49 protein-coding genes, 3 tRNA genes and 4 pseudogenes (1 of these 56 cut by a window edge) are annotated in these 56,358 nt (G+C 69.9%); 31 read left to right on the top strand and 25 right to left on the bottom strand.

Features of this window, described 5'->3' with window-relative positions:
- The 4 genes in view from ACZ6QQ_RS08555 to rdgB are tightly spaced (at most 59 nt apart) and all read left to right on the top strand, a layout consistent with a single transcriptional unit that may run on beyond the window.
- Window positions 1-429 carry the 3' portion of a glycosyltransferase family 4 protein gene (locus tag ACZ6QQ_RS08555; RefSeq protein ID WP_465875233.1) on the top strand. The gene continues 717 nt to the left of window position 1, outside the view, so only the last 429 of its 1,146 coding nucleotides appear in the window; its start codon lies off the left edge, out of view; its stop codon occupies window positions 427-429.
- Window positions 430-434: 5 nt separating this feature from the next.
- Window positions 435-1,562: a glycosyltransferase gene (locus ACZ6QQ_RS08550; RefSeq protein ID WP_465875518.1), complete on the top strand. Its 1,128-nt coding sequence runs from the start codon at window positions 435-437 to the stop codon at window positions 1,560-1,562.
- Window positions 1,563-1,621: 59 nt separating this feature from the next.
- Window positions 1,622-2,350 (top strand): ribonuclease PH, encoded by a 729-nt coding sequence (gene rph, locus ACZ6QQ_RS08545; RefSeq protein WP_465875232.1) that lies wholly within the window; start codon window positions 1,622-1,624, stop codon window positions 2,348-2,350.
- A 22-nt stretch (window positions 2,351-2,372) separates the two neighbouring features.
- On the top strand, window positions 2,373-2,987 hold the full coding sequence (rdgB, locus tag ACZ6QQ_RS08540) for an RdgB/HAM1 family non-canonical purine NTP pyrophosphatase (RefSeq protein ID WP_465875231.1): 615 nt from the start codon (window positions 2,373-2,375) through the stop codon (window positions 2,985-2,987).
- Between the two features lie 9 nt (window positions 2,988-2,996).
- Here rdgB and hutH read toward each other — a convergent pair whose 3' ends face one another.
- The 6 genes from hutH to ACZ6QQ_RS08510 form a co-directional block, all read right to left on the bottom strand.
- Window positions 2,997-4,535: a histidine ammonia-lyase gene (gene hutH / locus ACZ6QQ_RS08535; protein WP_465875230.1), complete on the bottom strand. Its 1,539-nt coding sequence runs from the start codon at window positions 4,533-4,535 to the stop codon at window positions 2,997-2,999.
- The gene (gene hutI / locus ACZ6QQ_RS08530; RefSeq protein WP_465875229.1) at window positions 4,526-5,713 is read right to left on the bottom strand and encodes an imidazolonepropionase; all 1,188 of its coding nucleotides are present in this window, start codon (window positions 5,711-5,713) and stop codon (window positions 4,526-4,528) included. Before hutI ends, hutH begins: the two co-directional genes overlap by 10 nt.
- Window positions 5,710-7,032 (bottom strand): formimidoylglutamate deiminase, encoded by a 1,323-nt coding sequence (locus ACZ6QQ_RS08525; RefSeq protein WP_465875228.1) that lies wholly within the window; start codon window positions 7,030-7,032, stop codon window positions 5,710-5,712. Before ACZ6QQ_RS08525 ends, hutI begins: the two co-directional genes overlap by 4 nt.
- Window positions 7,029-8,327: an allantoate amidohydrolase gene (locus ACZ6QQ_RS08520; RefSeq protein WP_465875227.1), complete on the bottom strand. Its 1,299-nt coding sequence runs from the start codon at window positions 8,325-8,327 to the stop codon at window positions 7,029-7,031. The genes ACZ6QQ_RS08525 and ACZ6QQ_RS08520 overlap by 4 nt, the downstream gene beginning before the upstream one ends.
- A 9-nt stretch (window positions 8,328-8,336) precedes the next feature.
- Window positions 8,337-9,986, bottom strand: coding sequence for a urocanate hydratase (gene hutU, locus ACZ6QQ_RS08515; protein WP_465875226.1), 1,650 nt, complete (start codon window positions 9,984-9,986; stop codon window positions 8,337-8,339).
- Between the two features lie 80 nt (window positions 9,987-10,066).
- Window positions 10,067-10,918, bottom strand: coding sequence for a MurR/RpiR family transcriptional regulator (locus tag ACZ6QQ_RS08510; protein WP_465875225.1), 852 nt, complete (start codon window positions 10,916-10,918; stop codon window positions 10,067-10,069).
- A 126-nt stretch (window positions 10,919-11,044) separates the two neighbouring features.
- On the opposite strand from ACZ6QQ_RS08510, the gene ACZ6QQ_RS08505 reads away from it, so the two are divergent.
- Genes ACZ6QQ_RS08505 through ACZ6QQ_RS08490 form a run of 4 tightly spaced genes read left to right on the top strand, consistent with a single transcriptional unit; the run spans window position 11,045 to window position 14,542 of the window.
- Window positions 11,045-11,683, top strand: coding sequence for a class I SAM-dependent DNA methyltransferase (locus ACZ6QQ_RS08505; protein ID WP_465875224.1), 639 nt, complete (start codon window positions 11,045-11,047; stop codon window positions 11,681-11,683).
- Window positions 11,684-11,735: 52 nt separating this feature from the next.
- On the top strand, window positions 11,736-12,569 hold the full coding sequence (locus tag ACZ6QQ_RS08500) for a class I SAM-dependent methyltransferase (RefSeq protein ID WP_465875223.1): 834 nt from the start codon (window positions 11,736-11,738) through the stop codon (window positions 12,567-12,569).
- A gap of 53 nt (window positions 12,570-12,622) precedes the next feature.
- Window positions 12,623-13,486: an MOSC domain-containing protein gene (locus ACZ6QQ_RS08495; protein WP_465875222.1), complete on the top strand. Its 864-nt coding sequence runs from the start codon at window positions 12,623-12,625 to the stop codon at window positions 13,484-13,486.
- A gap of 42 nt (window positions 13,487-13,528) precedes the next feature.
- Window positions 13,529-14,542 (top strand): expansin EXLX1 family cellulose-binding protein, encoded by a 1,014-nt coding sequence (locus ACZ6QQ_RS08490; protein WP_465875221.1) that lies wholly within the window; start codon window positions 13,529-13,531, stop codon window positions 14,540-14,542.
- 39 nt (window positions 14,543-14,581) lie between these two features.
- Here ACZ6QQ_RS08490 and ACZ6QQ_RS08485 read toward each other — a convergent pair whose 3' ends face one another.
- The 3 genes from ACZ6QQ_RS08485 to ACZ6QQ_RS08475 form a co-directional block, all read right to left on the bottom strand.
- On the bottom strand, window positions 14,582-15,856 hold the full coding sequence (locus ACZ6QQ_RS08485) for a serine hydrolase domain-containing protein (RefSeq protein WP_465875220.1): 1,275 nt from the start codon (window positions 15,854-15,856) through the stop codon (window positions 14,582-14,584).
- Window positions 15,857-15,963: 107 nt separating this feature from the next.
- Window positions 15,964-16,602, bottom strand: a complete 639-nt coding sequence (locus ACZ6QQ_RS08480) for a flavin reductase family protein (protein WP_465875219.1) — start codon at window positions 16,600-16,602, stop codon at window positions 15,964-15,966.
- 197 nt (window positions 16,603-16,799) lie between these two features.
- On the bottom strand, window positions 16,800-17,330 hold the full coding sequence (locus ACZ6QQ_RS08475; RefSeq protein WP_465875218.1) for a GNAT family N-acetyltransferase: 531 nt from the start codon (window positions 17,328-17,330) through the stop codon (window positions 16,800-16,802).
- A gap of 153 nt (window positions 17,331-17,483) precedes the next feature.
- Here ACZ6QQ_RS08475 and ACZ6QQ_RS08470 point away from each other — a divergent pair, with 153 nt between their 5' ends.
- Entirely contained in the window at window positions 17,484-18,479 is a 996-nt protein-coding gene (locus ACZ6QQ_RS08470; protein WP_465875217.1) for an aldo/keto reductase, read from the top strand.
- Between the two features lie 10 nt (window positions 18,480-18,489).
- On the top strand, window positions 18,490-19,077 hold the full coding sequence (locus ACZ6QQ_RS08465) for a TetR/AcrR family transcriptional regulator (RefSeq protein ID WP_465875216.1): 588 nt from the start codon (window positions 18,490-18,492) through the stop codon (window positions 19,075-19,077).
- 74 nt (window positions 19,078-19,151) lie between these two features.
- Here ACZ6QQ_RS08465 and ACZ6QQ_RS08460 read toward each other — a convergent pair whose 3' ends face one another.
- From ACZ6QQ_RS08460 to ACZ6QQ_RS08450, 3 genes are all read right to left on the bottom strand, one after another.
- Window positions 19,152-19,349, bottom strand: a complete 198-nt coding sequence (locus ACZ6QQ_RS08460; protein WP_465875215.1) for a DUF397 domain-containing protein — start codon at window positions 19,347-19,349, stop codon at window positions 19,152-19,154.
- A 252-nt stretch (window positions 19,350-19,601) separates the two neighbouring features.
- On the bottom strand, window positions 19,602-19,802 hold the full coding sequence (locus tag ACZ6QQ_RS08455) for a DUF397 domain-containing protein (protein ID WP_465875214.1): 201 nt from the start codon (window positions 19,800-19,802) through the stop codon (window positions 19,602-19,604).
- A gap of 16 nt (window positions 19,803-19,818) precedes the next feature.
- A complete protein-coding gene (locus ACZ6QQ_RS08450) occupies window positions 19,819-20,601 on the bottom strand; it encodes a helix-turn-helix domain-containing protein (RefSeq protein ID WP_465875213.1) in 783 nt (260 codons plus the stop codon).
- Between the two features lie 498 nt (window positions 20,602-21,099).
- Between ACZ6QQ_RS08450 and ACZ6QQ_RS08445 the strand changes: the two genes are divergently transcribed.
- Together ACZ6QQ_RS08445 and ACZ6QQ_RS08440 are read left to right on the top strand one after the other, a co-directional pair.
- Window positions 21,100-21,690: a hypothetical protein gene (locus ACZ6QQ_RS08445; protein ID WP_465875212.1), complete on the top strand. Its 591-nt coding sequence runs from the start codon at window positions 21,100-21,102 to the stop codon at window positions 21,688-21,690.
- A complete protein-coding gene (locus ACZ6QQ_RS08440) occupies window positions 21,687-22,010 on the top strand; it encodes a hypothetical protein (RefSeq protein WP_465875211.1) in 324 nt (107 codons plus the stop codon). Before ACZ6QQ_RS08445 ends, ACZ6QQ_RS08440 begins: the two co-directional genes overlap by 4 nt.
- Before the next feature lie 79 nt (window positions 22,011-22,089).
- Here the strand turns inward: ACZ6QQ_RS08440 and ACZ6QQ_RS08435 are convergent.
- Window positions 22,090-22,173, bottom strand: a tRNA-Leu gene (locus ACZ6QQ_RS08435).
- A gap of 112 nt (window positions 22,174-22,285) precedes the next feature.
- Window positions 22,286-22,759, bottom strand: coding sequence for a thioredoxin-dependent thiol peroxidase (gene bcp, locus ACZ6QQ_RS08430; RefSeq protein ID WP_465875210.1), 474 nt, complete (start codon window positions 22,757-22,759; stop codon window positions 22,286-22,288).
- Window positions 22,760-22,899: 140 nt separating this feature from the next.
- On the opposite strand from bcp, the gene ACZ6QQ_RS08425 reads away from it, so the two are divergent.
- From ACZ6QQ_RS08425 to ACZ6QQ_RS08410, 4 genes are read left to right on the top strand one after another with little or no spacing between them, the layout of a single operon-like run.
- Window positions 22,900-23,616 (top strand): energy-coupling factor ABC transporter permease, encoded by a 717-nt coding sequence (locus tag ACZ6QQ_RS08425; protein ID WP_465875209.1) that lies wholly within the window; start codon window positions 22,900-22,902, stop codon window positions 23,614-23,616.
- Complete coding sequence (locus ACZ6QQ_RS08420; protein ID WP_465875208.1) at window positions 23,613-24,026, top strand: PDGLE domain-containing protein; 414 nt, start codon at window positions 23,613-23,615, stop codon at window positions 24,024-24,026. The genes ACZ6QQ_RS08425 and ACZ6QQ_RS08420 overlap by 4 nt, the downstream gene beginning before the upstream one ends.
- On the top strand, window positions 24,027-24,797 hold the full coding sequence (cbiQ, locus tag ACZ6QQ_RS08415; RefSeq protein WP_465875207.1) for a cobalt ECF transporter T component CbiQ: 771 nt from the start codon (window positions 24,027-24,029) through the stop codon (window positions 24,795-24,797).
- An 11-nt stretch (window positions 24,798-24,808) separates the two neighbouring features.
- Window positions 24,809-25,585: an energy-coupling factor ABC transporter ATP-binding protein gene (locus tag ACZ6QQ_RS08410; protein WP_465875517.1), complete on the top strand. Its 777-nt coding sequence runs from the start codon at window positions 24,809-24,811 to the stop codon at window positions 25,583-25,585.
- On the opposite strand, the gene ACZ6QQ_RS08405 is transcribed toward ACZ6QQ_RS08410, so the two are convergent.
- From ACZ6QQ_RS08405 to ACZ6QQ_RS08390, 4 genes are all read right to left on the bottom strand, one after another.
- A complete protein-coding gene (locus tag ACZ6QQ_RS08405) occupies window positions 25,546-26,724 on the bottom strand; it encodes a hypothetical protein (RefSeq protein ID WP_465875206.1) in 1,179 nt (392 codons plus the stop codon). The genes ACZ6QQ_RS08410 and ACZ6QQ_RS08405 overlap by 40 nt on opposite strands.
- Window positions 26,721-27,539 carry a DsbA family protein gene (locus ACZ6QQ_RS08400; protein ID WP_465875205.1) on the bottom strand — a complete coding sequence of 273 codons (819 nt, stop codon included), beginning with the start codon at window positions 27,537-27,539 and terminating at the stop codon, window positions 26,721-26,723. The genes ACZ6QQ_RS08405 and ACZ6QQ_RS08400 overlap by 4 nt, the downstream gene beginning before the upstream one ends.
- Window positions 27,532-28,050 (bottom strand): MauE/DoxX family redox-associated membrane protein, encoded by a 519-nt coding sequence (locus ACZ6QQ_RS08395; protein ID WP_465875204.1) that lies wholly within the window; start codon window positions 28,048-28,050, stop codon window positions 27,532-27,534. Before ACZ6QQ_RS08395 ends, ACZ6QQ_RS08400 begins: the two co-directional genes overlap by 8 nt.
- Before the next feature lie 112 nt (window positions 28,051-28,162).
- A complete protein-coding gene (locus ACZ6QQ_RS08390) occupies window positions 28,163-28,732 on the bottom strand; it encodes a sigma-70 family RNA polymerase sigma factor (RefSeq protein WP_465875516.1) in 570 nt (189 codons plus the stop codon).
- 262 nt (window positions 28,733-28,994) lie between these two features.
- Here ACZ6QQ_RS08390 and ACZ6QQ_RS08385 point away from each other — a divergent pair, with 262 nt between their 5' ends.
- The 4 genes from ACZ6QQ_RS08385 (at window position 28,995) to ACZ6QQ_RS08370 (ending at window position 34,109) form a co-directional block, all read left to right on the top strand.
- Entirely contained in the window at window positions 28,995-29,705 is a 711-nt protein-coding gene (locus ACZ6QQ_RS08385; protein ID WP_465875203.1) for a zf-HC2 domain-containing protein, read from the top strand.
- Between the two features lie 35 nt (window positions 29,706-29,740).
- Window positions 29,741-31,402 carry a copper resistance CopC/CopD family protein gene (locus ACZ6QQ_RS08380; RefSeq protein WP_465875202.1) on the top strand — a complete coding sequence of 554 codons (1,662 nt, stop codon included), beginning with the start codon at window positions 29,741-29,743 and terminating at the stop codon, window positions 31,400-31,402.
- Between the two features lie 12 nt (window positions 31,403-31,414).
- Window positions 31,415-32,164, top strand: coding sequence for a YcnI family copper-binding membrane protein (locus ACZ6QQ_RS08375; protein WP_465875201.1), 750 nt, complete (start codon window positions 31,415-31,417; stop codon window positions 32,162-32,164).
- Between the two features lie 121 nt (window positions 32,165-32,285).
- Window positions 32,286-34,109, top strand: a complete 1,824-nt coding sequence (locus ACZ6QQ_RS08370; RefSeq protein ID WP_465875200.1) for a hypothetical protein — start codon at window positions 32,286-32,288, stop codon at window positions 34,107-34,109.
- Window positions 34,110-34,319: 210 nt separating this feature from the next.
- On the opposite strand, the gene ACZ6QQ_RS08365 is transcribed toward ACZ6QQ_RS08370, so the two are convergent.
- The gene (locus tag ACZ6QQ_RS08365) at window positions 34,320-35,615 is read right to left on the bottom strand and encodes a glycosyltransferase family 87 protein (RefSeq protein ID WP_465875199.1); all 1,296 of its coding nucleotides are present in this window, start codon (window positions 35,613-35,615) and stop codon (window positions 34,320-34,322) included.
- A gap of 68 nt (window positions 35,616-35,683) precedes the next feature.
- Between ACZ6QQ_RS08365 and orn the strand changes: the two genes are divergently transcribed.
- Both orn and ACZ6QQ_RS08355 read left to right on the top strand, forming a co-directional pair.
- Window positions 35,684-36,280, top strand: coding sequence for an oligoribonuclease (gene orn, locus ACZ6QQ_RS08360; RefSeq protein WP_465875198.1), 597 nt, complete (start codon window positions 35,684-35,686; stop codon window positions 36,278-36,280).
- Between the two features lie 127 nt (window positions 36,281-36,407).
- A tRNA-His gene (locus ACZ6QQ_RS08355) sits at window positions 36,408-36,480 on the top strand.
- 134 nt (window positions 36,481-36,614) lie between these two features.
- On the opposite strand, the gene ACZ6QQ_RS08350 is transcribed toward ACZ6QQ_RS08355, so the two are convergent.
- The gene (locus ACZ6QQ_RS08350; protein ID WP_465875197.1) at window positions 36,615-37,922 is read right to left on the bottom strand and encodes a L,D-transpeptidase; all 1,308 of its coding nucleotides are present in this window, start codon (window positions 37,920-37,922) and stop codon (window positions 36,615-36,617) included.
- 177 nt (window positions 37,923-38,099) lie between these two features.
- Window positions 38,100-39,386, bottom strand: a complete 1,287-nt coding sequence (locus ACZ6QQ_RS08345) for a L,D-transpeptidase (protein WP_465875196.1) — start codon at window positions 39,384-39,386, stop codon at window positions 38,100-38,102.
- A 187-nt stretch (window positions 39,387-39,573) separates the two neighbouring features.
- On the opposite strand from ACZ6QQ_RS08345, the gene ACZ6QQ_RS08340 reads away from it, so the two are divergent.
- The 7 genes and pseudogenes from ACZ6QQ_RS08340 (at window position 39,574) to ACZ6QQ_RS08310 (ending at window position 48,916) form a co-directional block, all read left to right on the top strand.
- Window positions 39,574-39,649 (top strand) — tRNA-Lys (locus tag ACZ6QQ_RS08340).
- A gap of 384 nt (window positions 39,650-40,033) precedes the next feature.
- The gene (locus ACZ6QQ_RS08335; RefSeq protein WP_465875195.1) at window positions 40,034-40,591 is read left to right on the top strand and encodes a hypothetical protein; all 558 of its coding nucleotides are present in this window, start codon (window positions 40,034-40,036) and stop codon (window positions 40,589-40,591) included.
- Between the two features lie 551 nt (window positions 40,592-41,142).
- Window positions 41,143-41,345: pseudogene (locus ACZ6QQ_RS08330) on the top strand (site-specific integrase); the annotation flags it as partial.
- A 428-nt stretch (window positions 41,346-41,773) separates the two neighbouring features.
- On the top strand, window positions 41,774-43,333 hold the full coding sequence (locus ACZ6QQ_RS08325) for a type I restriction-modification system subunit M (RefSeq protein ID WP_465875194.1): 1,560 nt from the start codon (window positions 41,774-41,776) through the stop codon (window positions 43,331-43,333).
- Window positions 43,330-44,820, top strand: a complete 1,491-nt coding sequence (locus tag ACZ6QQ_RS08320; RefSeq protein ID WP_465875193.1) for a type I restriction-modification system subunit M — start codon at window positions 43,330-43,332, stop codon at window positions 44,818-44,820. The genes ACZ6QQ_RS08325 and ACZ6QQ_RS08320 overlap by 4 nt, the downstream gene beginning before the upstream one ends.
- Window positions 44,817-45,983 carry a hypothetical protein gene (locus ACZ6QQ_RS08315; RefSeq protein ID WP_465875192.1) on the top strand — a complete coding sequence of 389 codons (1,167 nt, stop codon included), beginning with the start codon at window positions 44,817-44,819 and terminating at the stop codon, window positions 45,981-45,983. The genes ACZ6QQ_RS08320 and ACZ6QQ_RS08315 overlap by 4 nt, the downstream gene beginning before the upstream one ends.
- Window positions 45,983-48,916, top strand: a complete 2,934-nt coding sequence (locus tag ACZ6QQ_RS08310) for a type I restriction endonuclease subunit R (RefSeq protein ID WP_465875191.1) — start codon at window positions 45,983-45,985, stop codon at window positions 48,914-48,916. Before ACZ6QQ_RS08315 ends, ACZ6QQ_RS08310 begins: the two co-directional genes overlap by 1 nt.
- 534 nt (window positions 48,917-49,450) lie before the next feature.
- On the opposite strand, the gene ACZ6QQ_RS08305 is transcribed toward ACZ6QQ_RS08310, so the two are convergent.
- A complete protein-coding gene (locus ACZ6QQ_RS08305) occupies window positions 49,451-49,753 on the bottom strand; it encodes a hypothetical protein (RefSeq protein WP_465875190.1) in 303 nt (100 codons plus the stop codon).
- A gap of 567 nt (window positions 49,754-50,320) precedes the next feature.
- Window positions 50,321-51,503: pseudogene (locus tag ACZ6QQ_RS08300) on the bottom strand (IS110 family RNA-guided transposase); the annotation flags it as partial.
- A 279-nt stretch (window positions 51,504-51,782) separates the two neighbouring features.
- Here ACZ6QQ_RS08300 and ACZ6QQ_RS08295 point away from each other — a divergent pair.
- Entirely contained in the window at window positions 51,783-52,199 is a 417-nt protein-coding gene (locus tag ACZ6QQ_RS08295; protein ID WP_465875515.1) for a hypothetical protein, read from the top strand.
- A gap of 2 nt (window positions 52,200-52,201) precedes the next feature.
- Here ACZ6QQ_RS08295 and ACZ6QQ_RS08290 read toward each other — a convergent pair.
- Window positions 52,202-53,437, bottom strand: a pseudogene (locus ACZ6QQ_RS08290) (IS110 family RNA-guided transposase).
- A gap of 794 nt (window positions 53,438-54,231) precedes the next feature.
- Between ACZ6QQ_RS08290 and ACZ6QQ_RS08285 the strand changes: the two are divergent.
- Window positions 54,232-55,425, top strand: a pseudogene (locus tag ACZ6QQ_RS08285) (amidohydrolase family protein).
- Window positions 55,426-55,438: 13 nt separating this feature from the next.
- On the opposite strand, the gene ACZ6QQ_RS08280 reads toward ACZ6QQ_RS08285, so the two are convergent.
- Window positions 55,439-56,194 carry an MBL fold metallo-hydrolase gene (locus ACZ6QQ_RS08280; protein ID WP_465875189.1) on the bottom strand — a complete coding sequence of 252 codons (756 nt, stop codon included), beginning with the start codon at window positions 56,192-56,194 and terminating at the stop codon, window positions 55,439-55,441.
- Window positions 56,195-56,358: the final 164 nt, after the last annotated feature.

The following is a 56,358-nucleotide window of genomic DNA, read 5'->3' as shown; positions in this document are numbered from 1 at the left end:
CGCCGGGACCTGGAACGGGCCCTGCCCGACGCCGTCTTCCTCGGCGCCCGGCAGGGGGACGAACTCGCCCGGCTCTACGCCAGCCTGGACATCTTCGTGCACAGCGGCCCGTACGAGACGTTCGGGCAGACCGTCCAGGAGGCGCTGGCCAGCGGCCTGCCGGTGGTCGCACCGGCCGCCGGGGGTCCGCTGGACCTGGTCGAGCCGGGGGTGACCGGAACCCTGGTGCGACCCGAGGACGGGGCCGCGCTCGCGGACGCGGTAGCGGAACTCGCCGGTGACGCCGAGCGCCGCCGCGCGTACGGCCTCGCCGCCCGGACCTGGGTCGCCAACCGCACCTGGGCGGCGGTCGGCGACGAGCTGATCGGGCACTACCGGGCGGTGCTCGCCAACGCCGGTGCCTCGACTCAGCGGCGGATCGCCGCGTGACGGGGCTGCGCATCGTCCGGCTGGCGAACTTCGTCACCCCCCGCTCCGGCGGGCTGCGCACCGCGCTGCGCTGCCTCGGCGCCGGCTACCGGGCGGCCGGACACGAACCCGTACTGGTGATTCCCGGTGAACGGGCCGGGGACGAGATGGTCGGCCCGGACCGGGTGATCACCCTGCCCGGACCGGCGCTGCCCGGCACCGGCGGTTACCGGGTGCTGGCCGGTCGCCGCCGGTTGCGCAAGCTGCTGGAGAAGCTGGAGCCGGACCGGCTGGAGGTCTCCGACCGGTCGACGCTGCGCTGGACCGGCGCCTGGGCGAAGGCGCACGGGGTGCCGTCGCTGATGGTGTCGCACGAGAGCCTGACCGGGCTGCTCGACGTCTGGGGTGCCCCGGCGGCGGTCGGGCGACGGCTGGCCGACGCGATCAACGGGCGGACGGTGGCGACGTACGACCGGGTGGTCTGCACCACCGACTGGGCCGCGGCCGAGTTCCGCCGGATCGGGGCGCCGAACCTGACCCAGGTGCCGCTCGGCGTCGACCTCGACTCGTTCCACCCGGACCGGCACCACCCGGCCGTACGCGCCGAGTACGCGGCCGACGGCGAGGTGCTGCTGGTGCACTGCAGCCGGCTGTCGCCGGAGAAGCGGCCCGAGCTGGCGATCGACGCACTGGTGGCGCTGCGCGCCGCCGGTGTGCCGGCGACGCTGGTGGTGGTCGGTGACGGGCCCCGCCGGGCCGCGCTCGGCCAACGCGCCGTCGGGCTGCCGGTGCACTTCGCCGGTTTCCTGCCCGACCGCAACCGGGTCGCGGCGCTGCTGGCCAGCGCCGACGTGGTGGTCGCGCCGGGGCCGGTGGAGACGTTCGGGCTCGCCGGGCTGGAGGCGCTCGCCTGCGGTACGCCGGTCGTGGTGAACGCCGCCAGCGCGCTGCCGGAGGTGGTCGGCGCGGCCGGTCTGGGCGCCCACGGCACCGGCGAGGGCTTCGCCGAGGCGATCGCGACCCTGCTCGCCCGGCCGGAGGCGGAACGCCGGGCGGCGGCCCGCGCCCGCGCCGAGCAATTCGGCTGGGCCGGCTCGGTCGAGGGTTTCCTGCGGGCCCACGACGCCCCGGTGGGGGTCTCCGTCCCCGCCTGAGCGCGGGTCGCGGGGTGCCCCGGGGCGGCGGTCTGCGGTGTAACACATAGGCTGCCCCCATGGCACGACCTGATGGGCGGCAGCCCGATGAACTCCGGCCGGTGACACTGACCCGGCAGTGGAGCGTGCACCCGGAAGGGTCCGTGCTCGTCGAGTTCGGCCAGACCCGGGTGCTCTGCACGGCGAGCGTCACCGAGGGGGTGCCCCGCTGGCGCAAGGGCTCCGGGCTCGGCTGGGTCACCGCCGAGTATTCGATGCTGCCCCGGGCGACCACCACCCGCTCCGACCGGGAGAGCGTCAAGGGCCGCATCGGTGGCCGGACCCAGGAGATCTCCCGGCTGATCGGGCGCAGCCTGCGGGCCTGTATCGACCTGAAGGCGCTGGGCGAGAACTCGATCGTGCTCGACTGTGACGTGTTGCAGGCCGACGGCGGGACCCGTACCGCCTCGGTCACCGGCGCGTACGTCGCCCTGCACGACGCGGTCGGCTGGCTGGCCGCCCGCAAGGCGTTGGCCGGCAAGCCGGCCTCGGTGATGCACCGGTCGGTGGCTGCGGTCAGCGTCGGCATCGTCGACGGTGAGCCCCGGCTCGACCTGAACTACCTGGAGGACGTGGCCGCCGAGGTGGACATGAACATCGTCTGCACCGGCACCGGGGACTTCGTCGAGGTGCAGGGGACCGGTGAGGCGAACGTCTTCGCCCGGGACCAGCTCGACGCCCTGCTCGACCTCGGGGTGCTCGGCTGCGCGGAACTGGCCGACGCCCAACGCAAGGCCCTGGCCGGCTGAGAGAGTGGAACGAGGAGAGCAGATGACCCGGGTGCTGCTGGCGACCCGCAACGCCAAGAAGCTGGTCGAGTTGCAGCGCATCCTCGACGGTGCGCTCGGTCCACAACGGATCGAACTGGTCGGCCTGGCCGACCTGCCCGCGTACCAGGAGGTGCCGGAGACCGGGCTCACCTTCGGCGAGAACGCGCTGCTGAAGGCGCGCGAGGGCGTCAAGCACACCGGTCTGCCGACGGTGGCCGACGACTCCGGCCTGGCCGTGGACGCGCTCAACGGCATGCCGGGGGTGTTCAGCGCCCGCTGGTCCGGCCGGCACGGCGACGACCGGGCCAACCTGGACCTGGTGCTGGGCCAGATCGGCGACGTACCGGACGAGCACCGGGGGGCCGCCTTCGTCTGCGCGGTGGCGCTGGTGCTGCCCGGCGGCAAGGAACACCTGGTCGACGGCAGGCAGACCGGTCGGCTGCTGCGCGCACCGCGCGGCGACGGCGGCTTCGGCTACGACCCGATCTTCCTCGGCGACGGCCAGGACCGGACCAACGCCGAACTCAGCCCGACCGAGAAGGACGCGGTCAGCCACCGGGGCAAGGCGCTCCGGGCCCTGGCAAAGGTCGTCGCCAAGGTGCTGCTGCCGAACTGACCCCCGGCCCTACACCAGCGGGCCGACCTCGGACTCGATGGCGGTGCGCAGGTCACGGGTGATGACGGTGGCGCGGGCGGCTTCGAGGGCGGGGGCGAGGAAGATGTCCGGGCCGGGTTCCCCGGCGAACCGGGCCACCGCGCGGACCGCCGCCCGACCGGCGGGGGAGGGGCGCAGCGGGGCGCGCAGTTGCAGTCCGCGTACGGCGGCCAGCAGTTCCACCGCGAGCAGGCTGGTCAGGTTGTCCAGCACCGTACGGAGTTTGCGGGTGGCGGCCCAGCCCATCGAGACGTGGTCCTCCTGCATGCCGCTGGTGGGCAGCGAGTCGACCGATGCCGGGGAGGCCAGCCGGCGGTTCTCCGCCACGATCCCGGCGGCGGTGTACTGGGCGATCATCAGCCCGGAGTTGACCCCGGCGTCCGGGGTGAGGAACGCCGGCAGGTCCCGGTTGCGGGTGATGTCGAGCAGCCGGTCCACCCGACGTTCCGAGATCGCGCCCACCTCGGCGGCGGCGATGGCGAGGAAGTCGGCGGCGAAGCCGAGCGGGGCGCCGTGGAAGTTACCGGTCGACTCGACCCGGCCGTCCGGCAGCACCACCGGGTTGTCGACCACGGAGACGAGTTCCCGGCCGGCGACCGAGGTGACGAATCCGAGGGTGTCCCGGGCGGCACCGGCGACCTGCGGGGCGCAGCGCATCGAGTAGGCGTCCTGGACGGCGTGCACCAGGTCGTCGCGGTGCGAGTCCATGATGTCGGAGCCCTGGAGCAGCCGGTGGATGTTCGCCGCCGAGACCGCCTGTCCCGGATGCGGGCGGATGCTGTGCAGCTCGGGCTGGAACGGCCGGTCGGTGCCGAGCATCGCCTCGATCGCCAGGGCGGCGGTGACGTCGGCCATCGCGAACAGGTGTTCCGCGTCGCCGATCGCCAGCAGCAGCATGCCGAGCATGCCGTCGGTGCCGTTGATCAGCGCCAGGCCCTCCTTCGCGGCCAACTCGATCGGGGTCAGCCCGGCCCGGTGCAGCGCCACCGCCGCGTCCTCGCGGGCACCGCCCTTGTCGAGGGTCCAGCCCTCGCCGAGCAGGGCCAGCGCGCAGTGCGCCAGCGGGGCCAGGTCACCGGAGGCGCCGAGCGAGCCGTGCTCCGGCACCCACGGGGTGATGTCGTGGTTGAGCAGGTCGACCAGGGACTGCGCGACCAGTGGCCGGACCCCGGAGTGCCCGAGCGCGAGCGAGCGTACCCGCAGCAGCATCATCGCCCGGACCACCTCGCGCGGCATCGGGGCGCCGATCCCGGCGGCGTGCGACCGGATCAGGGCGTGCTGCAACTCGGCCCGGCGTTCGGGGGCGATGAACGTGTTGGCGAGCGCGCCGAAGCCGGTCGAGACGCCGTACACCGGTCGGCCGTCCTGTTCGATCCGGTCCACGATCGCCCGGCTGGTTTCCATCGCCGCGATGGTCGCCGGGTCGAGCACGACCGTGGCCGAGCCTCGGGCGACGGCGAGCACGTCGGCGGGGGTGACGCCGGCGGGGGTGACGGTGACTACTGACATTGCGGTACTCCGTTGTGCAGGACCTGGCGGACCAGCGGTACCCCTGGCCGGTAGGCCAGGTGCAGATACGAGGGCGCGTCGAGGATGGTCAGGTCGGCCCGCGCGCCCCTGCGCAGCACGCCGATGTCGTCGCGGCGCAGCGCCCGCGCCCCACCGGCGGTCGCGGCCCAGACCGCCTCCGCCGGGGTCATTCCCATCTCGCGTACGGCGAGCGCGACGCAGAACGGCATCGAGGACGTGTACGACGAGCCGGGGTTGCAGTCCGTGGCGAGCGCGACCACGGCTCCGGCGTCGAGCAGGCGCCGAGCGTCCGGGTACGGCGACCGGGTGGAGAACTCGGCCCCCGGCAGCAGGGTCGCGACCGTCTCCGCACCGGCCAGCGCGTCGATGTCGGCGTCGCTCAGGTGGGTGCAGTGGTCCGCGCTGGCGGCGCCGAGTTCCACCGCGAGTTGCACTCCGGGACCGGGCCCGAGCTGGTTGGCGTGCAGCCGTAGACCGAGTCCGGCGGCCTGGCCGACGGTGAGGATCGCGCGGGCGTGGTCGGCGTCGAACGCGCCCCGTTCGCAGAACACGTCGATCCAGCGGGCGTACGGCAGGGCGGCGCGCAGCATCGGCCCGCAGACCAGTCCGACGTAGTCGTCCGGCCGGTCGGCGTACTCGGTGGGGACGACGTGCGCGCCGAGGAAGGTGGTTTCGGTGGTGAACTCACCGGCGATCCGCAGCGAGCGGGCCTCGTCGGCGACGCTGAGCCCGTACCCGCTCTTGATCTCGATCGTGGTGGTGCCCTGGCGCAGCGCCTCGGCCCGCAGCCGGGAGACGTTGGCGCGCAGCGTGTCGTCGCTGGCGGCGCGGGTGGCGCCGACCGTGGTCCGGATCCCGCCACCGGTGTACGGCTGCCCGGCCATCCGGGCGGCGAACTCGGGTGCCCGGTCCCCGGCGAAGACCAGGTGGGAGTGGCTGTCCACGAAACCGGGCAGGACCGCCGCGCCGTCGGCGTCGATCCGCCCGTCGGCGGCCGGGGCATACTTCGCCGGCCCGAGCCAGGCGATCCGGCCGCCCTCGACCAGCAGCGCCGCCCGGCGGCGGATGCCGAGCGGTCCGCCGTCGCCGTAGGGCTCGTTGGTGACCAGTTCGCCGATGTTGTCGACCAGCAGGCTCGGCCCGGAGTGGGCGCTCACGACCACACCGCCGCGATCGACCGGCCCAGCTCGGCCGCGACGTCGAGCGTGACGTGCCGGCCGTCGCGGACCACCACCCGACCGTCGACCAGTACGTCGGTGACGTCGGCGGCGCCGGCCGCGAAGAAGACCCCGGCGGGCGGCACCGCCGCCGTCCGTACGCTGTCCAGCGCGACCGTGACCAGGTCGGCGCGGCAGCCGACGGCGATCGTGCCGGCGTCGGACCAGCCGAGCGCGGTGTGCCCGGCGGCGGTGGCGGCGTGGGTGAGTTCGGCCGGGGTGAAGTGCCCGCGCCGCTCGGTCCGCAGCCGTTCGTCGAGTTCCACCGCCCGCGCCTCCTCGAACAGGTCGATCACCGCGTGGCTGTCCGAGCCGAGGCTGAGCGGGCTGCCTGCGTCGGCGAGGGCGCGGGCCGGTCCGATCCCGTCGGCGAGGTCCCGTTCGGTGGTCGGGCAGAGACAGGCGCCGGTGCCGGTCTCGCCGAGCAGGGCCACGTCGTTCTCGGTCAGGTGGGTGGCGTGCACCGCGGTCGCGTTCGAGCCGAGTACGCCCATGTCGCCGAGGAGCTGGGTCGGGGTGCAGCCGTGGGTGGCGAGGCAGGCGTCGTTCTCGGCCCGCTGCTCGGAGAGGTGGAAGTGCAGGGGGCCGCCGCTGTTGCGGTAGGCGAAGGTGGTCAGCGAGCCGAGCGGCACCGCCCGTACCGAGTGCAGGGCGGCGCCGAGGCGCAGGTGCGGGGCGGGCGGCAGCGTGTCGTGCCGGGCGGACCAGGCGTCGACGTCCCGGTCACCGAACCGCCGCTGCACCCCCGCCAACGGTTGGCCGTCCACCGTGGAGGACAGGTAGAGGGTGTCCAGCAGGGTGAGCCGGATCCCGGCCTGGGCGGCCGCCTCGACCAGCGCCGCACCCATCACGAACGGCTCGGCGTACGGGGTGCCGTCGCCCCGGTGGTGCAGGTAGTGGAACTCGCCCACGCAGGTGATCCCGGCCAGCGCCATCTCGGCGTACGTGGCGCGGGCCAGGGCCAGGTAGGTGTCCGGGGCGAGTCGGGCGGCGACCTCGTACATCCGGTCCCGCCAGGTCCAGAACGTGCCGCCGCCGACCTGGGTGTGTCCGCGCAGCGCCCGGTGGAAGGCGTGCGAGTGGGTGTTGGCCAGCCCCGGCAGGGTGACCCCCGGCAGCCGGGTCACGCCTGGCGGCGCCACCACCCCGGCGGTGACCTCGCCGAACCGACCGTCGACGACCTCGATCAGCACGTCCGGCTGCGGCGACTCGTGGCCGGGCAGCCAGGCGTACTCGGCGTGGAAGCGGTTGCTGCTCATCGGTCCTCCACCGGGGCGCCGGTCGGTTCCGCGACGGGCCCGCAGGCCAGGGCGGTCAGTACGTCGGCGAGCCGGGCCACCCCGGCCGCGCAGTCGTCGTCGGTGGCGTACTCGGCCGGCGAGTGCGACACCCCGGTCGGGTTGCGCACGAACAGCATCGCCGTGGGCAGGTGCGCGGCCAGCACCCCGGCGTCGTGTCCGGCGGCGGTCGGCAGCACCGGTACGCCGTCGTCCAGCACCTTCCGGAACAGCTCGATCAGCCCACCGTCGAACTCGACCGGCGGGGTCACCGACTCGGCCGTCAGCCGTACGCCGGTCCCGTCCCGGACCGCCCGCTCGGTCGCCTTCTGCCCAACGGCCTCTACCAGGGCGGCCAGGGTGGCGGCCTCGGCGGCGCGGGCGTCGAGCCAGCCGCGGACCCGGGACGGGACCGCGTTGGTGGCGTTCGGTTCGACCTCGACCCGGCCGACGGTGGCCTGGGCACCGCAGCGCCGGGCCTCCTTGTTCGCGGCGAGCACGGTGAAGGCGTAGGTCAGCATCGGGTCGCGCCGGTCGGCCATCCGGGTCGTCCCGGCGTGGTTGGCCTCGCCGGTGAACTCCATCCGCCAGCGCCCGTGCGGCCAGATCCCGCTCGCCACGCCGACCGGTGCGCCCAGGTCGACCAGGGCCCGCCCCTGTTCGATGTGCAGTTCGACGAAGGCGCCGATCCGGGCGAGCAGGTCGGGTCGGGCACCGGCCGGCCGGGCACCGAGCGCCTCGACCAGCGTGGTCCCGTCGGAGTCGGTGAGCGCCGCCGCCCGGTCCACCGGCAGCTCACCGGTGAGTAGCCGGGACCCGAGGCACGGTACGCCGAACCGGGCCCCCTCCTCCTCGGCGAACGCGACCACCCCGACCGGCCGGTACGGCACCCGCCCCCGCGCGCGCAGCTGGTCGATGGCGAGGAAGGCGCTGACGATGCCGAGCGGCCCGTCGTAGCCGCCGCCGTGCGGCACCGAGTCGAAGTGGCTGCCGACCAGGACCGCGTCACCGCGTGTCGGGTCACCGTGTGTCGGGTCGCCGCGCGTCGGGTCACCGGGTGTCGGGTTATCGCACCAGGCGAACAGGTTGCCGTTGCCGTCCTGCTCGACCGGCATGCCCCGGTCGGCGGCCTGCCGCCGGAACCAGTCCCGCAGCCGCAGCTCCGGCTCTCCGAAGGCGTACCGCAGGTAGCCGCCGCTGACCGGGTCACGCCCGATCGGCGCGATGTCGTCCCAGAGCGTCCGGAACGCGGTCACCGCGTCGGGTCCCTGTGTCACCACGCCCTCCTACGTCCGGTCCATCGGGACCGGCAGGCCGGTCCGGTCGGCGACCTCGGCGGCGCTGGGGTAGCCGGCGTCGACGTGCCGGAGCACGCCCATCGCCGGGTCGTTGGTGAGCACCCGTTCGATCTTCTGGCCGGCGAGCGCGGTGCCGTCGGCGACGCAGACCTGCCCGGCGTGGATCGACCGGCCGATGCCCACCCCGCCGCCGTGGTGGATGGACACCCAGGACGCCCCGCTGGCCGTGTTGACCAGGGCGTTGAGCAGTGGCCAGTCGGCGATCGCGTCGGACCCGTCGGCCATCGCCTCGGTCTCCCGGTACGGCGAGGCGACCGACCCGGCGTCGAGGTGGTCCCGTCCGATCACCACCGGGGCGGAGAGTTCGCCGGAGGCGACCATCTCGTTGAACCGGACCCCGGCCCGGTCCCGTTCGCCGTACCCGAGCCAGCAGATCCGGGCCGGCAGGCCCTGGAAGGCGACCCGCTCACCGGCCAGCCGGATCCACCGGGCCAGCGACTCGTTCTCCGGGAAGAGTTCCAGTACGGCCCGGTCGGTGGCGGCGATGTCGGCCGGGTCGCCGGAGAGCGCCGCCCAGCGGAACGGGCCCCGGCCCTCGGTGAACAGCGGCCGGATGTACGCCGGCACGAAACCGGGGAAGTCGAAGGCGCGCTCGTACCCGGCGAGTTGGGCCTCGCCCCGGATCGAGTTGCCGTAGTCGAAGACCTCGGCACCGGCGTCGAGGAAGCCGACCATCGCCGCCACGTGCCGGGCCATCGAGGCCCGCGCCCGGTCGGTGAACTCGGCCGGCTTGGCGGCGGCGTACTCGGCGGCGTCGGCCAGTTCGACGCCGACCGGCAGGTAGGAGAGCGGGTCGTGGGCGCTGGTCTGGTCGGTGACGATGTCGATCTCGACGCCGCGTACCAGCAGCTCGGGGAAGATCACCGCCGCGTTGCCGACCACGCCGACCGAGAGCGCCCGGCGGTCCCGCTTCGCCGCGAGCACCGCCTCGACCGCCTCGTCCAGGGTGTCCGCGACCCGGTCCAGGTAGCGGTCGCGCACCCGGCGGGCGAGCCGGTCCGGGTCGACGTCGACGATCAGGCACGCCCCGCCGTTCATGGTGACCGCGAGCGGCTGGGCGCCGCCCATCCCGCCGCAGCCGGCGGTGAGCGTGAGGGTGCCGGCGAGGGTGTTGCCGAACCGCTTGGCGGCGACCGCGGCGAACGTCTCGTAGGTGCCCTGCAAAATGCCCTGGGTACCGATATAGATCCACGAACCAGCGGTCATCTGGCCATACATGGTCAGACCGAGCTGTTCCAGGCGGCGGAACTCCGGCCAGGTGGCCCAGTCACCGACCAGGTTGGAGTTGGCCAGCAGCACCCTCGGCGCCCACTCGTGCGTGCGCAGCACCCCGACCGGGCGGCCGGACTGCACCAGCATCGTCTCGTCGTCGCGCAGCTCGGTCAGGGTCCGGATCAGCGCGTGGTACGAGGGCCAGTCGCGGGCGGCCCGGCCGGTGCCGCCGTACACGACCAGGTCCTCCGGGCGCTCGGCCACCTCCGGGTCGAGGTTGTTCATCAGCATCCGCATGGCCGCCTCCTGGGCCCAACCAACTGCGGTACGGGTGCTGCCGCGCGCGGCGCGAACGGGCTGGTACATCAGGCTCTCCTGGCGCAACGGTGGGGTGTGGCGGACTCGGCTTCGGCGGGTGGGGAACTCAGGTTCGGCGGGTGGGGGACTCAGGTGAGGAACACCTGCCGGCGGGCGGCGGACTGTTCGAACTCCTCCAACCGGCGTTGGGTGTGGCTGGGCGCGGCGTCGCAGATCGCCTGGAGCAGCACCATGGCCAGGGTCATCGGGGCGGTGTGCAGGTCGAACACGAGTTGGGCGCCGACGGCGGCGGGGAGCACGATGTCGGCGTACTCGGCGGCCGGGCTGACCGCCGAGTCGGTGATCACGACGATGGAAAGTCCGGCGTGCCGTGCCTCGCGGAGTGCGTCGAGGGACTCGCGCGGGTAGCGCGGCAGCACGATGGCGAGCAGTGCGGTCGCGCCGGCCGTACGGGACTGGTCGAGGCGGTCGGCGAGCAGGCTGCCGCCGGTGTCGAGGACCCGTACATCCGGGTGCACCTTGGCGGCGAAGTAGGCGAAGTACGCGGCCAGTGGCGCGGCGGCGCGCAGGCCCAGCACCGGCAGCGGGCGGCTGTTGGCGAGCATGGCCCCGGCGGTGGTCACCTTGTCCGGGTCGGTGAGCTGTTCGGCGAGCCGGTGCAGGTTCTCCACCTCGGCGCTGACCGCCCGCTGCAACTCGTTGCCGGCCGGTACGTCCGGCGCCGGGCGGCCCCGCTCGACGGAGGTGATCTCGCGCAGTCGGCGGCGCAGCGCGGGGTAGCCGTCGTAGCCGAGCGCGATCGCGAACCGGGTCACCGAGGGCTGGCTGACCTGGGCGAGTTCGGCGATCTCGGCCGCCGACAGGTACGCCGCCGAGGCGGCGTGCTGCACCAGGCTGTGCGCGATCCGGCGCTGGGTCGGGGTCAGCCGGATGCCGTGGAACAGGTCGAGGACCTGGTCCGTCGGGGGCGTGGCGACCAATACCGCATCTCGGACAAGTGAATCGTCATTCACGGAAGCACTCTATGCATAAAATCATTCAGGAAGCAACGATGCACGCCCGACGCGCCGCCACTGGGGTTCCCGGAGACCGATAGGTTCCCGGTCATGAGCGATCTCGCCTTCCTCGATTCGACCCGCTCCTCGTACGACTTCGTGGCCGCCGGCTACTCCGACCTCTTCATCGACCAACTGCCCGAGCAGCCGGTACTGCGGAGCATGCTGACGCTCTTCGCCGAGCTGGCAACCGGGCGGACCGCCGACGTGGGGTGCGGGCCGGGGCAGATAACGGCGTTCCTGCGCGCGCAGGGCCTCGACGTGTTCGGGATCGACCTGTCACCGGGGATGGTCGAACAGGCCCGCGTCAACTTTCCGGAGCTGCGGTTCGAGGTCGGCACGATGACCGACCTCGACCATCCAGACGGAAGCCTGTCCGGCCTCAACGCCTGGTTCTCGACCATCCACATCCCCGACCGGGAGCTGCCGGGCGTACTGGCCGAGTTCCATCGGGTGCTGACCCCGGGGGCGCCACTGATGTTGGCCTTCCAGATCGGCGACGAACCGAAGCACTTCGCCGAGGCGTGGGGCCACGAGGTCGACCTGACGCTCTACTACCGTCGTCCGGAGACCGTCACGGAAATGCTCACCGAGGCCGGATTCCACGTCCTGGTGACGACCGTCCATGAGCCGGTCCGCCAGGAGCCGAGGCGGCAGGCCGCATTCATGATCGCCAGCAGACTCGACTGAACGTCCGGCGGGGCGCCGACATGCTTCTCGGCGACGTGATACAACCAACATCGTGGATGGGATCAGGTTCCGGCGCGCCATCGCCCGTACCCCGCTCGCACCCGTCGCGGCCTTCCCGAAACGGCTGCTCCAGGTGGCGAAGTACGACGCCCGGGTGCTCCGCGTCTCCACCCGCTGGCTGTTCACCTCCCGCGAGCACCACAACTACACCTACGACCTGACCCGGCTCAGCCGAGAACACCTGGCCTGGTTCGTCAGCGTCCTCTGCGAGACCCCGGTCAAACAGGTCCGGGACTACCTGGCCGAGATCGAGTCCGACCAGGAACTGCGCCGGCACATCGAGCGGACCACCGCCGCCTCCGCCCGCCGGGGACTGGCCGACCGGCAGGTGCGCTACGCCCGCCGGATCGGCTGGTACGCGATCGTCCGCGCGACCCGCCCGGCCCACATCGTCGAGACCGGCGTCGACAAGGGGCTCGGCACCTGCGTACTCGCCTCGGCGCTGCTGCGTAACGCCGCCGAGGGGCACCCCGGCCGGGTCACCTCCCTGGACATCAACCCCGAGGCCGGCTACCTGGCCCGGGTCGCGCCCTGGTCCGAGGTGGTCGACCTGGTGATCGGTGACTCGATCGCCTCGATCCGGAACCTGGACCGACCGGTCGACCTGTTCCTGCACGACAGCGACCACAGCGCCGGGCACGAGCGCAACGAGTTCGAGGCGGTCGAACCGAAGCTGGCACCGGGCGCGCTTCTGCTCACCGACAACGTCACGGTGACCGACGTGCTCGCCGAGCACGCGGAGCGCACCGGCCGCCGGTTCCTCGCCTACCGGGAGACCCCGTCGCGGCACTGGTTCCCCGGCGACGGCATCGGAGTGGCCTGGTAGGCCCCGTGACTCGGGGATTCCGGCGCCGCTGAACCCCGTGCGATCCTGGCGGAATGCGACTGGCCGCCATCCACACGTACCCGATCAAGGGTTGTCGTCGGCTGGACCACGACGCGGCCCGGGTCGAGCCGTGGGGGCTGGCCGGCGACCGGCGCTGGCTGATCGTGGACGCCGACGGGGTCGGCATCACCCAGCGCCAGCACCCGGAACTGGTGACCCTGCGGGCGGTGCCCCGGCCCGGCGGGCTGGGCCTGGCCGCGCCCGGCCGGACCCCGCTCGACCTGGCCGAACCGTCCGGCGGCGAGCAGATCGGGGTACGGGTGTTCCAGAGCCGTCCGCTCACCCCGGTACGGGCCGCCGGCCCGGTGGCCGACAACTGGCTCGGTGACCTGCTCGGGCAGCCGGTCCGGCTGGTCTGGCTCGGTGACCCGGCCGGCAATCCGATCATCCAGCCGGTCCCCGCCGGAACCGGTACCTCGGTGAACTTCGCCGACGGAACACCGTTGCTGCTGGCCAGCACCGCCTCGCTGGACGAGTTCAACGGGTGGCTGCTGGAGACGGGCAGCCCCGAGGGGCCGCTGCCGATGAACCGCTTCCGCCCCAACCTGGTGATCTCCGGGGCGGTGCCGTGGGCCGAGGGGGAGTGGGTCGACCGGCGGATCCGGATCGGCGCGACGGTCTTTCGTGGCCTCACCCAGTGCGGCCGGTGCGTGGTCTCCGCGACCGACCAGGACACCGGCGTACGCGGCCAGGAGCCCCTGCGTACGCTCGGCGTCCGCCGCAACATCGGCCGGCGACTCCTCTTCGGCCTGCAACTGGCCGTCGAACTGCGCTCCGATCCCGATCCCGACTCCGCTGATCGGGCGGCCGACTGTGGCACGGTCACCGTCGGTGACTCTGTGGAGGTGCTCGGTTAGGGCTGTTGCGTGTTGTCGGATGCTGGGGCAGCATCGGTCGGCGTGACTGACCCGGACGCGGCTCCCGACCACGACAACCAGCTCGGCAACGACGGAGGCGGACGGCGGGGCGGTCACCGGCGGGCCACCCGTGGACCTGCGCGCTGGCTGGTCGCCGCCGGGATCACCGGTGTGGCCGCCGTACTCGGGATCGTGCTGGCCGTGCGTTCCGGAGCCGAACCCGCCTGCGCCGCCGTACTGGCCGCCCCGCCCACCGGGGATACCGTCCACAGTGGAAAGGCCACCTTCTACGACTCGGCCGGAGCCGGCGGCAACTGCTCGTTCCCGAGCGCCCCGGCCGACCGGCTCTACGTCGCGCTCGGCCCGTCCGAGTACGCCTCGGCCGCCGCCTGCGGCGGATATCTCGACGTCACCGGGCCGAAGGGCAGGGTACGGGTGGTGGTCATGGACCAGTGTCCCGAGTGCACGCCGGGCCACATCGACCTCTCGAAGGAGGCGTTCGCGAAAATCGCCGACCCGGTGCAGGGCTTGGTGCCGGTGACGTACCGGGCGGTGGTGAACCCGCCGTCGTCCGGTCCGCTCACCTTCCGGATGAAGGACGGCGCCTCGCAGTGGTGGTTCGCCGTACAGGTGGGCAACCACGGCAACCCGCTGCGCTCGGTCGAGGCGAAGGCACCCGGTGGTGGCTTCCGGGCCGCCGTCCGGCAGAACTACAACTACTGGATCGTCGACGGGGGGCTCGGCGCCGGGCCGTACAGCATCAGGGTGACCGACGTGTACGGACGCCAGGCGACCGCCACCAACATCCGGATGGCCCCGGAGCAGGTCCAGCGCAGCACGGTGACGATGTCCGGCGGCGCTGCCCCGGCCGCCACCGCCCGGACGACAACCCCCGCCGGCCCCGCGTCGCCACGTCCCACCCCGAGCACCGCATCGACCCCGAGCACCGCATCGACGCCGATCCCGAGCGCACCGGCGTCTCCGGCCGGCGCGTCGGGCGAGCCGGCGACGACCCTCGGTGCGCTGGCCGAGTCCGGCGCCGCGCCCGGTTGCTGAACCTCCCGGACGCGGCGCCGCTTCGCTGTCGAGCCGGTGTTACCGCAGCCCGCCCGGCGCGTACGTGGCCAACCCCGGTGCCGGGGTGAGCCGGAACCCGTCGAGGCTTCCCGCCGTACGCGCGGCCGCCGATCCCGCCTCCTGCGGCCCGCAGAGCGCGGTCGTGAGGAACGCGAACGTCGCCGCACCGATCGGGTCCGGTGTGCCCGGCACCTGGTAGTGGGTGGCGTTCAACGCGAGGGTCACCTGTCGGCTGCCGTCCGGCGAGTGCAGCGAGAACGCGCTGTGCCCGAGCACCAGGCCGTCGTGCCCCTGGGCCAGCCCGCACGGCAGCGGCAGGGACAGCACACCCAGCCCGTACCGCACGCCGTCCGGGTCGGCCGGGTCGGTTGGCAGGAACCCGAGCAGTTGGGCCTGCTGGGCCGGGCGCAGCAGCCGCCCGGTGAACAGCGCCCGGTAGAACCGGTCCAGGTCGGCGGTGGTGGAGACGAGTTCGCCCGCCATCCCGGCCCAGGACATGTTGTAGACGCTGAAGTCGCGCAGTTCCCCCTCGTACCAGGGGACGTAGCCCAGGCTGTGCGGCCCGGTGATCCGGGGCGCGGTGCCGGGGAAGTAGGTGTCGTCCAGGTCCAGCGGCTTGAGGATCCGGCGCCGGATCTCCTCGGCGGCCGGGCGTCCGGTGACCCGTTCCACGATCAGCCCGGCCAGGATGTAGTTGGTGTTGGAGTACGAGAACCGCGCGCCGGGCGCGTTCGTCGGCGGCATGTCCAGCCCGATCCGGGCCAGTTCCCGAGCGGTGAACGTGGTGGTGCGGTGCTGCTCGATCAGCTCCGGGGTGGCGAGGATGACCCGGTCGTAGGTGCCGATGCCGCTGTGGTGGTTGAGCAGCATCCGGACGGTCACCCCGTCGGGGGCGAGGTCGGGCAGGTAGCGCCGGACCGGCGCGTCGAGCGAGATCCGGCCCTCACCGACGAGTTGGAGCACGGTGGTGGCGACGAAACTCTTGGTGATGCTGCCGACCCGGTGCTGGTAGCCCGGTCGTACCTGTCGGCCGGTGGTGATGTCGGCCAGTCCGCTGGCGCCGCGCCAGGTGGCCCGGCCGTCGCGTACCTCGGCGAAGACGCCGATCATGCCGGCCTCGGTGATCCCGCTCAGTGCGGCGTCGAGTGCCTCGGTCGGCAACGCGCCGGACCCGGGCCGACCACCGTCGGCCGCCGGCCGGGCCGCCGCCGGTCCGACTCCGGCCGTGACCAGTACGGTCACCGCAAGCATCCCGGCCGCGAGTATCGACAGTTTCCGTGGTGCTTTTCGCATGTTCCCTCCCCGCATGAACGATCCGGGGACGACCGTAGTACCGCTTTGCAACTCTTTTGCCATGACTGATGCCGACTGTCCCCTTCCCGGTGCCCTCCCCGGCCCGGTCAGCCGTTGGTGGGGGCGAGCCGGTGCGGCATGTTCCAGCCGTCGGCGAGCCGGGACGGGTGCACGTTCTCGCCGCCGCCGAAGAACTCGCAGAACTTCATGATCAGCGGATCCCAGCCGATCGGGTCCACATGGTGCGTACCGGGGATGACCAGGCTCTGCTCGACGTGGGTGCGCAGCACCTCGACCTCGAACGCGGTGCAGCCGCCCTCGGGGCCGCCGATCGGGTGGGCCGCGACGACCCGGCATTCGAGCTGGATCGGGCACTGCGCGACGCGGGGCGCCCGGACCAGGTCCGCCGGCTGTTCGGTCAGGCCGGCGAGGGAGAACTTGTCCGGCTCGTACCGGTAGCCCTGGGCCAGCTTGTGCTCCGGCACGTCAGGCCGGCCGGTGGTGAGCGCGATCCGGTCGACCGCGTCCACCATCGACGACGACGGGAGGTTGAGCACACACTCGCGCTCGCGCAGCAGGTTGGCGGTGGTCTGGCCGCTGTTGCCGAGTCCGAGCAGGCACGACTGGTTGAGCCACCAGGCCGACGACATCGGTGCGAGGTTCGCGCTTCCGTCGGGGTTGCGCGAGCCGATCAGCACCACCGGAGTGCCGAAGTAGAGCACCTTGAGCCCGGGTACGACGTGCATCCTGTTGCCTTTCGCGGGAGTTCACCGACCCGCGGGGTCGTACGCGGGCCGTGCTCCCACCCTGCGTCAGCGCGGCACCGAGTGCTGGCGGTGATCGGACGCCGCGTTCGGCCAGGTCACAGTCGGGATCGGCGCTGCCCGGCCGGCTGTGGTCGGGGAGGCGGGCCCGGCGGGGCCGACACCGGCTGCGGTGCGCGTCAGCGCAGCGGCAGCCACATCAGGATCTCGTCCCGGTCGTCGCCGGGGGCGAGTCGCAGCGCGCCGGGCAGCCGGCCCACCTCGCGGTAGCCGCACCGCTGGTAGAACCGTTCCAGGTCCAGGCCGCCCCGGACGGTCACGTGCAGTGCCTCCAAGCCCAGCTTGCGGCCGATCCGCTCGGCTTCGGCCAGCAGTGCCGCGCCGTAGCCGGAGCCCTGCCGGTCGGGGTGGACCATCACCCGCTTGAGTACGCACCAGTGGTCCTCCAGCACGAACCGGTTGCCCGTGAAGATCAGGAAGGCGGCCGGTAGGTCGTCGTCCGCGTAGCCGACCAGCAGTCGGTCCGGTCCGGTCTCGATCCCGGCGAAGGCGGCGTCCGCCACCTGCCGTACCTGCTCCTCGGTGACCGGGGCGACGAAACCGACGGCACCTCCGGCGTTGGTCACCTCCGTCCAGAGCGAGACGAGCTGTTGCCGGAGCGGTGCGGTCAGCTCGGGGTCGAGCACGAAGCGGAGGGTCACGCCGGCCATCCTCGCCGGTTCGCTCCGGTGTGCCCGGCCGGCGTTCGGCCATGGTGACGGCGGTTACAGGTGCTGTTGGCTGACAGAATTTGAAATCTGTCAGCTGTCGTTACATACTTGACTTCGAACCGAGTGACCCCTCGACGAGGAGAAGAAGCGATCATGGAAAACCGACAACTCGGCACGAACGGCCCGGCGGTCTCCGCGCTCGGCCTCGGCACCATGGGCATGTCCGACCTCTACGGCCCGGCCGACGAGACGGAGAGCGTCGCCACCATCCACGCCGCCCTCGACGCCGGAATCTCGCTGCTCGACACCGGCGACTTCTACGGCATGGGCCACAACGAGCTGCTGATCGGTCGGGCACTGCGCGACCGTGACCGCGACCAGGTAGCCATCAGCGTCAAGTTCGGCGCACTGCGCGACCCCGACCTCGGCTGGCGGGGTGTCGACGGGCGCCCCGAGGCGATCCGCAACTTCCTCGCGTACTCGCTGCGGCGGCTGGGCACCGACCACATCGACACCTACCGGCTCGCCCGGGTCGACCCGAAGGTGCCGATCGAGGAGACCATCGGCGCGATCGCCGAGCAGGTCGAGAAGGGTCACGTACGCCACATCGGACTCTCCGAGGTCGGCGCCGACACCATCCGCCGGGCCCACGCGGTGCACCCGATCAGCGACCTCCAGATCGAATACTCGCTGATCTCGCGGGGGATCGAGGAGCGGATCCTGCCGACCGTACGCGAGCTCGGCATCGGCGTCACCGCGTACGGCGTGCTCTCCCGTGGCCTGCTCAGCGGGCGGTGGACCGCCGACCGGCAACTCGTCCCCGGCGACTTCCGCCACTCCGTACCCCGGTTCAGCGGCGACAACCTGGCCGCCAACCTGCGCCTGGTCGAGTCGCTGCGGCAGATCGCCGACGCGCGCGGTGCCACCGTCGCCCAGGTCGCCATCGCCTGGGTGCTGGCCCAGGGCCAGGACATCGTGCCGCTGGTCGGCGCCCGCCAGCGGGACCGGCTGACCGAGGCGCTCGGCGCGCTGGAGCTGAAGCTGACCCCGGACGACCTGGCCGCGATCGAGCGGGCGGTGCCGGCCGACTCGGCCGCCGGAACCCGGTACGGCACCCCCGACATGGCCCACCTCGACAGCGAACGGTGAGATGGTGCCCATGGCCGACACCACTCTGACCTCCGGGCAGATCCTCGAAGCGGCGGAGGACGTCCTCCGCCGCTTCGGCCCCGCCAAGACGACCGTGGTCGACGTCGCCCGGGTCCTCGGCGTCAGCCACGGCAGCGTCTACCGGCACTTCGCCAGCAAGACGGCGCTGCGCGAGGCGGTTGCCGAGCGCTGGCTGGACCGGGCGCACGCGCCGCTGCCCGCGCTGACCACCGCCGATCTGCCCGCCCCGCAGCGGCTGCGCGCCTGGCTCACCACGCTCGCCGCCGAGAAGCGGAGCAAGGCCCTGGACGACCCGGAGCTGTTCGCCACCTACATGGTGCTGGTCGGCGAGGCTTCGACGGTGGTGGCCGCACACGTGGAGGACCTGGTCCGGCAGCTCGCCGTGATCATCGGTGACGGGGTGGCCGACGGCGACTTCACCGTGACCGACGTGGACCGTACGGCGCGGGCGGTGCTGGCGGCGACCGCCCGTTGGCACCATCCCGCACACGCGGGCGAGTGGGGCGAGCCGGGTATCGCCGAGGCGCTGGAAGCGGTCTGCGACCTGCTCCTCGACGGGCTGCGTACGCGGACCTGAGTGCCGGGCGGTTGATGCACGACAGCTCCCCGCTGGCAGGCTGGGGAGCTGTCGGTGTGGGCGGGACGAGCGGGTTACCCCGCGATCGTTTCCCCCTTGACGCCACTGACGAACGCGCTCCAGGCATTCGGCTGGAACGCGAGCACGGGGCCGGTCGGGTCTTTGCTGTCGCGTAGCGCAACGACGCCGTCGAGGTTGTCGGCCACCTCGACGCACTGGCTGTTGCTATCGCTGCGTGTGCTCTTGTGCCACACGGCGCGAGACAGGTCCACTGCCCCCGCCTCCTTACTCTCTCTACGCCAGCTCGCTGGCGATGGCCGCGATCAGGTCGCGCGACTTGCTCGCGCTGAGCGCGGCGCTTTGCAGGTGGGCGTAGGCAAGGGTAACGCGCGCCATTTCGGATCTGCCGGATCGACGCCTCGGTAGGGTCTCTGGTGCCCCTGGATCTCCGCGAACGCAGGGACAGCGGCCCCCTATCAAGATCGACAGGGAGCCGCTGATGGATGAGTCCGGATGGGATGATCTTACGGGGTGATCACGCCGTCCTTGATGCTTTCGGTGAAGGCGGCCCAGGCGGTTGGGCCGAAGGTCAGCATCGGGCCGCTTGGATCTTTCGAGTCGCGCACGTCGATGGCAACGCTGCGGTCGCGCACCTCGGTGCACTGCCCGTTGGATGATGATCTGCTCGACTTCCGCCAAGCTGCGTGAGTGGGGATAGATCCCATATCAGTTCCTCCTTGCCTACTTCATCTTGTTGGCTACCTCGCGGATCAGTCGAGCGGAATCCACGGGATTCAGTGCGGCGGCGCGTAGGTGCTCGAAGATCACCGCGAAGCGCCGGACGTCCGCGTCACGCTCCAGGAACAGCTCGCCGGCCATGCTGTCGATGTAAACCAAGTCGGGGTCGGCGGCCTCTGGGAAATCCATGATGGCGAACGAGCCCGGCATGCCCGGGTGAGCGCCGACGCCGAACGGGACGACCTGCACAACGATGTGCGGCTGTTTCGAGGCATTGGCCAGGGCAGTCAGCTGCTCGACCATGACTTTCGTGCCGCCTACCAGCCGGTGAAGCACCGCTTCGTCCATGATCGCCCACAGGTTCAGCGGGCCGTCCTTCTGAAGCGAGGCCTGGCGCTTGAGCCGCGCTTCAACCCGCCGTTCGACGTACCCCTCGTCAGCGATCGGAACTGCTCCGGCGATGACGGCGCGGGCATAGCTCTCTACCTGTAACAACCCCGGAACGAACAAGCACTCGTAGTTGCGCACGCCGCATGCTTCGGCCTCGAAGCTGATGTAGGCCGTGTACTCATCCGGCAGCTCCGACTCAAACGCCTGCAACCAACCGAGCTGCGCGGCCTGCTTCGACAGGTCGATCAGCTCGTTACGGGTGTCTTCATCCGTGACGCCGTACTTATCGAGGAGCGCGACGAGCGTCCTCCGCTGCGGCCGAACCCTGGCCGTCTCGATGCGGTAGAGGGTGGCCGAGTTGATCCCGGTCTGCTCGCTCACTTCTTCGCGCGTCATGGCCGAAGCGGTGCGCATTGTGCGGAGTTCGGCAGCGAGCCGTCGCAGGCGCACGGTGGGCGGTTGTCTCCGAGCCGACAAGTCCATGATCCCTTCGCTCCGTCCGTATTGAGAGTGTCCCTGCCGTGCAAGTACCACGACAAGGCAGGGTGGGCGAGTGATGATCAGTCAGATGCATACCTTGCATAATCCGATATGCAGTAGCACGATGGGCACAGCATGTCACATCCGATCGGAGATGAGGCATGGGTCATGACCTCGTGTTCAACCGCTCAGACATGAGGTGTTGGCCGCTCCCAGGTGGGGGCTCCGGCCTCAGCTGGCGGCAACCGGCCGCCGGAGCCCCCCTTGAAAAGGAGGTCAGCGTGGCGATCATCGGTGCCGCCGTCGGATGTGCGCTTCTGGGGTTCTTGGCGGGGCTGTTCAGCTTCCGGGTCAAGAGCCGGTGGTGCCCCACCTGCGGCCAGACAACAAGCAGCTCCGCCTACAAGGCCACTCGTGGCCGGCACTGACCCCAAGCCGGGCGATGCCCTGCTCATCAGCGGCGAGGCCAACCCGGACTTCGACGGTGACGGCCAGATTTTTCTTCGGGTCATCCGCGCCGAGGCAACTCAGCCGGGCCGGCTCTGGCTCTACGGGTACGAAATCAACACACGCGGCACCGCCAGCAGGAATCGGATTTGGCGAGTCCAGGTGGTCGGCAAAACCAACCAGAGGTACGCCGATGAGAGTCAGGTCCTGTTCGGGGTCACCGGGGCGCTGCCGTTACCGGTCGGGAAGGAACGGACGACGATGACGACTCTGCGGGTGGGCGACGTCCTCACCCTTCGACCCTCCGACTACCGCAGGAAAGGCCAGGACCGGCTCCAGCCCGGCAGGGGCAAGCTCGTCCTCCGGGTAACCAGCCTCCCGGACCGCATCGACGTGTGCGTCGCGAGATGGGTGCCGCTGTCTGGAATCGAGATCCTGGACCAGGGCGACGGCGAGGAAGTATCCATCGCGGTCCACTACCGGACCCTGCCCGGCAGGTTCCTCCGGCTGAACCTGGTCACGCCTCACTTCATGGAGCAGGAGTACCCACCGCTATGAGTGGCGCTCACGACGACTTCGTCGTCCCCGAACTGGCCGAGCACACGCCGCTCCGGCCATTCTGGATCTGCCGGATCGACGCCTGTCCCTGGCCCTGTCCGGATGCCAGGCTCAACCTGCTGGGCGCCTACCTACCTCGACGACGGCTCGACCTGTACCAGTACCTCTCCGCCCAGCTCGTCACGGCCCTGACCGAGATCGACAGGGTAGTGGTGGAAGCCGGAGGAAAGCCGGAGCCCTACGTTCTCCACCGGCACATCATCGGCTGGCTGGTCGCGCACGAGGCAAGGGAGAGAAACAAGCGCCGCCGCGCCATCTGACGGGGAATGGAACGGCTGTGGCTGGTATGACGGGCAATACAAAACGTCCCGGCTCAGCTACCCGAGCGCTGGGACGTTCTGGTGCGGGAGGGGGGACTCGAACCCCCACGCCCGAAGGCACAGGAACCTAAATCCTGCGTGGCTGCCATTACACCACTCCCGCTGGCGGTACGAGTCTAGAGCCTCCGGGGCAGTCGCACGCACGTACGTCCGGCGTACCGGGATCGGCCGTCCGGACCGTCGCGGGAGGGCGACGGTCCGAGTGGCGAGGGGCGTCAGTCCAGGCCGAGGTCGCGGCGGAGCTTGGCGACGTGACCGGTCGCCTTCACGTTGTAGAGGGCCCGTTCGATCCGCCCGTCGGCGTCGATCACGAAGGTGGAGCGGATCACGCCGGTGACGGTCTTGCCGTAGAGCTGCTTCTCGCCGTAGGCGCCGTACGCGGTCAGCACCTCCTTGTCCGCGTCGGAGACCAGCGGGAAGGTGATCGCGTCCCGCTCGCGGAACTTGGCCAGCTTCGCCGGCTGGTCGGGGGAGATGCCGACCACCTCGTAGCCGGCGGCCTGCAACGAGGCGAGCGAGTCGCGGAAGTCGCAGGCCTGCTTGGTGCAGCCGGGCGTCATCGCGGCCGGGTACGCGTAGAGCACGACCTTCCGGCCGCGTAGCTCCTTGAGGGCGAGTGTCTTGCCGTCGTCGGTCGGCAGCGTGAATTCTGGCGCCAAATCGCCCGGCGCGAGGCGAGAACCCGTCATGGGGCGTGACATTACCCCGCTCAGCAGGCACGATCTTGATCGGTCTCCCTGGTTGTTGCAAGATGATGGCAATAAGGGTGCCTGGGCAAATACGCTGAGTTCCCGCTGTGGACCCCCTCCCGGCGGTTGGGGAGGAATGAGTGCAGTCGATCGCCATGCACATCTCGAACGGGATCATCGACGGTCCCGTGGCCGCGATCTTCGCGGCGTTCGCGCTGGTGGTGCTCACGTTCTGCGTGATCCGCGCCCGGCGCGACCTCGACGACCGGCTGGCGCCGATGGCGGGCCTGGTGGCCGCGTTCATCTTCGCCGTCCAGATGCTGAACTTTCCCATCTTCACCGCCGGGGTCAGCGGACACCTGCTCGGCGGCGCGCTCGCCGCGATCCTGGTCGGCCCGTGGGTCGGCGCGCTCTGCGTGTCGGTGGTCTTGGTCGTCCAGGCGCTCGTGTTCAGCGACGGCGGGGTGGCGATGATCGGGCTGAACATCACCAACATGGCGATCATCGGTACGGCCGCCGGCTACCTGCTGATCGGGCTGCTGCTCCGGGTCCTGCCGCGTACGCCGGCCGGGCTGGCGGTGACCGGATTCGTCGCCGCCCTGGTCAGCGTCGTGGTCGCCTCGCAGGGCTTCATCCTCCAGTACTGGCTCGGCGGCACCACCGACCTCGGCGACTCGCTCGGCGGGCTGGCCGCCACGATGGCCGGCGCCCACCTGCTGATCGGCATCGGCGAGGGGCTGATCACCGCCACCACCGTGGTCACCGTCGCCAAGGTACGACCCGACCTCGTCTACGCCCTGCGCGGCCTGCGACCCGTACCGGCGCTGGCCGACCCGATCGCCGGAGGTGCGCGATGAAGCAGCGGAACTGGGCCTTCCTCGTCGGCGGCCTGCTGGTCGCCCTGCTGCTCGCCGGGGTGGTGAGCAACTTCGCCTCGTCCCACCCGGACGGGCTGGACTCCTCGCTGCGGGAGGGCTGCACCTTCGACGCCGACGACAACATCACCGGCGGGACCTGCCCGGCGCAGCAGACCAAGGACCACGAACTGGCCGACAGCCCGCTGGCCGACTACGGGGTGAAGGGCGTGGAGAACGCGTACCTGTCCACCGGGTTGTCCGGGGTGGCCGGGGTGCTGATCACGTTCGCGGTCGGCGGCGGCCTGTTCTGGCTGACCCGCCGCCGGGGCACCGGCGGATCATCCGCCCCCGCCGCCGAGGACAGGGCCCTGAGCGGTACGCCGGCTGCCGGCGCGGAAACGGTGAAGTAGATGGGCGCCGGGCACGCGCACGTGCTCTACCGGGACGGCACATCGCCCGTGCACCGGCTGGCCCCCGAGGTGAAGATCACGGCGATGGTGGCCTTCAGCATCGCCGTGGTCGCCACCCCCAGGGAGGCGTTCTGGGCGTACGGCGGGTACGCCGTACTGGTGGTCGTGGTGGCGGCGCTGGCCCGGATCGGCGCCGGCTGGCTGCTCAAACGGTCGCTGATCGAGCTGCCGTTCGTGCTCTTCGCCTTCGTCCTGCCGTTCCTCGGTCACGGCGAACGGGTGAACTGGCTCGGCCTGAGTCTCTCCGTCGACGGGCTGTACGGCGGCTGGAACATCCTCGCCAAGGGCACCCTCGGCGTCCTCGCCTCGCTGCTGCTGGCCGGGACCACCACCGTACGGGATCTGATCCTCGGCCTGGACCGGCTGCGCTGCCCGCAGGTCCTGACCCAGATCGCCACCTTCATGCTGCGCTACCTCGACGTGCTCGCCGGTGAGGCCCGGCGGATGCGGGTCGCCCGGCTCAGCCGGGGCGACGACCCGCGTTTCCTCTGGCAGCTGCGCGGCTTCGCCGCCGGCATCGGCGCGCTGTTCCTGCGCGCGTTCGAGCGCGGCGAGCGGGTCTACCTGGCGATGCTGGCCCGGGGCTACGACGGTCGGATGCCGGCCGTGTGGCAGTCCGCCGGGGCCGCGACCGCCGGCGGATGGGTCGCCGGGGCGACCGTCCCGCTCGCCGCCGCCGGCATCGCCGTCACCGCGCTGATGCTGTCATGACCGGTGCTGTCATGATCGGTGCCGTGGAAGAAACCGCCCCCTCGCTGGACGTACGCGACGTGCGCTACGCCTACCCCGACGGTCACGTCGCCCTGCACGGGGTCGACCTGACCGTGCCGAAGGGGGAGCGGGTGGCCCTGCTCGGGCCGAACGGGGCCGGCAAGACCACGCTGGTGCTGCACCTCAACGGGATCCTCGCCGCCGCGGCGGGCACGGTCACCGTCGGCGGGCTTGCCGTGAACCGGGACCGGGCCACCCTGGGCGAGATCCGGCGTCGGGTCGGCATCGTCTTCCAGGACCCCGACGACCAGCTCTTCCTGCCGACCGTCGCGGAGGACGTGGCGTTCGGCCCGGCCAACCTCGGGCTGCGCGGCGCCGAACTGGCCGCCCGGGTGGACGAGGCGTTGGCAGCGGTCGGGATGGGTGAGCACCGGGACCGGGCGCCGCACCACCTGTCGTTTGGCCAGCGCCGCCGGGTGGCGGTCGCCACCGTGCTCGCCATGCACCCGGAGATCCTGGTGCTCGACGAGCCGTCGTCGAACCTCGACCCGGCCGCCCGCCGGGAACTGGCCGAGATCCTGCGCGGACTGCCGGTGACCCTGCTGATGGTCACCCACGACCTGCCGTACGCGCTGGAGCTCTGCGACCGGGCGGTCATCCTCGACGGTGGCCGGATCGTGGCCGACGGCGGCACGGCCGAGCTGCTCGCCGACGCCGACCTGCTGGCCCGGCACCGGCTCGAACTGCCCTACGGATTCGACCCGGTGGTGGCGGCCGCCCGACGCTGATCCTCCGGCCCGTCGTCGGGCAGTCGCCACGAGCGGCGTCCGCCGGGTCCGTCACCGGTGGCGGGAAGACCGGTGGCGGGAAGACCGGCGGTGGCTTCGCTCGCCACCGCGCGCAGCCGCAGCACACCGGCGAGCGTCCCACCGAGGCCGATCACGATCACGGCCGCGACCAGCAGCCGCGCCGACGACGCCGGCCACGGCACCGGGGCCACCGACCGGCCGAAGACCGCCGCGTTCGCCACCCCGGCGAACAGCGCCAGGCACGCCCCGGACAGGGCCAGGGCGAAATCGGCGGCCGGGCGCCGGGCCAGCGCGTACGCCCCGGCGCCGAGCGCGCCCAGCCCGGTGAGCAGCGGCCAGATCTGCCCGGCGAGCAGTCCCTGCGCCACCCCGCCGAAGCCGTCCGCCCCGGCGTCCAGTTCACGGGCCACCGCGAAGGCGACCGCGCCCGCCCCGGCCAGGGCGAAGCCCCCGGCCAGCACCACCGTCACCGTCCGGCCGGTACGCGTGGCAACGGAGAGCAGGCCGAGCGCGCCGAGACCGAGCGCCCCGACCAGGCTCGCCAGCCACCAAGAACCGGGGCTCGGCGGCGGCAACCAGTCCAGGGTGCCGCGCACCTCGATCGGACTGACGCCGTCGCGCAGCGGCACCGTCCAGTCCCGGATCCGGTGCGTCCGGTCCGGGTCGGCCCGTACCTGCTCCGGTGGGCTCTCCTCGGTCCAGTGGGTACGCCGGTCGTGCCAGCGGGCCACCGGCTCGGTGCCGACCCGTCGCCAGGACGGCGGCAGGGTCGGATCGGTGCCGGCCGGCGGTGCGGTGTCGCCGTCCAGGGTCTCGTTCAGGTACGTCGCCGGGGAGTTCAGGTTCTCGTACACCCCGTCCGGGCGTACCTCCAGGTACGGCTCACCGGCGTAACCGAGCACCTCGATCGTCCGGCCGGTCCGGTTGGTCAGCTCCAGCCGGGCACCCGCCTCGATCGCCCGTACGGTGAGGCCGGGCAGGGCCGGGGTGAGCGCGCCGACCTCGGTCCGGTAGTCGGTGCCGTCGGGCGCGTCGGCCCCGTGGGCGAGCGCCGGGGTGCCCACCGCGAGCGCGCCGAGCAGGCCGGCGGCGCACGCGGTGAGCAGTCGACGGATCACTTCGTGGCCGCTGCCACGGCCGCGGTGAGGTCGGCGGTGTTCGGGTTCACGCCCTTGCCGTTGACGAGTACGGTCGGCGTGCTGTTGATGTTCGCCCGGCTCGCCGCCTCGGTCACATGCGCGGTCCACGGCTTGAACGTACCGGCGCGTACGCAGGAGCCGAACCTGCCCCCGTCCAGCCCGACCCCGGTGCCGATGCTGATCAGCTCGTCGTCGCTCAGTCCGGCGCTGCCCTCGGCCGGCTGCCGGTTGAACAGCGCCTCGGCGTACTCCCGGTATTTGCCCTCGTCGGCCGCGCAGCCGGAGGCGGCGGACGACCGGGTCGAGTAGTTGGTCGAGGAGGCCCGGTCAAGGTACGCGACCGGGTGGAACTGGACCTTCACCTTGTTCTCGCTGATCATCTGGTCCAGGGTGGCGCCGGTGGACTTCTCGAACTGGCCGCAGAACGGGCAGATGAAGTCCTCGTAGATGTCGACGGTGACCGGGCCGGTGCCGACCGCTATCGCGTTGCCGTCGGCGGTCGCCCCGGCCGGCGCGGTGAAGTCGCTGGTCGACGGCTGGCTGGCGAAGACGCTCCAGCCGATCAGCCCGGCGATCAGCAGCACCGCGACCGCGATCAGCGACGTCCAGAGGGTGCGTCGGCGGCGGCGCTCGCGGGCCAACTGCTCCCGGACCACCCGGGCCGAACTCTTCTTCTGCGCCGCCTTCTGCGACTTCTGCGGCCCCTGCGGTGACTTCTGCGGCCCCTGCTGGGCCCGCTCCGGCCTTCGTCCCGGACCGCCACGCGCGCGACCCGACCCCCGTGGGCTACTCATCCTCGTCCTCCAGACGCTGCCCGCCGGCCATCCACCGGTCGATCGACAATGGGCTGCGCGGCCAGCGCAGCAGGAACGCCGCCATGATCAGGAACCCGATGTCGCGGAGGATCTCGGGCAGGTAGCTCGGGGTCTGTCCGACGGCCAGCGGCCCGCCCTCGCTGAAGCAGCCGCAGTCGATCGCCAGGCCACGGGCCCAGGCCGAGGCGATCCCGGCGATGAAGAGCACCAGCAGCAACGCGGAGACGCCGGCGGCCAGTCGGGTCGCCAACCCGAGGAGCAGGAGTACGCCGAGGGCGATCTCGACGAACGGCTGCGCCGCCCCGATCACCCTGGACACGTCGAAGGAGAAGATCTGGTATGCGTTGACGGCCCGCCCGGCGGCGGCCAGGTCACCGACTTTCGTGCTGCCGGCCCAGAACCACACCGCGGCCAGCCCGAGCCGTACGGCGAAACCGAGCCACGGCTGGACCGGATCCCAGCGTGCTCGTGCCGATGTCACCAAGGTCATGGCTCCTTAGTCGCGGGCCCGGTTCGACGGGTTCCGCTTCCCAGACAAGTCCCAGCAGACCCCAGGAACCTCCCAGCCAGGCGTTTTCGGCCCGTGTCCGGGCTCGGGTGGCTCAGCTGCCCAGCGCATCGCCGACCGCCTCGACCAGTTCCGCCCGCGCCCGCGCGACCCGCGACCGGATGGTGCCGACCGGCACCCCCTCCACGTCCGCCGCCTCCGCGTACGACAGCCCGAGCAACTGGGTGAGGACGAACGCCCCGCGCCGCTCGGCCGGCAGCCGCCGGAGCAGGTCGTTCGCGCCGAACTGCCCGGCCGGGTCCGGGTACGGGTGGTCGGTGTACGCCTGCCCGGTCAACCGCTCGTCGAGCCGGCGCCGCCGGATCACCGTACGGAGATGGTCGGCGCAGGCCCGCCGGGCGATCCCGAGCAACCACGTACGCGCACTCGACCGCCCCTCGAACGCCGGCAGCGCCCGGAACGCGCGCAGGTACGTGTCCTGGAGCAGGTCGTCGGCACTGTCCCGGTCGACCAGGGCGGCGGTGAACCGCCACACCTCGGCCTGGGTGGCCCGGACGAAGGCCGCCTGCGCCGCCGGGTCGCCGTCGCGGGCGCGCAACGCCCAGTGGGTCGCGTCGTCCAGCGCCCGCGTCCGGTCCACCGCCGTCTCCGGACCGGCCGTCATCGGCCGCGCCCTCACCGGCGGCGCCGTCTCCGGGCCGGTCGTCATCGGCGGCGCCGTCTCGGTGAAGGCCGTCTCCGGCGGCGCCGTCTGCGTGACGACCGTCATCGCAGGGGCCGCCGCCGCGACCACCGCTGCCCGCGACCGGATCGGTGCGGCTGGCTCGACGGTGGCGCTGACCTGGGCGGACTCGCGCGGGACGGGGATCACGACATCCGAGGTTACGCGCGCGGCCGGAGTGCGGGGGCGGCCTTGGCCCGCTTGGGTGCGGTTGCACACGACCGGGAACTTTCCCGCACCGGACATCGACTACTTCCCCATGACCTGCGACGAGGTACGGGTCGCGCTGTCCGCGCGGCTGGACGGGGAAGACCCGCGCGCGCCGATGGAGGCGCTCGACGCGCACACCGTGACCTGCCCCGGCTGCCAGCTCTGGCTGGTCCGGGCGGAGGAACTCGGCCGGGTCATGAGCCGGGCGCAGGCGGTCGAGGTGCCCGACCTGACCGCCACCGTACTCGCGGCGGTGGCCGCCGACCCGGTTGTCACGGCAGCCGCCCGCCGCCGCGCCTCGGCCGCGTACGGCCGGCGCCAGATCCTGCGGGTCGCGGTCGCGGTGGCCGCCGTCGCCCAGTTCGCCATCGCCCTGCCGATTCTGCTCGCCGGCTTCGGCGTCGAGGTCGACCTGCACACCAGCCGGGAGATGGCCTCGTTCGACGTGGCCCTCGCGGTCGGCTTCGCGCTCGCCGCGTACCGGCCGGAGCGGGCGCAGGCGTTCGTGCCGGTCGCCTTCGTCCTCGCGGTCTGCCTGGCCGGCACCAGCGCGGTCGACATCGTGAACTCGACCACGGCCGTGGTGCACGAGATCGGGCACCTCGCCACCGTGGTGCAGGCCGGACTGCTCTGGGCACTCGGCCGGGTCAGCCGGCGGACCGATCCGCCGCTGCGCGCGGCGGCGGTGGTGGCGGGACGCGGGTGATCCGAGGTCGCGCCGTGGTGGGTTTCTGGGCGAGCATGTCTCGCATGACTGCCGCACAAAGATCATGGGTCACGCGCGCGGGCGCGATGGCCGGCCTCCTGCTGGCGATGTTCGCCCTGCTGCTCGGGCCGGCCAGCCCGGCCAGCGCCCACGCGGTGCTGGTCAGCAGCAGCCCGGCCGCGGACGCGGTGCTGCCCAGCGCACCCACCGAGGTGGTGCTCACGTTCAGCGAGGGCGTCCGGAACGTACCGGACAAGATCCGGGTGCTCGGCCCGGACGGCGCACGGGTGGACCGGGGCGAACCGGCCTTCGACGGCGCCGTGGTCACCGTCCCGGTCGATCCCGGCGGGCCCCGGGGCACCTACCTGGTCAGCTACCGGGTGATCTCCGCCGACAGCCACCCGGTGGCCGGCGCCTTCACGTACTCGGTCGGGGCACCGTCCACCCCGCCGACGGACACCGAGAACGACAGCGTCGACCCGGTGATCACCGCCGCCGTGGCGGTCGGCAAGTACCTCGGCTACGCCGGGCTGGTGCTGCTGGTCGGCCCGGTGCTGGTGCTCAGCCTGCTCTGGCCGCAGCGGCTGGACCGGCGTGGCCCGGCCCGGCTGGTCTGGACCGGGTTCGGCCTGGTCACCGCCGCGACCCTGATCGGGATCTGGCTCCAGGTCCCCTACACCACCGGCGGCGGCCTCTTCTCGCTCAGTGGCAGCGCCCTGGGCGACGTGCTGGCCAGTACGTTCGGCGCCGTGCTGCTGGTCCGGCTCGGCATCCTGGTGGCCGCCGCGATCCTGCTCCGGCCGCTGCTGGGCGGCAGTGCCGGTCGGGCCGACCAGATCCTGCTGGCCGTACTCGGGGTGGCCGGGTTGTTCACCTGGCCGCTGTCCGGGCACGGGGCGGCGTCGCCCGTACCGGCGGTGTCGGTGCTGGTCGACGCGGTGCACGTGGGCAGCATGGCGGTCTGGCTCGGTGGCCTGCTGATGCTGGTCGTCTTCCTGCTGCGTCGGGCCGACGAGCGGGAACTCGGCGCGATCCTGCCGATCTGGTCCCGCTGGGCGGCGGTGGCCGTCTCCGCGCTGCTGCTCGCCGGCATCGTGCAGGCACTGATCGAGGTCGCCACCCCGAGCGCCCTGATCGACACCACCTACGGCCGCCTGATCATCGCCAAGGTGGTCCTGTTCGGCCTGGTGATCGGGGTGGCGGCGTACTCGCGGCGGCTGGTGCAGCGGCAGCTGGTCACCGAGCGGCCGGGGCGGATGCGCCGGGCGGTCTGGACCGAGCTGGGCGTGACCGCGCTGATCCTGGCCATCTCCGCCGTACTCGTCCAGACCCCGCCGGGGCGGACCGCCGAGGCGAACGACGGCGCCGCCGGATCGGGCTTCTTCTCCACCAGGCTCACCAGCGACCTGCTCGCGGTGGAGGTGGAGGTGGACCCGGCCGGCACCGGCAGCAACACCATCCACCTGTACGCCTACACCCCGGAGAACAAGCCGCAGCCGGTGGTCGAGTGGTCCGGAACCGCCGCGCTGCCGGCCAAGGGGGTCGAGCCGATCGAGATCCCGTTGCTGCCGCTGACCGACAACCACGCCACCGGTGAGATCAGCCTGCCCACCCCGGGCGACTGGCAACTGCGCTTCACCGTCCGAATATCCGACATCGACCAGGCCACGGTGACCGCCACCGTGCCGATCAAGTAGGAAGGCACTTCCATGATCCGTCCCCGGCGTACCGCGACCGCGGCCGCTCTCGTGCTCGGCGCGGCGCTCGTCGGCGTGTTCGGCGTCGCCCTGCCGGCGTCCGCGCACGTCACGGTCAACCCGAAGGAGGCGACCCAGGGCGGCTACGGCCGGGTGGCCTTCCGGGTGCCGAACGAGAGCGACACCGCCTCCACCACGAAGATCGAGGTCAACCTGCCGGAGAACGCGCCGGTCGCGTCGGTCTCGACCATTCCGGTGCCGGGTTGGACGGTGGCGCTGGAGAAGCGCGCGGTGAACCCGCCGCTGGAGGTGCACGGCAGCCAGATCACCGAGGCGGTGTCGAAGATCACCTGGACCGCGAGTGCGGGCGGTGAGGTGAAGCCGGCGCAGTTCCAGGAGTTCGGGGTCTCGCTCGGCCCGCTGCCCGAGGTCGACCAGTTGGTGTTCAAGGTGCTCCAGACCTACTCGGACGGCAACATCTCGCGCTGGATCGACGAGCCGGTGGCGGCCGGTGCCGAGGAGCCGGAGCACCCGGCGCCGGTGCTGAAGCTGGCCAAGGCGGCCGATCCGGCAGCCGCCGGGGCGACGCCGGGCGCGTCGGTGGCCCCGGCCGCACAGGCCGACGACGAGGACGACAGCGACGGCGGCTCGGCCGGGGTGGCGCTGGGCATCGCCGGTCTGGTGGCCGGTCTGGCCGGTCTGGTGCTGGGTGGGCTGGCGTTCGCCCGTACCCGCCGTCCGGGGACCCCGTCGGGCGTCTGAGGCATTGATCCGCTGGCCCGCCGGTGATCCGGCGGGCCAGCGGCGTTTTGCGCGATAAGGAGCATTAAGCCCCTTTAGGTCGGTATCGTCAGGAAGATACTTCGATCAGGGGGAAAAGACGATGCGCGTCGTACGCACCATCGCCGGGGTGCTGCTGCTCACGGTTGGGCTGACGGTGCTGCTCGTCGGCAGTGCACTGTGGACGGTAGCGGACCGGCGGGACGCCGATGACGCGTTCACGGCCTCCCTGCAACGGATCTCCACGCCCGGTCGCGCCGTCGTCGTACCCGACCTCGACGCGCTGCTGCGCCGGGACGCCCCGTTCACCCGTACCGGCCAGGCCCGGCTGCGGATCACCGCCGGTACCGAGGCCCGACCCGCGTTCATCGGGCTCGCCCCGACCGCCGAGGTCGACCGCTACCTGGCCGCGATGCCGTACACCCGGATCGACCGGGTCGCCGTCACCCGGGGGCGGCTGCCGGTCGCCCTCACCCCGGTGTCGCGGGCCGCGGCCCCGACCGCCGCCGCCGTGTCCGCCCCGGCCGAGCAGGCATTCTGGGTACGCCAGTCAGCCCGCGCCCTCGACCTCGCCCCGGACGACCTGCGCGGGCAGCGCCTCAGCCTGGTGGTCATGTACCCCGACGCCGGGCCCGGTGTCGCCCTCGACCTCCGCGCCGAACTGCGGGTGGGCTGGCTCGAACCGACCACCTGGGGCCTGCTCGCCGGTGGCACCCTGCTCGCGCTGCTCGGAATCGCCATCCTGGTCTGGCCCGCCCGACCGCGCGAGGTGGTCTTCGTGGTCGAACCCGGCCAGCTCCCGGTGCTGACCGCCCGCCTCGGCGTACGCGCCCTCGACAACCTCGGTCGACCGACCCAGGGCAAGGCCCGTACGCGGCACCCGGCCGGGTCACCGGCCTCGGCCGCCTGGCCGGTCCACTCCCAGTTGCCGGCCCCGTCCCGCCCGGTCGACACCACCGGCCCCCGGAACTCCCACGGCCTTCCCGCCCGCCGGACCGGACCGGTGGCGTCCCGCCCGGAGACGCTCGCGGACGTCCTCACGAATGGTCGAGTCGACACGGAGGGTCCGGTCGACGCGGGTGCTCCCGCCGGCACGGGTGCTTCCGCCGGCACGGGTGCTCCCGCCGGCGCGGGTGCTTCCGTCGGCACGGGTGGTTCCGGTGGCACGGATGGTCCGGTCGCGGCTTCGGACGGGGGCGCCACGAACGGCGGACCGGCGACCGGGCGAAGCCTCGATCACGTCTGGCCGGCGAGCAGCCCGCCGCCCGCCAAACTCGTCCTCAACTGGCCGCCGCGCGCCGCCGGCAGCACCGGTCCGTTGTCGAAGCAGCCCGCGAACCCGGCCCCGGCCTACCCGACCAAGACCGCGTCCGGTTCACCCGGGCACGCCTCGTCGGCGCCCGGTGCCCCCGACGCCGTTGCGTCGAAGCCGACCGTGGCGTACGGGCGACGGCTTGAGCAGGACTTCGATCCGGTGCACGCGGGGGCGGCACGGGGCGCCAACCAGGTGCCGGAGTATCCGGGGAAGGGCTTGTCGGAGCGGCAGAGCCGATCCGAGGCGACCGATGCGACGCCGATCCCGGCCGGGGCGGGCACGCCCACCGAGGTTGCGCAGGAGGCGGCGCCTCCGCTCACCGCGCCACCGGTGGGCGCGAGCCCGGTGGCGGCCTCGCAGGCGTCCGGCGTACCCGTGGTCGACGGTGGGCCGACGGGCAAGCCGGCAGCGGCGCAACCCACCTCGTCTCGTCGGACCGGGGCGACCAGGGCGACCGGGGCGGCGGAGAAGGCCGCGACGACCAGGTCGAGGAAGTGCAAGCCGGAGCCGGGCGGCGACGCCGAGCCGGCGACGGCGGACAACGCGGCGGCGGGGCCGGTGGCCGGCACCGCCGGGGCGGCGGATGCCGCCGAGGTGGCCCCGGCGAGGTGAAACCCGTGGTGGCCGGGGTTCCGGAGTGCGAGCAGTGCGAGCCGTGCGAGAACGGCGAGTGGCCCTTCGTGCTGCCGACACGAAGGGCCACTCTCACCGGGGGATCGGTGCACTCAAGGAACGTTTTAGGTGTTGGTACTAGATTAACCCCAACACAGACGACTAGGGGAGATCTGTCCAATTGGCGCAACTTTTGCCGCTACCGGACACTCAGTGCGTGACCGGGACACCGCTGCGGGGAACGCTGTTGCTGGGCGCCTCGCGAACCAGGTGCCGGGTCGGCAGCACGAAGAGCAGCAGGATGGCCAGCAGCACGTACATGTTGCGCAACACGAACTCGATCGGTGAGTCGGTGGGTACGGGCTTGACCCCCCAGTCGTGGAACGAGACCACGCCGTAGACCACGCTGGCGTAGATCACGGCGGCCAGCACCAGCAGGGTCCGCCGTCGGCGCCGGCCGACCCCACCCGGCTCCCAGCCGGGCGGCTGCGACAGGCCCGCGTCGACCAGGACCAGCACCGCCGGAATGAACCAGTACACGTGGTGGGTCCAACTGATCGGGCTGGCCAGCGCACCGACCAGGCCGGTCAGCGCCAGACCGGTCAGTTCGTCGCCACCCCTGGCGGCCCGACTGGCCCGCCAGAGGCCGTAGCCGGCCACCACGGCGACCAGGGCCAGCCAGAGCAGCTGGTCGGGCTTCTCCGGCACGGTGAACCGGCTCAGCAGGCCGAAGAGGGACTGGTTGCCGGTGTAGTCGGTGCGACCGACCCGGTCGGTCGCCCACAGCTCATGGGTCCAGAAGCGCCAGGAGTCGCGCGGCGCGATCGCCGCGGCCAGCAGCGTCGCGGCGGCGGCGCTCGCGCTCGCCACGGCCGCCTCGCGCCACCGCCGGGTGGCCAGGAAGTAGACGATGAAAATGCCCGGATACAGCTTGAGCGCCGTCGCCAGCCCGATGCCGACACCGGCCCAGCGGGACTTGCGGGGTACGGCGAAGAGCAGGTCCCCGAGGATCAACAGGACCAGCAGCATGTTGATCTGACCGAAGGTGATCGTCTCGCGGGTGCTCTCCGCCGCGAAGACGAGCGGTACGGCCACCGCGGCGGCCAACCAGCGCGGGATGCCCCGGCGGTCGGCGATCGGCGCGATCAGCCACCAGGTGGTCACGATGACCGCGAGCACCGTGAAGATCGTGAAGATGGTGACCGTCGCGCCCAGCGTCAGCCCGGCGAACGGCCGCATCAGCAACGCGGTGAACGGCGGGTACGTGAAGTACAGCTCGCCCTGGACCCGGTCGGCCTGGGCGTAGTCGTAGAGCGGCTTCCCCTCCGCCCACCAGCGCATCGCGCTCATGTAGATCTTGAGGTCGAAGAAGTTGTGCGGCGTGCCGAGCAGGTAGATGACCGGGACCACGGCAGCGAGCGCCACGGCCGCGACGAGCCACCGCGCAGTACGACCACCCGGGTCGTCTGCGGCGGTGGCGGATGAGGCGGCGGGATCGGCTGGCACGGGGAAAACCCTAGCGGTCGGTTGTGGCTGCCGCGTTGAGGCGCGGGCTGCTGGGCTGCGCGTAGTCTGTGGCGGTGGCTGATCTTCTTGTCTGGATCGACTGTGAGATGACCGGGCTCGATCTCGGCAAGGATGCGCTGATCGAGGTCGCTGCTCTCGTTACCGATCCGGACCTCAACGTTCTCGGTGAAGGTGTCGACGTGGTGATCCACGCCGACGAACAGGCTCTGGCGGGGATGCCGGAGATAGTACGGGCTATGCATGAACGTTCCGGCCTGACCGAGGAGGTACGCCGCTCCGCGGTCAGCCTCGCCGAGGCCGAGGACATGGTCATGGAGTACGTGACCAGCCTGGTCAAGGACCCGCGCAGCGCCCCGCTGTGCGGTAACTCGATCGCTACCGACCGGGGTTTCCTGGCCCGCGACATGCCCCGGCTCGACGCACACCTGCACTACCGCATGATCGACGTCTCGTCGATCAAGGAGCTGTGCCGGCGCTGGTACCCACGGGTCTACTTCGGTCAACCGGCGAAGGGGCTGGCCCACCGGGCGCTGGCCGACGTCCGGGAGAGCATCCGCGAGCTGGAGTACTACCGGCGGACGGTCTTCGTCCCGCTGCCCGGCCCGGACGTCGAGACCGCGAAGTCGATCGCCGCCCAGCTCTGACGGATTACCCGCCCCCGGCCGGGTTGACTCCGGCCGGAGGCGAACCCGCTCGACGCGGCACGGGTGGGTGTGGCTATTATTGGTCGGCGCCCCGCCCGGCGGTTCAAGATCCGGGTTGGTCGACATGGTGGCTGTAGCTCAGTAGGCAGAGCACCGGGTTGTGGTCCCGGGTGTCGTGGGTTCAATTCCCATCAGTCACCCTGCCAGTTGTTGCAGGTCAGGCCCCCTCCGCTGGAGGGGGCCTGACGCATTCAGGGGGCATTCAGGGGGCAACGGAACGCGGGCCGGACCGGTGGGAAGGCTTCCCGTGGTCCGACCCGCGTCGCGGCTTCGATCAGGTGGTCGGGGTGACGCTCGGGTCGGCGGACGGCACGTCGCTGGGAGCCGGTGCGGCCGGCGCCTCGTACGGGATCGCGCTGCCCTTGATGAAGTCGTCCCAGCTCATGTTCCAGTCGGTCCAGCCGTTGCCGTTCTCCAGCTTGCGCTCGGTGCCCTTGACCGTGATCGGGTCACCGATCTTCGTCTGGTCGAAGAGCCACTGGGCGTTGGCCTGGGACATGTTCACGCAGCCGTGCGACACATTCGTACGCCCCTGCTGGGCCACCGACCACGGCGCGGCGTGGATGAACTCGCCGCCCCAGGTGAGGCGCTGGGCGAACTCGATGTCGGTGCGGTAGCGGTTGGCCGGGTTCGGGTCGTCCATGGTGTCGAAGACCGTCTTCTTCAGCTTCTCCATCACGATCATGGTGCCGCTGGAGGAGGGGGTGACCGGGGCGCCGAGGCTGATCGGGATCGTCCGGATGACCTTGCCGTCCTTGGTGACGGTCATCTGCTTGCTCTTGTTGTCGACCGTCATCACCACCGCCGAACCGACCTTGGCGTCGATGGTGAGGTCCGCCCGGCCGTACCAGCCGTCGCCCATCGGCAGCCCGCCGGCCTGGATCTTGTAGTCCAGCTCGGTGTTGGCCTGCCAGTACGTCTTCGGCCGGAAGTGCACCTCGGTCGGGCTGATCCAGCGCCAGCCACCCTCCTGCGTCGGGGTGGTCGTCACGGTCATCCGCCGCTGGACGTCGTCCCGGAAGTCCTCCGGAATCGCGCGGGAGAACTTCACGATCACCGGCATGCCCACGCCGACCACGGCACCGTCGCCGAGGAAGCTGGTCACCCGGACCTGGTTCGCCGGCTTCGCCATCGTGGTGAAGGTACTGTTCGTGGTCGCCGGCTTGCCGTCGTCGCCGGTCGCGGTCACCGTCGCGGTGTACGTCGTACCGTATTCGAGCGCACCGTTGGGCAGGAAGGTCGTACCGTCGGGGCTGACCTTGCCCTCGACGACCTTGCCGGTGCCGTCCTTCAGTTCGAGCGTCGTCGTGGTCGCGTCCTTGCTGGTGAAGGCGACCTCGGTCGACGCGGGCACGTCCTTCGCGTCGGCCGCCGGGCTGGTGATCGTCGCGCTGGCCTTCGGGGCGTCCGGGGCCTTGCTGCCGTTCCCACCCGACCAGGCCGGTGAGTTGCCACCGCCGCTGCTGCACCCGGCGGCGGTGAGCGCGAGCGCCCCGGTGAGCACGACCGTCACGAGCGTCCGCGCGGTTGCCCGGCGCCGTCTCGCGGTCTGCCCCATCAACTGGTCTCGACTCGCGCGCATTGCTCCCTCACAGTCCTGGTCCCCACGACCATCCTCTCCCAAAGACGCCTGCCGGCAAATTTTGGTTTCACCACGTGGCGAGAAACGCAGGCGGGTAGGGAGAGTTGTCGGTATATTGCCTGGTTCGTCCAGCCCAGCCGGCTGATCGTCGACCGGCGGGGGCCCAGCGGGAGCCGGTCACGCGCCGGGGGTGGCACCCGTCGTCGGGCTGGCCGACGCGGATCCGGCGCCGGGCGCGGACCCCGTTCCGAGACCATCGGGTACGGGCAGCGCGCTGCCCTTGACGAACTCGGCCCAGCTCATGTTCCACGCGGTCCAGCCATTGCCGTCGGCGAGCTTGCGCTCGGTGCCCTGCACCGTCACCGGGTCGCCGGTCTTCGTCTTCTCGAACAGCCATCGCGCGTTCGGCGTGGAGAGGTTCACACAGCCGTGCGACACGTTCGTACGCCCCTGCTGGGCCACCGACCACGGCGCGGCGTGGATGTACTCGCCACCCCAGGTGAGGCGCTGGGCGAAGTCGATGTCGGTCACGTAGCGGTTCGCCGGGTTCGGGTCGTCGCTGGTGTCGAAGACGGTGCTTTCCTTCTTCTCCATCACGACCATCGTCCCGCTGGACGACGGAGTGGCCTTCTTCCCCAGGCTGACCGGCATCGTCCGGACCAGGTTGCCGTTCTCGAAGACCGTCATCTGCTTGGTCGCGTTGTCGACCTTCATCTCGAACCGGTTGCCGATCCTGACGTTGGCCTTCCGGTCGACGTTGCCGTACCGGCCGTTGCTGAGCGGGATCCCCTCCAGCGCGATCCGTACCGTCAGCTTGGTCTCCGGCTGCCAGTACTCCGGCGCCCGGTAGTAGGCCTGGGTGCCGTTGTCCACCCAGTGCCAGGCACCCGGCTGCGCCGGAGCGGTGTCGACGAACATCCGCCGCTGCACCGCCGCCCGATCCTTCTTCGGGATGCCCGGGGAGAACTCCACCACCACCGGCATGGCCACGCCGTACACCTTGTCGTCGAACAGGTACAGCCCGGAACCGATCTGCGAACCCGGCTTGGCCATCGTGGTGAAGGAGGTGGTCTTCGTCTCCACCTGACCGGAGGTGCCGGTGGCGGTGACGGTGGCGTCGTACTTCTTGTTGTACTTCAGGGGGTTGGCCGGCACCCAAGACGAGCCGTCCTCGCGCAGACTGCCGGCGACCTTCGCCCCGTCGGTGCTCAGCGTCACATCGGTGATTTTCCCGCCGGTGACCGTGGTGCCGATCTCGGTGCTCACCGGCTGCTTGGCCGCCCCGGCCGCCGGGGTGATGGCGAGCGAGAGCGGTTCGGCCGGCGGTGTGGGGCTGGCGGTGGGCTGGGTGGAGGTGCCCACGAACTCGGGCTTCTGGTCACTGCCACCGCACCCGGCCAGGGCCAGCGGCGTGACCATGACCAGGGCCGTGATCATCGTCCAGCCCCGCGTGATGTTGCCCATCCCCACCCCGTTCGATCGCATCCTGCGGCACATCGTGCACCATCCGCACCAAGCTCGGGTGTCCCGATGGGAGGCAGCCGGGAGTTTGAACCGGTTTGTCGTCCCCCGCCGCCCGTACGGCTGGGTGCGGCTATCTGATTGGAGTCGGCTCGCGAGTGCGTGCTAGGGTTTCATCCGTTGTCAGAGAGCGCCGCTAGCTCAACTGGCAGAGCAGCGGACTCTTAATCCGCGGGTTCGGGGTTCGAGTCCCTGGCGGCGCACCACTGAGATAGGCCCTGACCTGGGTTTCCATCTAGGTAAGGGCCTTTTTCATTGCTGTGGTCGATGGCCGGGTGCTCGGCGGGTGATCGGGAGCGGTTGGAGGGGTCGGCGTTCTGTTGGGACGCGGCGTGGTTCTTGTGGGTGTGGGGCGGCCCGCCACGACGTCCATCGCGGTTCACCTGATCGGGGTCACTGCGGAGCGCTACAGGCGGTCGGCGTCGTGCGGAGGACCTGAGCCCCGATGTTCGTCTGGTATCGATGCTCGCGGTCCGCTCATAAGATGCGCACCTGCGATCGCTCGATAGAAGAAGACTTCGCAGTCGGTGTTCGGTGGTGGCAGACACAGACGAGCTGGCCGAAACGACTTCCACAATAGCGGCTATAAGGTGCTGGCCGCCCAGAACCCGGATGGGGACTTCCGGGACGACTGGTGGACGGGCTTTCTGCTGCGGCTGAACTCGTGGAGGGCGCTGCGGCCAGTATCCCAAGCCGAGGTGACCGACCGCCCGATTGCCAACCGGGACGACTTGACCAGCGCCTGGCATCAAGCATGCGCGCCAGTCAAGGACATGGACATCACCCGCGTCACCTGGGATCAAGTACGGGCGTTCCCCGGGGTCGTTGCACGACTGAAGTTGACGAAGTCGGAGTCTCCGGCTTTTCTGTCGAAGTTCTTCCACTTCCTGCTTCCCCGGATCTTCCCTGTCTTTGGCAACCTGGCCATCGAAGGTTCTTACACCTATGAAACGTACTTTGATTTGATCAAGCGTACCCGGGAGGCCACCCCCGCTGCTCTTCGAGCCAAGCTGATCGCGGAGCTGTCGCAGCTCATTGGAGACCATGATCCGTGTCCTTTGAGGGCTTCCCGATGGCAACCAAGATCACCGAACTGGCGCTCATCGGACAACGCCACCGTGACGTCGTCTCAGGGTTGTAGTGCATAACGTCGTCAGGGCATCGAGGTAGGTGCAGTGCTCCAACACCTCGTGATCGGCGGCGGTCAGATGGCCGTACTCGTTGAGGAAGCTGTCGCGTACCAGTCCGGTTTCAGTCTCGGCGGTCTGGCGGCATGGAGCGTCTCGGGTAGCCGCCCTGCTTGGCAGTACGCGTCACGCTCGGCCTCGGGGAGAAGCGTTCGCTGGTCGAGCGGGATACCTGGCACGGCGGTGATGACGATCGAGGGCGGATTGTCGGTTGCCGCGAGTAGGCGGGGCGCCCGTTCGCCGAGGGCCAGCCTCCAGGTCCGGTAGGCGTGCACCTCCTACGTGTGCCGTTCCTGGCTGTTTTGGTGTAGTTCGAGGAGGGGGTGGATGGCCGCCTCGATGGTGTCGCCGTGGGCGGCGATGAGGACCTATTGCCGTCGTGTTGGCTGACGATCCTCTGTAGGGCCCTGGTTGCCCGGTCGAGGTACTGGTTCCAGGTTTCGGAGCCGTTGGCGTACGGGATGTCGGGGGGGGTGTTGGGGCGGACCCTGAAAGGCAGCGGCCTGCGCTGAGACGACCTTGGCCTCAACGCCCGGACCCTCACCGTCCGCTGGCAACTCGTCCAACACGGCTGGGCCACCGCCATCTAGACCCCCATGACCACCGACAGCGAAGCCGCGATGGCTCTCGACACCGAGACCGTGGCGGTGCTCCGCGCCCATCGGCCCGGCAACACCGCGAACGCCTCGCTGCCGGTACTGCCTGGCTCAAGACCAGGAAGCAACCACGTCGGTTGTGCCACGTCGACGTGGGGTGACAAGGCCAACGTAATCCTCAGCCGGCTCGTCACGCCAAGGCCAACCGCGCCGCTCGACAGTCGACCGCGCTCTCGGCCACTGGCCATGTCAACCCTCTCTGGGCAGACCTCGTCCGGCCCTGGGCGACGCCCCTACCCGCTGTGGCAGTACTCAACAACCCTCTGACCGGCACGGCAACCCAGGGAGCCTCTTGAGCCATACGCTGATCGCGGTGGTTGATTTCTGTGCCGGAGTGCGTGCTCCACATCCCGCCCGCCGACACACCTTGCCAACCGACCAGGGGACCCTGGCCGCCGGAAGTTAGGGTTACGGTAGAGCCTGCGCGCAGGCGTGACCACAGCTCGCAAGGAGACAACAGCAATATGGCCCTTTGTCGGGTGACCGGATGACTGATCGCTATGCGCGAGCCTCCGCGAGGGCGCAAGAAACGATCGCCATCCCGATGACTTTGTCAGAGTTGGAGCAGTATCTCGCCCGGGCCGCTGACACGTTGCGTGGGAGCATCGACCAGGCTGATTTCAAGGCATACATCTTTCCGCTGATGTTCTTCAAGCGGATTAGCGACTGCTACACCGAGGAGTACGAGCGGGCACTGGCGGAGTCGGACGGCGACCACGAGTACGCGTCGCTCGCCGAAAACCACCGCTTTGGCATCCCCGAGGGCAGCCTTTGGGAGGACGTGCGCGCCCGAACCGAGAACGTCGGACAGGCCCTGGTGAGCGCGTTCCGAGAGATAGAGAAGGTCAACCCGGACGTACTGTACGGCATCTTTGGCAGCGCCGCCTGGACGAACAAGGAAAAGCTGCCCGATGCCAAGCTGTGCGACCTCGTCGAGCACTTCTCCACCAGGACACTGAGTAATGCGGTTGTCGCGCCGGACGTATTCGGGCAGGCGTACGAATATCTCATCAAACGGTTCGCGGATCAGTCCAACAAGAAGGCAGGCGAGTATTACACCCCGCGATCGGTGGTGCGGCTACTCGTTGACATCCTCGATCCGCAGGAGGGTGAGACGGTCTACGACCCGGCCTGCGGCACGGGCGGCATGCTGATTGAGGTGATCGAGCATGTAAAGCGCCAGGGTGGCCGGCCGCAAACCCTTTGGGGCAAGCTCTACGGCCAGGAGAAGGTGCTCGCCACCTCCGGCCTCGCCAAGATGAACCTGCTGCTCCACGGAGTCGAGGACTTCGAGGTCGCCCACGAGGACACCCTACGCTCGCCGGCCTTCTACGACGGCGCACGCCTCGCCCAGTTCGACTGCGTGATTGCCAACCCGCCGTTCTCACTCAAGAACTGGGGAGACGTGGAGTGGGTCACCGATCGGTGGGGCCGGAACCGGCTCGGGGGCGTGCCACCCAAGGGGTACGCCGACTGGGCCTGGGTTCAGCACATGATCGAATCTGCGGCACCGGGGACGGGACGGGTCGCCGTGGTGCTTCCACAGGGTGCGCTGTTCCGTCAGGGTGCCGAGGGGCGTATCCGCGAATTCGTCCTGAAGGCTGAGCTGGTAGAGGCCGTGATCGGCCTCGCGCCCAACCTCTTCTACGGCACCGGCCTGGCCGCGTGCGTGCTGATCCTGCGCCGACGCAAGGCCGATGACCGCCGAGGCAGGGTGCTGTTCGTCAACGGTGAGTCGTTGTTCAAGCGCGGACGTAACCAAAACGATCTCGAACCCGAGCACGGCGACACCCTGCTGCAGACCGTTCAGGCGTTCACCGACGTACCCGGCCTGGCGGCGGTCGCCACGCTCGACGACATCAGGGCCAACGACTTCAACCTCAACATTCCGCTGTACGTCGCCCCCGCCGACGACGGCGAACAACGCACGCTGGAGCAGGCCCTGACCGACTTCGAAGCAGCTCACGCCGTCGCCCGCGAGACCCGCGCCGCGCTGGAGGCCGAACTGGCCAAGTGGGGTCTTGGCCCGAGCGAGGTGACGGCGTGACCGCCCGCATTACCCAGCGCGAACTGGAGTCCTACCTGTGGGGCGCGGCCGTCGTGCTGCGCGGCCTCATCGACGCCGGCGACTACAAGCAGTACATCTTCCCGCTGGTCTTCCTCAAGCGACTCTCCGATGTCTACGACGAGGAACGTGCTGCGGCACTCGCAATCTACGGTGACGACGAGGCAGCCGATCTGCCGGAGAATCACCGCTTCGCCATCCCCGAGCGCGCCCACTGGCAGGACATTCGTAAGGTTGCAAGCGACGTCGGCGCATCGATCCTCGCCGCTATGCGCGCGATCGAGTCGGCCAACCCGGACACCCTGACCGGCGTCTTCGGCGACGGCGACTGGGGCAACAAGAATCTGCTGCCCGATCGGACCCTCAAGCAGCTCATCGAGCACTTCTCTGCCAAGACGCTCTCGGTGGCGAACCTGCCCGAGGACGAACTCGGTCAGGGATACGAATTCCTGATCAGAAAGTTTGCCGACGACTCCGGCCACACCGCCCAGGAGTTCTACACCAACCGCACCCTCGTGCACCTGATGACGATGATGCTCAAACCCGAGCCGGGGGAGTCGGTCTACGACCCGACCTGCGGCACCGGGGGAATGCTCATCTCCACTGCCGCCGAGCTGCGTCGGCAGGGCAAGGAGTGGCGCAATCTTCGCCTGTACGGGCAGGAGCTCAACTACGGTACGTCGGCCATCGCCCGGATGAACCTGTTCCTGCACGGCATCGCCGACGGTCACGTCGCGCACGGCGACACCCTCACCAGGCCCGCCTTCCTCGACGGTGGTCGGCTGCGCACCTTCGACGTGGTGCTCGCCAACCCGCCGTACTCCATCAAGGCGTGGAACCGTGCGGCCTTTACCAACGACCCGTACGGCCGAAATATGTGGGGAGTCCCGCCGCAGGGCCGCGCCGACTACGCCTTTTTTCAGCACATCGCTGCCAGTCTTGACCCCAAGACTGGCCGGGCAGCAATTCTCTTTCCTCACGGCGTGCTGTTTCGCCGCGAGGAGGCCGGACTGCGTGAGAGATTGGTCAAGTCCGACCTGCTTGAAGCCGTCATCGGCCTCGGAGCGGGTCTCTTCTACAACTCGCCCATGGAAGCCGTGGTCGTCACGCTGCGCGCCAATAAGTCCGCCGCGCAGCGCGGCAGGGTTCTTTTCATTAACGCGGTCAGCGAAGTTGCCCGCGAGCAGGGCCAGTCGTTCCTCCGCGACTTCCATCAGCGTAAGGTCCTTGCCGCGTACGAAGCATTCGGTGGAGATGATAGTTTCGCCGCTGTCGCCACCCTCGGTGAGATCGCCGACAACCAGTACAATCTTGCGATACCGCTCCACGCGGCTGGTCCGACAGACAGTGTCGGACACGCGAACTTAAACGTAGTCGATTCTGTTCAGGCGTGGCGGTCGGCTGTCAGTGAGGCGGAAGTGGCCATCAGTAACGCACTGTCCTTCGCTCGACAGGAGGTGGGCCGGTGACCCTCAGGCTCGATAAGTCCACATGGAAGCGATTCACCCTCGGCGATGTGATCAAGAATCACAATGACTACTTCGACCCGAACAGGGATGGCGTCCTGCCGTACGTTGCCGGGCCACATATTGACCGCGGCTATCTGCCGGTCCGACGGTATGGATCGACGGCCGATGACGACTTTCCGCCGACTTTCAAAAGGCTGTTCAAGAGGGGTGACGTTCTCCTTCACTCGCGTGGCATTGAGAAGATTGGGGTCACCGATCGCGGCGGCGTCACCGGCGAGAAGCTCTTCGTCCTCCGGACGATCGACCCACACGTTTTGGATCAGCGATTCTTGCCATGGCTCCTGGGGTCTCAGGCTGCGCAGGACTATTTCCGAGCAAACTTCTCCGGTTCCGTGAATAAGTTCTTGAACTGGCGGCCATTGGCTACCATGGAGTTTATCCTGCCTCCCCTCGACGAGCAGAGGCACCTCGCTGATCTCTTGTGGGCGGTAGAGGCGACGCGAGGGGCAGGCTTTGCCTTACTGGAAGCGGGGCAAGCGGCCGAGGTGAGGTTGCTGGAAGACGCCTTTAGTTCCCATTGGCCTCACGCGACGGTGGCTGAGCTGGGTGACGTTCAGTTGGGCCAACAGCTGCATCCAAAATATCGGACGGGTGCGAGGATGCGGCCGTATCTCCGTGTTGCCAACGTTGCCGATGATCACCTGATCCTAGATGATGTAGCTAGCATGGATTTCAGTGATGATGGTGCGGAGAGGTTCCGACTGGAGCCCGGCGACGTACTGCTCAACGAGGGGCAGAGCATCGAGCTTGTCGGTCGCTGTGCAATGTTTCGGGGTGAAATTCCCGACTGCTACATGCAGAAGACATTACTGCGTTTCCGGGCGGGCCCTGACATGCTCCCTGAATTTGCGCTTGCCTGGTTCCGCCGATGTTTCCACCTAGGCCATTTCACTGAAGTTGCGAAGAGGACAACCTCAATGGCCCACCTCACCGCAGTCCGCTTTTCGGTGATGCGGATGCCTTGTCCGCCAATGGCCGAACAGCGGGCAGTCGTCGAACTGATGAAATCCGTTGGAGACATGCTGGCGGCGGTTCGTAGGGAGTCTATCGCGACGCGGCACACGCGATCCTCCCTCCTCGCTGACGTTTTCGGAGGTAACTGATGTCTCAGTTCACTGAGGACAGGACTGTCCGGGACTTCGCGCGTGACCTTGTTGAGTCGCTTGGTGTTCAGTTCATCGCAGGCAAGGAGTTGCCGCGCCGGGAGGATGAGGTGCTGCTGGAAGGGTCGGTCAAGGAGGCCCTGGTGCGGTTGAACCCCGTCATCAGGGCCGATCCACGGCTGGCCGACGAGGTAATCTACCACCTGCGGGCGGTCGTTCTGTCCGCTCAGCGTACGCCGAATCCGGTGGTGGCGAACGAGGAGTTCGCCGCTTGGCTGACCGGGCAGAGGTCGATGCCATTTGGGCCGGCGGGGGAGCACGTCACGATCCGGCTCATCGACTTCGATAATCCCGAGCCGGGCGCCAACCAATGGATGGTCTCCACGGAGGTGACGTATCGGGTCGGGCGGGTCGAGCGGCGCTTCGACCTGGTGCTGTGGTGCAATGGTTTCCCGCTGGTCGTCGGCGAGGCAAAGTCCCCGGTCCGCCCCGCGTACTCCTGGATCGACGCTGCTGCGCAGATCAACGAGGATTACGAGGTCAATGTACCGGCGTTCTTCGTTCCCAACGTATTCAGCTTCGCCACCGAAGGCAAGGACTTCCGGTACGGTTCGGTCGGCATGCCAATCGGCCTGTGGGGCCCGTGGCGGGACGAGACAGACGACAATGCCCCGGTGCGGACCGGCCTGGCGGTGGTGCGTGAGGCCGTCGAGGGTGTGCTGTCACCGGCGGCGGTGCTGGACTTCCTGCGGTTCTTTTCGGTGTTCGCCACAGACAAGAAGCACCGCAAGATTAAGATCATCGCTCGCTTTCAGCAGTTTCAGGCGACGAACCTCATCGTGGAACGGGTGCTCCACGGCCGGATCAAGCAGGGTCTGATCTGGCACTTCCAGGGCTCGGGCAAGTCGCTGCTCATGGTCTTCACCGCGCAGAAGCTGCGCGCGACGGCCGGTCTGACGAACCCCACCGTGATCATCGTGGTCGACCGCATCGACCTGGACGCCCAGATCACTGGCACGTTCAGCGCCTCGGACGTGCCGAACCTCGTCTCGACTGACAGCCGCAGGGAGCTACAAGCTTTTCTCGCGGTGGGCGCTCGGAAGGTCATCATCACCACCGTCCACAAGTTCGGCGAGGCGCCGGGGGTGCTGGACGACCGGGACAACATCATTGTCATGGTCGACGAGGCCCACCGTTCACAGGAGGGTGACTACGGGCGCAAGATGCGCGAGGCGCTGCCCAACGCTTTCCTCTTCGGCCTGACCGGCACCCCGATCAACCGGCGGGACCGCAACACCTTCATGTGGTTCGGGGCCACAGGCGATGAAGGTGGCTATCTCTCGCGGTACTCGTTCCAGGATTCGATCCGCGATGGGGCGACGCTGCCGCTGCACTTCGAGCCGCGCTTGTCGGAAATCCACCTTGACGAGGCCGCGATCGATGCGGCGTTCGCCGAGTTGGCCGAGCAGCACCGACTCACCGAGGCAGACAAGAGCACGCTGTCGAAGCGGGCCGCATCGCTCGAGGTGTTGATTAAGGCGGACGAACGGGTCCACCGGATCGCGGCCGACATCGCCGAGCACTTCCGGACCAAGGTCGAGCCACAGGGGCTCAAGGCGCAGGTGGTCGTCTACGACAAGGCGACCTGCGCCGCCTACAAGGCGGAATTCGACGAGATCCTCGGTCCCGATGCCTCCACGGTCGTCATGAGCCGCACCGCTCGCGACCCGGAGGAGTGGGCGGAGTACACCCCCGACCGGGATGGGTTGGAGCGCATTACTGCCCGGTTCAACGACCCGGCCGATCCGCTGAAGATCATCATCGTGACGGCGAAGCTCCTCACCGGGTTCGACGCGCCGATCCTCTACGCGCAGTATCTCGACAAGCCGCTCAAGGAGCACAACCTGCTCCAGGCGATCACCCGCACCAACCGGGTCTACCCGCCGAACAAGACGCACGGGCTGATCGTCGACTATCTGGGCATCTTCGACGACGTCGCCAAGGCGTTCGCCTTCGACGAGAAGAGCGTCCAGCAGGTGATCAGCAACATTGCCGTACTGCGGAATCAGCTCGGTCCGGCCATCCAGGCCGCGTTGGCGTTCTTTCCCGGCGTCGACCGCACCGTGGGCGGCTACGAGGGGCTAATTGCCGCACAGACCGCTATCAGCAGCGACGAGGCCCGCGACGCCTTCGGCGTATCCTTCAGCATCGTCGCCCAACTCTGGGAGACCCTCAGCCCGGACCCGATCCTCTCCACCTACGTGGCCGACTACCGATGGTTGACCGACGTGTACGAGTCGGTGCGGCCGTCGGACACGGCCGGTCGGCTCGTGTGGCACACCCTCGGTGCCAAGACGTTGGAACTCATCAACGAACACGTCACCGTCGAGGTGCCCCGTAGCGACCTCGACATGATCGTCCTGGATGCCCAGGTGATCGAAGACCTCATGACGGGCCGGCGGAGGGACGTCGACCCGATCGAGGTCGAAAAGTGGATTACCGCCCGTATCGCGAAGCACATCGGTAATCCTGTCTTCATCGAGCTCGGCAAGCGGCTCACCGCGCTGCGGGAGAAGTATGCCCACTCCCAGCAGGCCAGCCTGGACTTCCTCAAGGAGCTGTTCGCCCTCGCCCGGGACACCGTGGCCGCGGAGAAGGCCGCCGCCGAGGTACCCCGCGAGGTCCAAGGCAAGGCGGCGCTGACCGAGCTGTTCCAGTCCCTCAAGGGTAACGGCACCCCGATCATTGCCGAGAGAATCGTCGACGAGGTCGACAAAGTCGTCCGGGCAGTACGGTTCACCGGCTGGCAGGACACTCGCGAGGGCGACCGCCTGGTCCAGCAGTCCCTCCGTAAGACGCTCTGGACCAAGTTCAAGATCCGCGATAACGACGTGTACGAGCGCGCCCTCGGGTATATTCGGGAGTACTACTAAAGGTTGCCTCGGCTCGTGTTTCGGGTCCGCCCGTGTTCGACCGTGTGATGTAGGTACACTGCGGATGCTCGGGTGTGGTGGACGGACCCGTGGTCGGTCGGACTGGCTGTGACGCCGACTTTGCCGAATTGGGCCATGACCGCGAGCAGATGATTCACGCGAGTTGGTTGGACTGGGTGAATCGGCCAAGGTTAGTCTTTCAATCCGCGGGTTCGGGGTGAGTCCCCGGCGGCGCACCACTTATAAAGAGGCCCTAACCTGGCGTCTCGCGCCAGCTCAGGGCTTCTTTCGTGTCTCTGGGCGGGGCCGCGTGCTCGGCGGGTGATCGGGAGCGGTTGGACCGGGTTTGACCTCCGTGGCGAGGGGCGCGGCCCGGCACGGGGTAGTCGAACGGTTATGTCCACAGGAAGGGCAGGAGCCACGACTACGCGGGCTGACCGCTGGGATTCGAACGCGCCGGGACCAACGATGACCATGTTCGCTACCAAAAGGTACGGCTTGGCCACAGCCGTAGGAAGGTGACCGCAAGCCAGGTCATCGTGCGCCGTCGTCCTGAGGCTCGGCCCGTCGGATGATGAGAGAAAGTTCCCCTCGATAGGTTGCGCCAAGCTTGGTTACGACGTCTTCGAAAGTCCCAGGACCCGTCCTTAGCTGGCTGACCCAGTTCGAGGGCAGAACCACGCGTTCGCCAGCGGTGAGGGGCGGGCTGCCTCGCCACCGGTAGGCGTACCTGCCGACCTCCACGACCTGATCGCCATCGAGTTCGTAGTACCGCTCGGAACTGTCGAGTTTCTGCTCAAGATCCTTCACGCGCTGCTCAAGCCACTCGATCTTCAATTGGGCACCACTTGCCCCGGACTTCGAGCCGGAGTGGAATCCTTCGTTCCAGCCTCGTCGGTAAGCGGCGGCTACAGCGCGGTCCTCGTCAGTGGCGTGCGTGCCGCAAGCGACATCTGCGCCGCTCACGCGAATCTGGCATGGTCTGCCGGATCTGGTCGGACGTCCGCAGTGTCGAACACTCACGGCAGCTCCATCTTCGGGTGTACTCAATTCCGCTACGCCTTTCCTGTCGCCATGGGCATACTCGCCGTCCACTCAGGAATTTATCCGGACGAGGGATGTTTTGCCACGAGCAGCGTCCCCGATCAGCGGTTGAGCCGCACGGACTCCTCGAACAGCCGAGGACGGCGGTCGAATCGGTGGTGCCGGCTGGCTTCGAACGGGCGACCCGCTCGAACGGCTTCGCAACGACCGGGTGCGACCACCAATCTACGATCGAACCGCACCCCGCGTTGGGCGAGTACGGCGATCAGGACGTACCGGCCGATCAGATCTCCCCACGCAAGAGGCCAGAATCTGCGGGGGGGTGTCCCTATGGGTTTCGTCAAGCGGTAGCGGCTGTGTGGGTTGGTCGGGTTGGTAGGGGATCTTGTCGCGGAGCATGGCGAACAGGACGTCGCAGCGGCGTCGGACGAGGGAGATGAGGGTGGCGTTGTGGCGTTTGCCTTCGGCGCGTTTTCGGTCGTAGTAGGTGCGGCTGGCGGGGTCGGCCAGGGCGGCGAACGCGGCGAGGAAGAACGCCCGTTTGAGCTGCTTGTTGCCGCCCTTGGGTGGGTGTTCGCCGCGGATGCTGCTGCCGGATCGTCGGGTGACGGGAGCGAGGCCCGGCGTAGGCGGCGAGGTGGCCTGGGGTGGGGAAGGCGGTGCCGTCGCCGACTTCGAGGAGGATCCGGGCTGCGGTCCTGACGCCGATGCCGGGCATCGAGGTCAGGACCGGGGCGAGAGGGTGCGCATCAAGCATCCTCTCGACCTCGCGTGCGACCTGGTCGCGTTGGCGCAGGACGTCGCGGAGGGAGTCGGCCAGGCGGGGGGAGGATCGTCTCGGCGGCCTGGGTGCCGGGGACGGTGACGGTCTGCTCCTCCAGAGCGGCCATGATCTGCTCGACGAGGCGTTCGCCCAGCCGCGGTGCGTTCTTGGCCGCGATCGAGGTGAGCTTGCGGCGTCCAGCCTTGCGTAACCCGGCCGGGCCACCGCAGCGGGACAGCAGTTCCAGCACCGCCTGGTGCTGCACTTTGGGGCCGAGGACGCGTTCCAGGGCGGGGTGGAGCTGGGTGAGCAGACCACGGATCCGGTTCGAGACACGGGTGGCCTCACCGGCGAGGTCGTCGTCGTAGCCGACGAGCGTCTCCAGTTCGGCGAGGGTCTCGTCGCCGGTGTCGACCCGCCGGAGCGTGTGCGGCAGGGTCCGAGCCGCGTCAGCGATCACGAACGCGTCCCGGGCGTCGGTCTTGGCGTTACCCGGGTGCAGGTCGGCGATGCGTCGCATCGCCAGGCCGGGCAGATAGGCGACTTGATGACCACACGCGCGGGCGACCGCGACCGGGAGAGCTCCGATCGACACGGGCTGGTCGACCACGACCAGCACCGTGCCGTGACGGGCGAGTTTGTGAAGCAACTGCCGCAACCGGCCTCCGTGTTCGGCAACGGCGCGTCATGCAACCGCTTCCCGTCCGGGGCCAGTCCGACCGCGTGGTGATCACCCTTACCGACTTCCAACCCGAGGAAGACGCCGTACTCGCTGTGCACCTCTCCCGCCTCCGTGCCTTGCTACCGGCCTCGGCCGCTGGTCAGAGCGTCGGACTGCCGGCAGCCACGTTACGAAGAGACCTACCCACGAAGGGGTGGCCGTGTCCCTATCAGCGGTCCGCCGACGCCACCCGACCCGGCGACAACACCCCCGATCACGCGTACGGCAGGGGCAGTAAGTCATACCGGGCCGGGCGACCGAGGGTGCCGGGCTGGGGAGGATCAGAAGACCTCCGATCTCCGCAACGGTCAAGAGCCGGGCATGATTCATCCGTGGACATGTACGAGCGTTTGCTGCTGCTGGCACGGTCGGATGTGTGGTCGGATCGGGCGCGTGCTGGCTGGGAGCTGAGCGCTTTCGTCGGGCATGACCCGGTGGACGCGGTGATGCAGGCCCTTCTGCTTGATCCTGGTGATACGGCCGTCACGGACGCTGCCGCCGAGGCGTTACTGCGGCGCGGGGACGCGGCCGCGATGCGTCTGTTCGCTCGGGCCTGGCACGTGGCGCAGCCGGAGACGGCGGATCATCTCAGTGGTGCGCTGAGCGCTGTCCTGTTCGAGCTGACTCGTTCCACGTTGCAGGATCGCGTCCGCTTCCAGGCTGTCCTGCATGGGTTGCTGACTGACGCCGATTCGGCGGTCGGCGTTGGTGCCCAAGACCTGCTTGACCGGACCGCAAAAACGCTGTCCGTTTGATCTCAGGGTCGAGCAGGCGTCAGCTGGGAAAATGCCTTGGCCGGGTCGTAGACCTGGTTGGTGGCCAGGCAGTGATGCAGGCAACCGAGCAGCCGGTTGAACAGGTTGCGGAGGGCAGCCGGGTGGCGGTCGCCGTGGTCGCGTCGGCGTTGGTAGTGCTGCTTGGCGGGTTCGGCGTGGGTGGCCGCGACGAATGACCAGAGGTAGCCGGCGGCCGCGAGGCGATCGTTCTTGACCTTGCGGTGGGCGATGGAGATGCTGCGGCCGGACGCGCGGGTGACGGGTGCGGATCCGGCGTATGCCTTCAACGCCCGTGCGTCGGCGAACCGGGTCCGGTCGTCGCCGATCTCGGCCAGGACGCGGGCTCCGGTGACGTCGGCCAGGCCGGGGAAGCTGGTGACGATCTCGTGGTCGGGATGGCGGCGCAACGCTTCGCTGGTGGCCTCGGTGAGCTGGTCAACGCTGGTGCACTCGACGTTCAGTGTGGCCAGTAGCGCGAGGGCCTGGGTGCCCATCGCTGCCTCGACCATGGGCAGCTGCCGCAGTTGCGGACGGCGCAGGGTTTCGTGGAGCTCGGCGGCGAGTTCGTCGATTCTGCGTTGACGCCCTCCGCGGCGCAACGCCGCCGCGATCCGGACGCGGGACAGCTTGGCCGTCTCCGCTGGTGTTGCCGCGATGGCCAGCACAGCGCGGGCGTCCGGGCTGGTCAGCTACCCTTTCCTGCTGGCGAACGCGTCGAGGAACCCTGGAAAGTACTCCCGCAGCAGAGACCGCAACTCGTTCGAGGCGCGGGTCCTTCGCCATGTTGCGTTCTGATGAGCACGGGCGAGCACTGCCACTGCCTGCACGAGCTCACTGTCGGCCGGTAGCGCCCGGTGCGCGTGGGCGTCGGTGCGCAGGATGTTTGCCAGCACCATCGCGTCGACATGGTCGGACTTCTTCCGCGAGACCGCGTACCGCTCCCGGTAGCGGGCCACCGCCATCGGGTTGATCGAGTACACCCGGCGCCCGGTCGCGCGCAGGGCTGCGACCAGCAGCCCACGTGGTGTCTCGATTGCCACCGGGATCGGCTGATCGGCACTGTCACCGGCTGCGGCGAGCTTGTCGACCAGCGAGGTGAACCCTTCTAGGTTGTCGCTGATGCGGCGCTTGTCGACCAGTTGGCCGTGTTCGTCGACCAGGGCGATGTCGTGGTGCCGCTCGGACCAGTCGATGCCGCAGAACACCTTCAACCTCATACTCCTTCCTTGTGAACTGGTTGCAGACCCTGGCGGAAACGCGCGGCGCCCTAATGACGAGGCTCTGTGGCCTACCCTCCGATGAGCCGTTCGCGATTCCAGCGACCCGCACGGTTTTGGTCTTCGCTGTCAGAGCTCGTCGGCTCCCGGTTCGCGAGGTGTGCCGTGCGGGCGGGCTGCAATCACGATCAACATGCTGCCTCAAGTCACGGAGGTGGTCCGGACACGCCGGCCCGCCGGTCTTGCACGAGGCTTCACCGGCCCAGAGGTGTGCAGGCGTGTACTCGACGAGCCGGACCACCACCCTCAACGGCCCGTCGCCGCCCACGCTGCCGATCTTTTTGGAGACCTTCGAAGGTCGGGTAACGGGCAGGCATCCCGCGAGCCGCGACGGGTCGTTCGGGATTCATTAGGTAACGGGGGGGGGAACTCAGTCGCGGCCGGACGACCCGTTCTGCTCACGTCAGAACCTCTGCACAACGAGGCATCCCAGGCAAGGCTGGCCGACTCGATCACACGCTGGGTGAAGCTTTCGCTATCGGCGTCGGCCGCTCAACCTGAACGCGGGACGCCACCCTGCCACGCCACGGTCAGCCTGAGTGCCGAGCTGCCGAATCGGGGAAGGATCTAGATCTCGATGACCATGCGTCCGGCGATTGAAATGCCCGTAAAGACCGAACAGACTCTGCTGGTGGCTTCCGCATCGTATTTCAGGCTGACCAGAGCCCTGTGTTCGCGGAGCGCCGTCAGCTGGAGAGTCTTGCGGGAACGGTTCAGATGAAAGGGGAGGGCCTATGACGAAGCATGCTGTTCGGGCGGCGCGGATGTTCGACGGCGAACAGCTCGTGAAAGGCGGGGTACTGGTCCTGCTGGACAACGGGCGCATCGCCGACGTGCACCGGGGTTGGGCCGAGACGCCGGAGGGCTGGCCGGTGCGTGAGGAGCCGGACGGAACCGTGTTGCCCGGCTTGGTTGACGCGCACGTACACCTGTGCGCCGACGCCGGGCCGGATGCGCTCGGTCGGCTCGCCGAGCGTCCCGAGACGGACCTCGACGCGGTCGTCGAGGCGTCGCTGCGCGCGCACCTGGCGACCGGCGCCACGACCGTCCGCGACCTCGGCGACCGGCGCGACGCCGTACTCTGATGGCGGGACCGGGCAACGCGCGACGATTTACCAACGGTGGTGGGGTCGGGTGCGCCCGTCACCAGCGTGGGCGGGCATTGCTGGTCGATGGGGGGCGAGGCGAGCGGCGTCGACGGGATCCGCGAGGCCGTGCGGCTGCGGGCGGCGGCTGGCGCCGACCTGGTGAAGGTCATGGCCAGCGGCGGGGTGTTCACCCCCGGCACCGACGTCACCCTGCCGCAGTTCACCGACCAGGAGCTGACCGCCGCGGTGACCCGGGCGCATGAGCTGGGCCTGCCGGTGACGGCGCACGCGCTCAGCGCGGTCGAGCAGGCGCTGCGCGTCGGTGTCGACGGCATCGAGCACTGCACGTGCGTGACCGCGACCGGCGCCCACGTCTCCGACGAGCTCGCGGACCGCCTGGCCTCCGCCGGGGTGGCGGTGTGTGCCACGCTCGGCACCGACTCTGCCGTGGTCACGCCGCCGGAGGTGGTGGCGATGGCGGCGCGGGCCGGGCTCAGCGAGGCCACTCTTCGCGACGGCGCCGCCACCCTGCACCGGGCCGGGGTCCGCCTGGTGGCCGGATCGGACGCGGGCCTCGGCCCCGCGAAGCCACACGGGATCCTGCCGGAGACGCTCGTCGAGTACGTCGGGTGCGGCATCCCCGCCACCGCAGCCCTCGGCGTGGCCACCTCGGTCGGTGCTGAGGTGTGTGGGCTGGGCCGGCGCAAGGGCCGCGTCAGGCCCGGATTCGACGCCGACCTGCTGGTCGTGGGCGGCGACCCGACGAGCGACATCACGGTACTGCGCCACCCACTCGCCGTGTACCGTGCCGGCGAACCGATCAGCGGCTACGACCACTGACCAGACTTCGGACCTACTCGTCTAGGGCTTTCCTGCGCAGGTAGGTCTCGGCCAACTGGCGAAGGCGTGTCCGGTCGAAGCTGTGCCCGTGGCCGGGATGGACGACGGACACGTCGAGGTCGGCGAGGAACTTCATGCTTTGCCGGTAGGCGGTCACGTCGGAGTTCGGCAGGTCGTCGATCAAGGCCCCGTCGTAGATGATGTCGCCGGAATACAGGGTGCCGGTGTGCTCCTCCAGCAGGGCGATGCTTCCCGGTGTGTGGCCGGGAAGGTGCAGCACGGTCAGCACTCGCCGGCCCAGGTCGATCCGGTCACCGTCGTCGAGCACGCGGTTCAGGGTCATGGGTTCGACGCGGTAGGTGGCCGGATCGTAGTGGGGACCGGGCAGGACGTCGATCATGAGCTCCGGGACCGGTTCTCCCGCTGCGTCGATCCCGAGTTTGTCGTAGAGCTCCGCGCCGTACAGGCTCGCCGGTACGCCCGCTGCCAAGAGCGCAGCCTCGGCGGGGTGCGCGGCCCGTTCAGCGAACTCGGGTCCCCCACCGACATGATCCAGGTGCGCGTGGGTGAGCAGGACCATCGGATCGCGCTCGAACATGCCCGGAATCGCCTCCCGCAAGGCGACGACACCGAGCCCGGCGTCGACCACGATGTCACGATCGTTGCCGCGCAACCACCAGAAGTTCGCCGACAGAAGTTCGTTGACGTGCGGTTCCGAGACCCGGATGACGTCACTTCCCGCATCGGTCTGCGTATACCAGTCGACCATGTCGGCAAGTGTGCCAGCGCGCCCACGGTCGGCGTGCTGCCCGGACGCGGGGGGGGGGGGGGGGGGGGGGGGGGGGGGGGGGGGGGGAGGGGGGGGGGGGGGGGGGGGGGGGGAGGGGGGGAGGGGGGGGGGGGGGGTAGGGGATGGGTGGGGGGGGGTGGCGG

The organism is Micromonospora sp. NPDC049529 (assembly GCF_055586685.1).
This window is presented reverse-complemented; position numbering and strand designations above follow the sequence as displayed.

Excerpts from the sequence above, each read along its gene's own strand:
- ACZ6QQ_RS08505 (WP_465875224.1), top strand. The coding sequence starts at position 11,045 with ATGAGCGATCTCGCCTTCCTCGATTCGACCCGCTCCTCGTACGACTTC.
- ACZ6QQ_RS08475 (WP_465875218.1), bottom strand. The coding sequence starts at position 17,330 with ATGGCCGGCGTGACCCTCCGCTTCGTGCTCGACCCCGAGCTGACCGCA.
- ACZ6QQ_RS08440 (WP_465875211.1), top strand. The coding sequence starts at position 21,687 with ATGAGTGGCGCTCACGACGACTTCGTCGTCCCCGAACTGGCCGAGCAC.
- cbiQ (WP_465875207.1), top strand. The coding sequence starts at position 24,027 with ATGGGCGCCGGGCACGCGCACGTGCTCTACCGGGACGGCACATCGCCC.
- ACZ6QQ_RS08480 (WP_465875219.1), bottom strand. The coding sequence starts at position 16,602 with ATGCACGTCGTACCCGGGCTCAAGGTGCTCTACTTCGGCACTCCGGTG.
- ACZ6QQ_RS08390 (WP_465875516.1), bottom strand. The coding sequence starts at position 28,732 with ATGACGGCCGGTCCGGAGACGGCGGTGGACCGGACGCGGGCGCTGGAC.
- ACZ6QQ_RS08280 (WP_465875189.1), bottom strand. The coding sequence starts at position 56,194 with ATGGTCGACTGGTATACGCAGACCGATGCGGGAAGTGACGTCATCCGG.
- ACZ6QQ_RS08375 (WP_465875201.1), top strand. The coding sequence starts at position 31,415 with ATGATCCGTCCCCGGCGTACCGCGACCGCGGCCGCTCTCGTGCTCGGC.
- ACZ6QQ_RS08465 (WP_465875216.1), top strand. The coding sequence starts at position 18,490 with ATGGCCGACACCACTCTGACCTCCGGGCAGATCCTCGAAGCGGCGGAG.
- ACZ6QQ_RS08345 (WP_465875196.1), bottom strand. The coding sequence starts at position 39,386 with ATGGGCAACATCACGCGGGGCTGGACGATGATCACGGCCCTGGTCATG.
- hutU (WP_465875226.1), bottom strand. The coding sequence starts at position 9,986 with ATGTACCAGCCCGTTCGCGCCGCGCGCGGCAGCACCCGTACCGCAGTT.
- ACZ6QQ_RS08450 (WP_465875213.1), bottom strand. The coding sequence starts at position 20,601 with ATGACGCGCGAAGAAGTGAGCGAGCAGACCGGGATCAACTCGGCCACC.
- ACZ6QQ_RS08310 (WP_465875191.1), top strand. The coding sequence starts at position 45,983 with ATGTCTCAGTTCACTGAGGACAGGACTGTCCGGGACTTCGCGCGTGAC.
- rph (WP_465875232.1), top strand. The coding sequence starts at position 1,622 with ATGGCACGACCTGATGGGCGGCAGCCCGATGAACTCCGGCCGGTGACA.
- ACZ6QQ_RS08325 (WP_465875194.1), top strand. The coding sequence starts at position 41,774 with ATGACTGATCGCTATGCGCGAGCCTCCGCGAGGGCGCAAGAAACGATC.
- ACZ6QQ_RS08495 (WP_465875222.1), top strand. The coding sequence starts at position 12,623 with ATGCGACTGGCCGCCATCCACACGTACCCGATCAAGGGTTGTCGTCGG.
- ACZ6QQ_RS08395 (WP_465875204.1), bottom strand. The coding sequence starts at position 28,050 with ATGACCTTGGTGACATCGGCACGAGCACGCTGGGATCCGGTCCAGCCG.
- ACZ6QQ_RS08350 (WP_465875197.1), bottom strand. The coding sequence starts at position 37,922 with ATGCGCGCGAGTCGAGACCAGTTGATGGGGCAGACCGCGAGACGGCGC.
- ACZ6QQ_RS08420 (WP_465875208.1), top strand. The coding sequence starts at position 23,613 with ATGAAGCAGCGGAACTGGGCCTTCCTCGTCGGCGGCCTGCTGGTCGCC.
- bcp (WP_465875210.1), bottom strand. The coding sequence starts at position 22,759 with ATGACGGGTTCTCGCCTCGCGCCGGGCGATTTGGCGCCAGAATTCACG.
- ACZ6QQ_RS08370 (WP_465875200.1), top strand. The coding sequence starts at position 32,286 with ATGCGCGTCGTACGCACCATCGCCGGGGTGCTGCTGCTCACGGTTGGG.
- ACZ6QQ_RS08470 (WP_465875217.1), top strand. The coding sequence starts at position 17,484 with ATGGAAAACCGACAACTCGGCACGAACGGCCCGGCGGTCTCCGCGCTC.
- ACZ6QQ_RS08400 (WP_465875205.1), bottom strand. The coding sequence starts at position 27,539 with ATGAGTAGCCCACGGGGGTCGGGTCGCGCGCGTGGCGGTCCGGGACGA.
- ACZ6QQ_RS08295 (WP_465875515.1), top strand. The coding sequence starts at position 51,783 with ATGTACGAGCGTTTGCTGCTGCTGGCACGGTCGGATGTGTGGTCGGAT.
- ACZ6QQ_RS08485 (WP_465875220.1), bottom strand. The coding sequence starts at position 15,856 with ATGCGAAAAGCACCACGGAAACTGTCGATACTCGCGGCCGGGATGCTT.
- hutH (WP_465875230.1), bottom strand. The coding sequence starts at position 4,535 with ATGTCAGTAGTCACCGTCACCCCCGCCGGCGTCACCCCCGCCGACGTG.
- ACZ6QQ_RS08380 (WP_465875202.1), top strand. The coding sequence starts at position 29,741 with ATGTCTCGCATGACTGCCGCACAAAGATCATGGGTCACGCGCGCGGGC.
- ACZ6QQ_RS08525 (WP_465875228.1), bottom strand. The coding sequence starts at position 7,032 with ATGAGCAGCAACCGCTTCCACGCCGAGTACGCCTGGCTGCCCGGCCAC.
- rdgB (WP_465875231.1), top strand. The coding sequence starts at position 2,373 with ATGACCCGGGTGCTGCTGGCGACCCGCAACGCCAAGAAGCTGGTCGAG.
- ACZ6QQ_RS08410 (WP_465875517.1), top strand. The coding sequence starts at position 24,809 with ATGATCGGTGCCGTGGAAGAAACCGCCCCCTCGCTGGACGTACGCGAC.
- ACZ6QQ_RS08455 (WP_465875214.1), bottom strand. The coding sequence starts at position 19,802 with ATGGGATCTATCCCCACTCACGCAGCTTGGCGGAAGTCGAGCAGATCA.